45 protein-coding genes, 1 tRNA gene and 1 pseudogene (1 of these 47 running past the window's edge) are annotated in these 57671 nt (G+C 72.3%); 17 read left to right on the forward strand and 30 right to left on the reverse strand.

Annotated features, from left to right (window positions below):
• Positions 1-19 precede the first annotated feature (19 nt).
• Positions 20-1723: a bifunctional 3'-5' exonuclease/DNA polymerase gene (locus tag R2S09_RS00005; RefSeq protein ID WP_316739028.1), complete on the forward strand. Its 1704-nt coding sequence runs from the start codon at positions 20-22 to the stop codon at positions 1721-1723.
• A 45-nt stretch (positions 1724-1768) separates the two neighbouring features.
• Here the strand turns inward: R2S09_RS00005 and R2S09_RS00010 are convergent, their stop codons facing one another.
• Positions 1769-4870 carry a BTAD domain-containing putative transcriptional regulator gene (locus tag R2S09_RS00010; RefSeq protein WP_316739029.1) on the reverse strand — a complete coding sequence of 1034 codons (3102 nt, stop codon included), beginning with the start codon at positions 4868-4870 and terminating at the stop codon, positions 1769-1771.
• Positions 4871-5398: 528 nt separating this feature from the next.
• Positions 5399-5608: pseudogene (locus tag R2S09_RS00015) on the reverse strand (glycosyltransferase family 2 protein); the annotation flags it as partial.
• Positions 5609-5708: 100 nt separating this feature from the next.
• On the opposite strand from R2S09_RS00015, the gene R2S09_RS00020 reads away from it, so the two are divergent.
• The gene (locus R2S09_RS00020; RefSeq protein ID WP_306188673.1) at positions 5709-6680 is read left to right on the forward strand and encodes a D-2-hydroxyacid dehydrogenase family protein; all 972 of its coding nucleotides are present in this window, start codon (positions 5709-5711) and stop codon (positions 6678-6680) included.
• 140 nt (positions 6681-6820) lie between these two features.
• Here R2S09_RS00020 and R2S09_RS00025 read toward each other — a convergent pair.
• The 11 genes from R2S09_RS00025 to bldG form a co-directional block, all read right to left on the reverse strand.
• A tRNA-Thr gene (locus R2S09_RS00025) sits at positions 6821-6894 on the reverse strand.
• Between the two features lie 118 nt (positions 6895-7012).
• Entirely contained in the window at positions 7013-8692 is a 1680-nt protein-coding gene (locus R2S09_RS00030; protein ID WP_399143901.1) for an alpha/beta hydrolase, read from the reverse strand.
• A gap of 163 nt (positions 8693-8855) precedes the next feature.
• Complete coding sequence (locus tag R2S09_RS00035) at positions 8856-10061, reverse strand: DNA polymerase III subunit delta' (RefSeq protein ID WP_316739031.1); 1206 nt, start codon at positions 10059-10061, stop codon at positions 8856-8858.
• A gap of 180 nt (positions 10062-10241) precedes the next feature.
• Positions 10242-13649, reverse strand: coding sequence for a dTMP kinase (gene tmk, locus R2S09_RS00040; RefSeq protein WP_316739032.1), 3408 nt, complete (start codon positions 13647-13649; stop codon positions 10242-10244).
• Between the two features lie 98 nt (positions 13650-13747).
• A complete protein-coding gene (gene topA, locus R2S09_RS00045; protein WP_316739033.1) occupies positions 13748-16573 on the reverse strand; it encodes a type I DNA topoisomerase in 2826 nt (941 codons plus the stop codon).
• A 256-nt stretch (positions 16574-16829) separates the two neighbouring features.
• Positions 16830-17027: a hypothetical protein gene (locus R2S09_RS00050; protein ID WP_306188682.1), complete on the reverse strand. Its 198-nt coding sequence runs from the start codon at positions 17025-17027 to the stop codon at positions 16830-16832.
• A 201-nt stretch (positions 17028-17228) separates the two neighbouring features.
• Positions 17229-18758, reverse strand: a complete 1530-nt coding sequence (locus R2S09_RS00055) for a methyltransferase (RefSeq protein WP_306188683.1) — start codon at positions 18756-18758, stop codon at positions 17229-17231.
• 150 nt (positions 18759-18908) lie between these two features.
• Positions 18909-19526, reverse strand: coding sequence for a small secreted protein (locus tag R2S09_RS00060; RefSeq protein WP_306188684.1), 618 nt, complete (start codon positions 19524-19526; stop codon positions 18909-18911).
• 196 nt (positions 19527-19722) lie between these two features.
• The gene (locus tag R2S09_RS00065) at positions 19723-22128 is read right to left on the reverse strand and encodes a sodium-translocating pyrophosphatase (protein ID WP_306188685.1); all 2406 of its coding nucleotides are present in this window, start codon (positions 22126-22128) and stop codon (positions 19723-19725) included.
• Positions 22129-22440: 312 nt separating this feature from the next.
• On the reverse strand, positions 22441-22872 hold the full coding sequence (locus tag R2S09_RS00070; protein ID WP_306188686.1) for an ATP-binding protein: 432 nt from the start codon (positions 22870-22872) through the stop codon (positions 22441-22443).
• A 106-nt stretch (positions 22873-22978) separates the two neighbouring features.
• Positions 22979-23320 (reverse strand): anti-sigma factor antagonist BldG, encoded by a 342-nt coding sequence (gene bldG, locus R2S09_RS00075; RefSeq protein ID WP_009189842.1) that lies wholly within the window; start codon positions 23318-23320, stop codon positions 22979-22981.
• An 80-nt stretch (positions 23321-23400) separates the two neighbouring features.
• Here bldG and R2S09_RS00080 point away from each other — a divergent pair, with 80 nt between their 5' ends.
• A complete protein-coding gene (locus R2S09_RS00080) occupies positions 23401-25905 on the forward strand; it encodes a DEAD/DEAH box helicase (RefSeq protein WP_316739035.1) in 2505 nt (834 codons plus the stop codon).
• Positions 25906-25909: 4 nt separating this feature from the next.
• On the opposite strand, the gene R2S09_RS00085 is transcribed toward R2S09_RS00080, so the two are convergent.
• The 7 genes from R2S09_RS00085 to ssd all read right to left on the reverse strand — a co-directional run bounded on the left by R2S09_RS00085 (position 25910) and on the right by ssd (position 31229).
• A complete protein-coding gene (locus tag R2S09_RS00085) occupies positions 25910-26302 on the reverse strand; it encodes an Rv3654c family TadE-like protein (protein WP_306188693.1) in 393 nt (130 codons plus the stop codon).
• Complete coding sequence (locus R2S09_RS00090) at positions 26299-26763, reverse strand: TadE family type IV pilus minor pilin (RefSeq protein ID WP_306188694.1); 465 nt, start codon at positions 26761-26763, stop codon at positions 26299-26301. The genes R2S09_RS00085 and R2S09_RS00090 overlap by 4 nt, the downstream gene beginning before the upstream one ends.
• On the reverse strand, positions 26750-26950 hold the full coding sequence (locus R2S09_RS00095) for a DUF4244 domain-containing protein (protein ID WP_316739036.1): 201 nt from the start codon (positions 26948-26950) through the stop codon (positions 26750-26752). Before R2S09_RS00095 ends, R2S09_RS00090 begins: the two co-directional genes overlap by 14 nt.
• A gap of 88 nt (positions 26951-27038) precedes the next feature.
• Positions 27039-27836, reverse strand: a complete 798-nt coding sequence (locus R2S09_RS00100) for a type II secretion system F family protein (RefSeq protein ID WP_316739037.1) — start codon at positions 27834-27836, stop codon at positions 27039-27041.
• Complete coding sequence (locus tag R2S09_RS00105; RefSeq protein WP_316739570.1) at positions 27833-28678, reverse strand: type II secretion system F family protein; 846 nt, start codon at positions 28676-28678, stop codon at positions 27833-27835. Before R2S09_RS00105 ends, R2S09_RS00100 begins: the two co-directional genes overlap by 4 nt.
• Before the next feature lie 59 nt (positions 28679-28737).
• The gene (locus tag R2S09_RS00110) at positions 28738-29931 is read right to left on the reverse strand and encodes a TadA family conjugal transfer-associated ATPase (RefSeq protein ID WP_316739571.1); all 1194 of its coding nucleotides are present in this window, start codon (positions 29929-29931) and stop codon (positions 28738-28740) included.
• 194 nt (positions 29932-30125) lie between these two features.
• Positions 30126-31229 (reverse strand): septum site-determining protein Ssd, encoded by a 1104-nt coding sequence (gene ssd / locus R2S09_RS00115; RefSeq protein WP_316739038.1) that lies wholly within the window; start codon positions 31227-31229, stop codon positions 30126-30128.
• Between the two features lie 582 nt (positions 31230-31811).
• Between ssd and R2S09_RS00120 the strand changes: the two genes are divergently transcribed.
• Positions 31812-32645: an HAD-IB family hydrolase gene (locus R2S09_RS00120; RefSeq protein WP_316739039.1), complete on the forward strand. Its 834-nt coding sequence runs from the start codon at positions 31812-31814 to the stop codon at positions 32643-32645.
• 464 nt (positions 32646-33109) lie between these two features.
• Here the strand turns inward: R2S09_RS00120 and R2S09_RS00125 are convergent, their stop codons facing one another.
• Positions 33110-33934 carry a Fic family protein gene (locus R2S09_RS00125; protein ID WP_306188699.1) on the reverse strand — a complete coding sequence of 275 codons (825 nt, stop codon included), beginning with the start codon at positions 33932-33934 and terminating at the stop codon, positions 33110-33112.
• Between the two features lie 100 nt (positions 33935-34034).
• On the opposite strand from R2S09_RS00125, the gene R2S09_RS00130 reads away from it, so the two are divergent.
• Positions 34035-35015, forward strand: coding sequence for an ATP-binding protein (locus R2S09_RS00130; RefSeq protein WP_306188700.1), 981 nt, complete (start codon positions 34035-34037; stop codon positions 35013-35015).
• Positions 35016-35024: 9 nt separating this feature from the next.
• Here the strand turns inward: R2S09_RS00130 and R2S09_RS00135 are convergent, their stop codons facing one another.
• Positions 35025-36296, reverse strand: coding sequence for a hypothetical protein (locus R2S09_RS00135; RefSeq protein ID WP_316739041.1), 1272 nt, complete (start codon positions 36294-36296; stop codon positions 35025-35027).
• A gap of 275 nt (positions 36297-36571) precedes the next feature.
• On the opposite strand from R2S09_RS00135, the gene R2S09_RS00140 reads away from it, so the two are divergent.
• The 7 genes from R2S09_RS00140 to R2S09_RS00170 all read left to right on the forward strand — a co-directional run bounded on the left by R2S09_RS00140 (position 36572) and on the right by R2S09_RS00170 (position 45107).
• Positions 36572-39133, forward strand: a complete 2562-nt coding sequence (locus R2S09_RS00140) for a SulP family inorganic anion transporter (protein WP_316739043.1) — start codon at positions 36572-36574, stop codon at positions 39131-39133.
• Between the two features lie 59 nt (positions 39134-39192).
• Positions 39193-39336 carry a hypothetical protein gene (locus R2S09_RS00145; RefSeq protein ID WP_316739044.1) on the forward strand — a complete coding sequence of 48 codons (144 nt, stop codon included), beginning with the start codon at positions 39193-39195 and terminating at the stop codon, positions 39334-39336.
• A 91-nt stretch (positions 39337-39427) separates the two neighbouring features.
• The gene (gene acs, locus R2S09_RS00150) at positions 39428-41383 is read left to right on the forward strand and encodes an acetate--CoA ligase (RefSeq protein WP_316739045.1); all 1956 of its coding nucleotides are present in this window, start codon (positions 39428-39430) and stop codon (positions 41381-41383) included.
• Between the two features lie 304 nt (positions 41384-41687).
• The gene (nhaA, locus tag R2S09_RS00155; RefSeq protein ID WP_316739046.1) at positions 41688-43127 is read left to right on the forward strand and encodes a Na+/H+ antiporter NhaA; all 1440 of its coding nucleotides are present in this window, start codon (positions 41688-41690) and stop codon (positions 43125-43127) included.
• 59 nt (positions 43128-43186) lie between these two features.
• The gene (locus tag R2S09_RS00160; RefSeq protein WP_306188706.1) at positions 43187-43681 is read left to right on the forward strand and encodes a phage holin family protein; all 495 of its coding nucleotides are present in this window, start codon (positions 43187-43189) and stop codon (positions 43679-43681) included.
• Positions 43678-44628, forward strand: a complete 951-nt coding sequence (locus R2S09_RS00165; protein WP_316739048.1) for an alpha/beta hydrolase — start codon at positions 43678-43680, stop codon at positions 44626-44628. Before R2S09_RS00160 ends, R2S09_RS00165 begins: the two co-directional genes overlap by 4 nt.
• A 299-nt stretch (positions 44629-44927) precedes the next feature.
• Positions 44928-45107, forward strand: a complete 180-nt coding sequence (locus tag R2S09_RS00170; protein WP_306188708.1) for a hypothetical protein — start codon at positions 44928-44930, stop codon at positions 45105-45107.
• Positions 45108-45144: 37 nt separating this feature from the next.
• Here the strand turns inward: R2S09_RS00170 and R2S09_RS00175 are convergent, their stop codons facing one another.
• The 3 genes from R2S09_RS00175 to nth form a co-directional block, all read right to left on the reverse strand.
• Positions 45145-46344, reverse strand: coding sequence for a MarP family serine protease (locus R2S09_RS00175; RefSeq protein ID WP_316739050.1), 1200 nt, complete (start codon positions 46342-46344; stop codon positions 45145-45147).
• Positions 46345-46471: 127 nt separating this feature from the next.
• Entirely contained in the window at positions 46472-47215 is a 744-nt protein-coding gene (locus tag R2S09_RS00180) for a CoA pyrophosphatase (protein WP_316739572.1), read from the reverse strand.
• Positions 47216-47330: 115 nt separating this feature from the next.
• Positions 47331-48524 carry an endonuclease III gene (gene nth, locus R2S09_RS00185; protein WP_316739051.1) on the reverse strand — a complete coding sequence of 398 codons (1194 nt, stop codon included), beginning with the start codon at positions 48522-48524 and terminating at the stop codon, positions 47331-47333.
• Between the two features lie 276 nt (positions 48525-48800).
• On the opposite strand from nth, the gene R2S09_RS00190 reads away from it, so the two are divergent.
• Both R2S09_RS00190 and R2S09_RS00195 read left to right on the forward strand, forming a co-directional pair.
• Positions 48801-49475: a Crp/Fnr family transcriptional regulator gene (locus tag R2S09_RS00190; RefSeq protein ID WP_028421034.1), complete on the forward strand. Its 675-nt coding sequence runs from the start codon at positions 48801-48803 to the stop codon at positions 49473-49475.
• A 101-nt stretch (positions 49476-49576) separates the two neighbouring features.
• Positions 49577-50326 carry a nucleotidyltransferase domain-containing protein gene (locus tag R2S09_RS00195; protein ID WP_316739053.1) on the forward strand — a complete coding sequence of 250 codons (750 nt, stop codon included), beginning with the start codon at positions 49577-49579 and terminating at the stop codon, positions 50324-50326.
• Between the two features lie 85 nt (positions 50327-50411).
• On the opposite strand, the gene R2S09_RS00200 is transcribed toward R2S09_RS00195, so the two are convergent.
• From R2S09_RS00200 to R2S09_RS00215, 4 genes are all read right to left on the reverse strand, one after another.
• On the reverse strand, positions 50412-51242 hold the full coding sequence (locus tag R2S09_RS00200) for an MBL fold metallo-hydrolase (RefSeq protein ID WP_316739054.1): 831 nt from the start codon (positions 51240-51242) through the stop codon (positions 50412-50414).
• Positions 51243-51288: 46 nt separating this feature from the next.
• Positions 51289-52161 carry an NUDIX domain-containing protein gene (locus R2S09_RS00205; protein WP_306188712.1) on the reverse strand — a complete coding sequence of 291 codons (873 nt, stop codon included), beginning with the start codon at positions 52159-52161 and terminating at the stop codon, positions 51289-51291.
• Between the two features lie 169 nt (positions 52162-52330).
• Entirely contained in the window at positions 52331-52795 is a 465-nt protein-coding gene (locus tag R2S09_RS00210) for a RidA family protein (protein WP_316739056.1), read from the reverse strand.
• Positions 52792-52950 (reverse strand): DUF4177 domain-containing protein, encoded by a 159-nt coding sequence (locus R2S09_RS00215; protein WP_107473408.1) that lies wholly within the window; start codon positions 52948-52950, stop codon positions 52792-52794. Before R2S09_RS00215 ends, R2S09_RS00210 begins: the two co-directional genes overlap by 4 nt.
• A gap of 185 nt (positions 52951-53135) precedes the next feature.
• Between R2S09_RS00215 and R2S09_RS00220 the strand changes: the two genes are divergently transcribed.
• Together R2S09_RS00220 and R2S09_RS00225 are read left to right on the forward strand one after the other, a co-directional pair.
• Positions 53136-54122 carry an ArsA-related P-loop ATPase gene (locus R2S09_RS00220; RefSeq protein WP_316739059.1) on the forward strand — a complete coding sequence of 329 codons (987 nt, stop codon included), beginning with the start codon at positions 53136-53138 and terminating at the stop codon, positions 54120-54122.
• Positions 54119-55483: an ArsA family ATPase gene (locus R2S09_RS00225; protein WP_306188715.1), complete on the forward strand. Its 1365-nt coding sequence runs from the start codon at positions 54119-54121 to the stop codon at positions 55481-55483. Before R2S09_RS00220 ends, R2S09_RS00225 begins: the two co-directional genes overlap by 4 nt.
• Before the next feature lie 23 nt (positions 55484-55506).
• Here R2S09_RS00225 and wblA read toward each other — a convergent pair whose 3' ends face one another.
• Positions 55507-55845, reverse strand: a complete 339-nt coding sequence (gene wblA / locus R2S09_RS00230; RefSeq protein WP_030177205.1) for a transcriptional regulator WblA — start codon at positions 55843-55845, stop codon at positions 55507-55509.
• Positions 55846-56340: 495 nt separating this feature from the next.
• Here wblA and R2S09_RS00235 point away from each other — a divergent pair, with 495 nt between their 5' ends.
• A protein-coding gene (locus tag R2S09_RS00235; RefSeq protein WP_316739060.1) for a transglycosylase domain-containing protein crosses the window boundary here: on the forward strand, positions 56341-57671 show its 5' portion. Its footprint extends 958 nt past the window's final position; 1331 of the gene's 2289 nt are visible here — the first part of the coding sequence; the start codon lies at positions 56341-56343; its stop codon lies beyond the right edge, outside the window.

Here is a 57671-nt window from a genome sequence, read left to right on the forward strand (position 1 = left end):
GCCTGCGACACTCGCGGACATGACCGACCGGTGGGCTCTGGCTCCGGCCGAGGACGGTGGCGCGGAGCTCGCCCCCCTCGGCCCGGACGGGCTGCCCGCCGGGCCGGTGCGCGAGGAGCCGGACCTCGCCGAGGCCGTCCGCAGCAGGCCGGACGTCACGCGGTGGGTGTGGCGGTCCACCGCCGAGGTCTATCCGCGTCTGCTCGCCGCGGGGGTGCGCGTGGAGCGGTGCTACGACATCGAGGACGCCGAGACGCTCCTCCTCGGCCACGAGGGGCGCCACGGCGAGCCCCGTTCGGCGGCCGCCGCCCTGGCCCGGCTGCGCGGCGGCCCCGTACCACCGGATCCGCCGCAGCGCTCCGCCGCGCCCGGCGCGCAGTCCTCGCTCTTCGAGCCGCAGGGCGTACGTCTGCCGCTGGCGGACCTGCTCGCGGTCTACGCCGAGCAGCAGCGGCGGCACGAGCGGGCCGCGCACCCGGACCGCATGCGTCTGCTGACCGCCGCCGAGTCGGCGGGCATGCTGGTGGCGGCCGAGATGAACCAGGCGGGCCTGCCCTGGAGCGCGGACGTGCACCGCCGGGTGCTGCACGAGCTGCTCGGCGAGCGGTACGCGGGCGGCGGGGAACCGCGTCGCCTGGCCGAGCTCGCCGAGGAGGTGTCCGCCGCCTTCGGCCGCCGGGTCCGCCCCGATCTGCCCGCCGACGTCGTCAAGGCCTTCGCCCGGGCCGGGATCAAGGTCGGCTCCACCCGCCGGTGGGAGCTGCGGTCCGTCGACCACCCGGCGGTGGAGCCCCTGCTGGAGTACAAGAAGCTGTACCGGATCTGGGTCGCCCACGGCTGGTCCTGGCTTCAGGACTGGGTACGGGACGGACGGTTCCGGCCGGAGTTCCTCGCGGGCGGGACGGTCACCGGGCGCTGGGTGACCAACGGCGGCGGCGCGCTGCAGATCCCCAAGGTGATCCGGCGGGCGGTGGTCGCCGATCCCGGCTGGCGGCTGGTCGTCGCCGACGCCGACCAGATGGAGCCGCGCGTGCTGGCGGCCATCTCCCGCGACCCCGGGCTGATGGAGGTGGCCGGCCGGGAGAGCGACCTCTACCAGTCGGTCTCCGACCGTGCCTTCTCCGGCGACCGTGCCCAGGCCAAACTCGCCGTGCTCGGCGCGGTCTACGGCCAGACCTCGGGCGACGGGCTGAAGAACCTGGCCGCCCTCAGACGCCGCTTCCCCCGCGCGGTGGCCTATGTCGACGAGGCGGCGCGGGCCGGCGAGGAGGGCCGGCTGGTGCGGACCTGGCTGGGGCGGACATGCCCGCCGGCGGCCGGGGCGGCGGAGGACGCGTCGGAGGAGGCGGGCCTCCCCCAGGAGCGCCCCGCCGAAGGGCCGTCCGGACAGTCCGCCGACCAGGGCTGGATGCCGGGGTACGCCTCCGGCAACTCCCGCGCCCGCGGCCGCTTCGCCCGCAACTTCGTGGTGCAGGGCAGCGCCGCCGACTGGGCCCTGCTGCTGCTCGCCGGGCTGCGCCGCGCCTGCCGGGACATGGCGGCCGAACTGGTCTTCTTCCAGCACGACGAGGTGATCGTGCACTGCCCGGAGCACGAGGCCGAGACGGTGGTCGAGGCCATCCGGGAGGCGGCGGAGCTGGCGGGGCGCCTCACCTTCGGTGAGACCCCGGTGCGGTTCCCGTTCACGACGGCGGTGGTGGAGTGCTATGCGGACGCCAAGTGACGGCCGCGGCGCCCCCGGACCGACCCCCGGCACGGCACCGCCGGGTCAGCGTGCGCCCGGCGGCGGGTCGGCGAGCAGCTGCCGCAGCTCGCCCGTCACCGCCTTCTCGTCCGTGCCGTCCAGGGCGGCGAGCGCGGTGCGCCACTGCGCGTACGCCTCCTCGGTACGGCCCTGCTGCCGCAGCAGGAGCCCGTGCTGGTGGCGGGCGAGACCGCCCGTGTAGCGGTCGGCGCGGGTGTCGGCGCGGCACAGCAGCTCGGCGCACTCGCGGTGGGCGCGTTCGGTGTGGCCCAGCTGCCGCAGCGCGCGGACCAGTCCGAGCCGGGTCTGGGACTCGCCGTGCCAGTCGCCGTGCCCGCCGAGGATGCGCAGGCTCTCCTCGAAGTGCCGGGCGGCGGCGGCCGGTTCGCCGAGGGCGAGGTGGGCGTAGCCGATGTTGCAGTGCGCGGTGTGCTGGACGATGACGGCGCCGATCTCGTCGCCGATGGCGAGCGAACGCCGGTGCTGCTCGATGGCGGCGCGCGGGTCGGTGTGCTCGTAGAGGTTGCCGAGGTGGCTGTGGGTGACGGCCTCGCCATAAGGGTCGTTGAGCTGCCGCGAGTACGCCAGGCTCTGCCGCAGCGCCTGCCCGGACTCGGCGTACCGGCCGAGCCCTTCGAGGAGCAGACCGCGGTTGTTGAGGCCGCGCCGGATGCGTGAGGCGACACCGAGCCGCCGCCAGATCGCGAGCGAGGCGTCGTTCAGGGCGAGGGCGTCGCTGTGCCGGCCGGTCAGGAAGTGCAGTCCGGCCAGATCGCTCAGCGCGTACGCCTCGGCCGCCTCGTCCCCCAGCCGGCGCGCCACGGCGAGCGCGGCCCGCCCGAGGACCTCCATCTCGGCGACGCGCCCGCTGCGCTGGACGTAGGGGAAGAAGAGGCGCAGGAGGCGGGAGAGGTACGCGTCCCGCCGCGCGCCGCCCGGGTCGCTGCCGGAGTAGCGCCCGGCCAGCTCGACGACGTTCGAGAGCTCCCCGCGCCCCCATTCGGCGGCCTCCTCGGCGGACCCGAAGGACGGAACGGCGAGGGCGTCGGCGGTGTTCTCGGACGGTCCGGACACAGTGGGACGGCGGCGGTCGTCCCGTTCATGACCGGGCTCGACGACCGCGGCGAGCACCCGCTCGGCCACGGCCGCATACCAGCGCAGGGCGACTTCTACGACGTCCCCCACGTGCGCCACGTCCATCGCGTCCGCCACGCCCTGGCCCCGCACCCTCCGGGAGCCCGCACCGCCGCCCGCGGCGGGAGGTGCGGCGGCACGCGCTTGGGATGTCGCCAGTTCGCGGGCGAAGTCGCGTACCAGGTCGTGCGGGGCGTAGCGCCCGAGTGCCGTCTCCTCCAGGAGGGCCACGTCGACGAGGCGGTCCAGGGCGGCCTCGGCACGGCGCTCGTCGGTGCCCGTGAGGGCGGCGAGCAGGGCCGCGCCGTAGGCGGGCAGGTCGAGCGCGCCGATGCGGCGCAGGGCGAGGGCCGCGTCGCGGTCGGCCTCGCGTTCGGAGACGGCGAGCGCGTCGTGGGCGACGGCCAGGGAGCGGCGCACGCTCAGGTCGTCGTACTCCAGATGGTGCAACCGTCCTTCGGTGGCGGCCAGTTGCCCGGCCAGCGCGTCCGGGGTGAGGGCGCGCCGGGCGGCCAGCCGCGCGGCGACGACGCGCAGGGCGAGCGGGAGGCGGCCGGTGAGTTCGACGAGCGGGTGCCCCGCGTCGAGGCCGTCCCGGTCGTCGCGTCCGGAGACCGCCCGCAGCAGTGCCGCGCTGTCGGGCGCGGACAGCGGGGTGAGCGGGAAGCGGTGGGCGCCGTCGAGGGCGGTCAGCGGGGAGCGGCTGGTCACGATCACCGCGCAGCCGGCGCCGGCCGGCAGCAGCGGCCGTATCTGCGCGGCGCTTCCGGCGTCGTCCAGCACCAGCAGCGTGCGCGTCGGCGCGAGCAGGGACCGCAGCAACGCGGCGGCCGCGTCCGGGTGTTCGGGGACGTGGCGCGGATCGGTTCCCAGGTCGAGGAGGAGGGAGCGCAGGGCCTGTTCCGGGGCGAGAGGGGTCATGCCGGGCGTGGCGCCGTGCAGGTTGACGTAGAGCTGCCCATCAGGGAAACGTTTCACCAGGCCATGGGCCACATGCAGCGCGAGCGCGGTCTTGCCGACGCCGGCCATGCCGCTGAGGACGACGAGCGGACTGCCGCCGGCCTCGCCGTGGTTCGCGGTCAGCGCCCTGCGCACGGCGGGCAGGACGTCGTCCCGTCCGGTGAAGTGAGCGGGCGGAGGCGGGAGTTGCGCGGGGCGCGGCGGCTGCGGGGTGTCCTTGGACGGTGGTGCCGGCCCGGCGGGGCCTTCCGCGCCGTCGACGTGCTCGTCCCCGGCGCCTCTGAGCACTTCGAGGTGGGCCTCCCGCACGGCGGGCCCCGGCTCGACGCCGAGTTCCTCGATCAGCCGGGCGCGCAGATCGCGGTGGACGGCCAGCGCCTCCGCCTGCCGGCCGGTGCGGTGCAGGGCGAGCATGAGCTGACGGTGGTACGCCTCGCGCAGCGGGTGCTCGGCGGCCAGCGCCGCCAGTTCCGGCACGAGCCCGGAGGGCCGGGTGCCGCCGAGGCCCAGTTCGGCGTCGTAGTGCCACTCCAGGAGCAGCAGCCGCGCCTCCTGAAGGCGCTGCACCAGGGCGTACCCGCCGAAACCGGCGGGCAGGCCGCTGAGCGGCGTGCCCCTCCACAGCACGAGCGCGTCCGCGCACGCGCGCGCCGCCCGCGCCCATTCCCCGCCGGCGTGCGCGGCACGCGCCTCCGCGACCCGCGCCTCGAAGAGATGGAGGTCCAGCTCCCCCCGGCCGACCCGCAGCAGATAGCCGGGCGGTACGGCGCGCAGCCGGTCGGGGTCGTCGAGGAGCCGGCGCAGTCGGGCCACGTGGTTGTGCAGCGAGGCCTGCGCGGAGACCGGCGGTGCCGCGCCCCACAGCGCCTCCTTCAGCGACTCGACGGAGACGACCCGCCCGGCCTCCAGCAGCAGCGCGGCGAGCAGGGCACGCACCTTGGGACTGCCGATGGGACGGACGGCATACTCACCGGGGGCGGGCTCGTACAGGACCGGTGGCCCCAGCAGCCCGAACCGCAGCTCGCCGCGCATCACACCGTCCGTTCACTGCCTCTCCGAGCGGCCGCGACCGCCCCTCTCCGCCAGGAGAACAACCGGCCCCATGTTAGCGATCTGTTGGCCGGACCTGATGTGATCATTTCATCGGATCAGGGCCCGACCGGCGCGCGCACGGGGTGCGCAGCTCGGGGGAGTGTCGCCGTCGGCCTGGTCCGTGGACGCGAGGGGTCCCGGTCGGCGGAGGTGAACGACCGGGACCCCGTCCGCGCCTCCTGCCCTTTCCGTTCACGCCCCGTGCCGCCCTGTCGTGCGCCGGGGCCTGTTCATGTGCGTCCGGTTGCCTGGGCGCGTGCCCCCTGCACCGGCCGCGCGCGCCACACGCACGCCGGGGTCCGGCCGCGCGCCGGGCCGACACGTGCGCCGGGTCTGGCCGGTCCCCGCGGGTCCTGTCCGCGCGCAGGACCCGGTCGCCGGTCCGGAACCGGCGGTCAGACGACGGGCGGCCGGCCGAGCTGCGTGAGCCCCTGAGCCGCCTGAGCCGGGTGAGCCAGTGAGCCCTGTGAGCCGCGTGAGCCGCCACACGGTGCGCCGGCGCATGGGCCGCCGCTCCCCCGCGGGCCGCCGCAGCCCCTCCACGAACCCTCCCGCCCAGGCTCGCAGCCCGGCGATCGACCGGGTTCGCACAAGGGTCGGGAGCGTCCACACCCCCAGGTGTACCGGGATCAGCACGAGCGGCAGCCTCCGGCGGACCAGCCGGACCCGGTTGCGGGCGGTACGTTGCCTCGGTTCCGCCGGGTCTCCCGACGCCGGATCGCCGGGCATCTCATGGAGGGAGACCGGTCATTTCATGGAGAGAGAAGAGAGAACAGACATGCGACTGCGCTGTGCCGTGCTCGACGACTTCCAGAACGCCGCGACCACCGCGGCCGACTGGTCGCCGCTCCGGGACCGGGTGGAGGTGGTCCCGTACGCCGAACACTTCGCCACGGAGGACGCACTGGCCACGGCGCTCGCGGACGCCGACATCGTGGTGACCCTGCGCGAACGGGTGCCTTTCCCCGCCTCGCTCCTGGACCGCCTTCCGCGCCTGAAACTGCTGGTCGCCTCCGGCATGCGCAACTCCGTCATCGACTACGGCGCCGCGCGCGCGAACGGCGTGACGGTGTGCGGCACCGAGAGCTCCTCGACCCCGCCGGTGGAGCTCACCTGGGCCCTGCTGCTCGGCCTCGCCCGCGGCATCGTGCAGGAGAACAACGCCCTGCGCTCGGGCGGCCCCTGGCAGTCCACCGTGGGCGCCGACCTGCACGGCCGCCGCCTCGGTCTGCTGGGTCTCGGCAGGATCGGCAGCCGGGTCGCCCGGGTCGGGCTCGCCTTCGGCATGGAGGTCACGGCGTGGAGCCAGAACCTGACGAAAGAGCGGGCGGACGAGGTGGGCGTGACCCTGGCCCCCACCAAGGAAGACCTCCTCGCCACCGCGGACTTCGTCTCGGTCCACCTGGCCCTGAGCGACCGCACCCGCGGCCTGCTCGGCGCCCCCGAACTCGCCCTCCTGAAGCCGACGGCCCATCTGATCAACACCTCCCGCGCCGCGATCGTCGACCAGGAAGCCCTGCTCACCGTCCTGCACGAGGGCCGCATCGCCGGCGCGGGCATCGACGTCTTCGACACCGAACCACTCCCCGCGGACCATCCCCTGCGCACCGCCCCACGCCTGCTGGCCACCCCGCACCTGGGCTACGTCTCCCGGGCGAACTACGAGCGCTACTACGGCCAGGCGGTGGAGGCCATCGAGGCCTACCTGGCCGGCACCCCGATACGCCTGCTGCCGCAGGCAGCACGATGAGTGCCCAGGTGCCGATCACAAGCCGGAGCAGGGCCACATCCGATCACGCATGACACCCCACATCCCCCGGCCGGGCCCGGCGACCAGCCAACGGAGTGCAAAAACCCCAGGCAGAAGGTATCTGACCTGGGGTTTCCCGGAGCCGCTTTCGGGATTCGAACCCGAGACCTACGCATTACGAGTGCGTTGCTCTGGCCATCTGAGCTAAAGCGGCGCGCTGCCCGCACCATGGTGCGCTCGGCAACGTCGGTAAGTCTACACAGTTTCCGGGGGTGCTTCGCACCCGCCCCGACGAGGGCTTTCCGGGGCGGTGCGTGGGGCGGGCATGGGGGCTATGAGCAGCGCTTTCCCTGTGTCGGCGGGGTGCCGTGGAGGAGGTAGGTGTCGATGGCGGAGTCGATGCAGCGGCTGCCGCGGCCGTAGGCGGTGTGGCCGTCGGCGACGAAGGTGAGCAGGCGGGCCGAGGAGAGCTGGGAAGCCAGGGACTGGGCCCAGCGGTACGGGGTGGCAGGGTCGCGTGTGGTGCCGACGACCACGATGGGGGGCGCGCCCTTCGCCTCGATGCGGTGCGGCTCGCCGGCGGGCTTCACGGGCCAGTACGCGCAGTTCAGGGACGCCCAGGCCAGGCCCTGGCCGAAGACCGGGGACGCCTTCCGGAAGGCGGGCAGGGCCTCCTCCACTGCGGCCGGGCCGGAGAAGGCCGGGGGCAGGTCCAGGCAGTTCACGGCGGCATTGGCGAAGATCAGGTTGCTGTAGTGGCCCCGGGTGTCACGTTCGTAGTAGGTGTCGGAGAGGGCGAGCAGGCCGGCGCCGTCGTTCTTCTGCATCGCCGCCGTCAGTGCCGCGCGCAGCTGTGGCCAGGCCGCCTGGTCGTACATCGCCGCGATGACCCCGGTCGTGGCGAGCGCCTCGACGAGGCGGCGGCCGTCCGGGTCCCCGGTGGGAATGGGGTGTGCGTCCAGCTTGTGGAAGAAGACCGCGAGGTGGTCGCCGGCCTGCGCCGGAGTGGTGCCCGGTCCGCCGAGCGGGCAGTCGCTACGGCGCACGCAGTCCTTCGCGAACGACTGGAAGGCCGTCTCGAAGCCCGCCGTCTGGTCCAGGTTCAGCCGGCGCGCGGTCAGGGACGGGTCCATCGCACCGTCCAGCACGAGACGGCCCGCTCGGTCCGGGAACAGCCCGGCGTACGTCGCGCCGAGGAACGTCCCGTACGACGCCCCCACGTAGTTCAGCCTCCGGTCACCCAGGACCGCCCGGAGCACGTCCATGTCGCGGGCCGCCTCCATGGTGGAGACGTGCCGCAGCAGCCGGGGGTCGTGCGCACCGCAGCCCTCCGCGAACTTCCGGAACTCGCCGACGAGCGCGTCGGTCTCGGCGCGGTCGTCGGGAGTGATGTCGGTCTCGGTGAAGGTGTCCATGTTCCGGTCGTCGAGGCACTCCACGGGCTCGCTGCGGGCGACCCCGCGCGGGTCCATCGCCACCAGGTCGTAGCGGGCGCGGACCTCGGCCGGATAGCCGACGCCGGCGAACTGCTGGAGGTAGCCGATGGCCGAGCCGCCCGGGCCGCCGGGGTTGACCAGCAGCGAGCCCAGGCGGCTGCCCGGTCCCGTGGCCTTCTTGCGGGCCACGGCCAGCCGGATGTCGCCCGCGGACGGGTCGGCGTAGTCGAGCGGTGCCTTCAGCGTGGCGCACTGGAAGCCGGGGGCCCCGCAGTCGCGCCAGGTGAGCTTCTGGACGTAGTACGGCTCGAGGGCGGAGGGCGTGGACCGCGGCAGCGCGGCCAGGACCGTGCTCGCCGCGGGCGCGGACTGGCGCTGTGTGCTCGCGGAGGAGCAGGCCGAGGCGAGCAGGGCGGCGGCCGCGAGGAGGACGCCGCCCGCACGGGCTGTGCGGGCCAGGCGGACCACGCGGGTGGCGACGGGGGGTCGGGGGGCCTGGGGCTCTCGGGAATCTCCGGGACTCCGGGAACCTCGGGGACCCTGACTGGCCGGACGGAGGGCGCGCCTGATGTACATCAGGCGAGCGTAACTCTCTGCGATCGCTCCGGTGCGCTTCGTAGGCGTCGTGCCTCGTACGAGTGAAGCCCTCAACAGCCCGAGCGGGGCGGACGGGGCGCGACCGACCTGTCGGCTGGATCTGTCCGGCCGCACCCGCCGGCCCGGCCTGCCGGCCGACCCGTCAGCCGGCTCTCAGGGACATCGTCATCGCCTCCACGGCCAGCAGCGGGGCCACATTGCGGTCGAGGGCGTCGCGGCAGGCGGCGATCGCCTCTATCCGGCGCAGGGTCGACTCCGGGGAGCTGCCGCGCGCGATGCGCTCCAGGACGTCCTCCACGTCCGCGTTGGCGATCGCGACACGGGAGCCGAGCTGGAGGGCGAGGACGTCGCGGTACAGCGCGGTGAGATCGGTCAGGGCGAGGTCGAGGCTGTCGCGCTGCGTACGCGTGCGGCGGCGCTTCTGCTTGTCCTCCAGGTCCTTCATCACGCCCGCCGTGCCGCGCGGCAGCCGGCCGCCCTGGGCCGCGCCCAGCGCCGCCTTGAGCTCTTCGGTCTCCTTGGTGTCCATCTCCTCGGCGAGCGCCTTGGCGTCGTCCGACGCGGCGTCGACCAGCTCCTGGGCGGCCTTGAGGCAGCCGCCGATATCGTCGAGACGGAGCGGGAGCTTCAGCACGGCGGCGCGGCGCTCGCGCGCGGCCGGGTCGGTGGCCAGGCGTCGGGCCCGGTCCACGTGGCCCTGAGTGGCGCGGGCGGCGGCCGCCGCGACGCCGGGTTCCACGCTCTCGCGGCGCACCAGCATGTCGGCGACGGCGGCCACCGACGGTGTGCGCAGGTTCAGGTGGCGGCAGCGGGAGCGGATGGTGGGCAGGACGTCCTCGATCGAGGGTGCGCACAGCAGCCAGACCGTGCGCGGGGCGGGTTCCTCGACCGCCTTCAGAACGGCGTTGGCGGACTTCTCGTTCAGCCGCTCGGCGTCCTCGACGAGGATCACCTGCCAGCGGCCGTTCGCCGGGGAGGTGAACGACTTGCGGACGGTGTCCCGCATGTCCTTGACCAGGATCTCGGCGCCGACGGCGGCGACCGTGCTGACGTCCGCGTGGGTGCCGACCAGCGCGGTGTGACAGCCGTCGCAGAAACCGCAGCCGGGGGCGCCACCGAGCGCGCGGTCGGGGCTCACGCACTGCAGCGCCGCGGCGAAGGCCCGCGCCGTCTGGGTGATCCCGGCTCCGGGCGGTCCGGTGAACAGCCACGCGTGCGTCATCTTCGACGCCTCCGGCGGCGGGGCGTCACCGGACGCCGCCGTGACCAGGGCGTCGGCGTCCCGGGCGGCGGCGGCCAGCTGCTCGCTGACCCTCTCCTGCCCGACGAGGTCGTCCCACACGCTCATGGGTCACGCCGCCCTTCCGTCCTGGTTCGTGCTCCGGGATCCATTGTGCGGGCAGCCACTGACAACGAGTCCGGCGGCCGGCCGACCGGGCACGAGGCCGGCGACGCCATGGAGGGGTCGTGGAGGTGTGGAGGGACCCTCCGCAGGTTCCGGCGGAGAGGCCCTCCGCGGGTTCCGGGGTCAGCCTCGTCGGCCGCGGCCGCGTCCGCGGCCCCGTCCGTTCCCGTGGCCGTCGTCGTACTCCTCCTCGGCCTCGCCGCCCTCCTGGTACTCGTGCGGTCCCAGCAGCTCGTCCGCCAGCGTCGGCAGGTCGTCCAGCGGGGTCTCCTCGGCCCAGTCCGGCCGGGGCCGCCGTGGCGCGCCGCCCTCGGCCTCGATCTGCGGCAGCTCGCGCGTACGGTCGTCGGAGCCGTCCGGCCGGGCGGCCGCCGGCCGCTCGTCCCGGAAGAACCCGGGCGGAACGCGGTCCGCGATGTCCCCGCCACGGACGTCCCGGTCGTCCCGGTCGCCCGAAGCACCCTGGGCGCCCCGGGCACTGTGCGCGTCCGCGGGGTCGTCGAACCGCACCGGGGGCAGCACCGCGGTCTCGTCGGCCGCCCCGGCGGGGGGCTCCCCGGCACCGACCGGCGGCAGGACCGCCGTCTCGTCCGCCGCGCCCGGCACTCCCGGGGTTCCCGCGCCTTCCGGACCGGCCGGAGGCGTGATCGGCTGCGGCAGCTCGGCCGTGACCTCGGAGTCGGGCGCGGACCCGGGCTCCTGGGGCGCGCTCGAACCCTCGGCCGGGCCCTCGCCCGCCGAGCCCTCTGCCCGCTCGTCGTCCTGTACCGGCCACAGGACCGCCGTCTCGTCCGTCGGACCGCCCGGCGGGTTCGCCGGGCCGCCCGCGGCGTCCGTCGGCGTCACCACCGGCGTCGGCACGGTCACCGCCTCCGGCGGCATGGCATCGGCGGCGGGAGGCGCCGACCGGCGCGGACCGGCCTGCGCGGCGGCAGCCGCCTGCTCGGCCGCCCGCCGGGCCTCCTCCGCCCGCAGAAGGGCCTCCTCGGCCTTCTGCTGCTTCTCCAGGCGGCGCGCCTCGGCCTCGGCCCGCAGCCGGGCCTCCTCCTCGGCCTGCCGGCGCAGGCGTTCCTCCTCGGCCTTGCGGCGGGCCTCGGCCTCCGCCCGGGCCTGCTCCTCCGCGAGCAGCCGGGCACGCTCCTCCTCGGCGCGCCGACGCGCTTCCTCGGCCCGCTGCCGGGCCTCCTCCGCCTGGCGTTCGGCCTCGCGGCGCTGCGCCTCCTCCAGCTCGCGCCGCTTGCGTTCCTCCTCCTCGGCGCGCAGCCGGGCGAGCTGCTCCTTGCGCTCACGCTCCAGGCGTTCCTCCTCGGCCTTGCGCCGGGCCTCCTCCTCGGCCCTGCGGCGGGCCTCCTCCTCGGCCTGCCGCCGCGCCTCCTCCTGGGCCTTCACCTCGGCCTCGGACAGCGGCAGCATCTGGTCGAGGTGATGCCGTACGACGGTCGTGACGGCCTCGGGCTCCTGGCCCGCGTCCACCACCAGGTAGCGGCCGGGGTCGGCGGCGGCCAGGGTGAGGAAACCGGAGCGCACGCGCGCGTGGAACTCCGCCGGCTCGGACTCCAGCCGGTCCGGCGCCTCGGTGAACCGCTCCCGGGCCACGTCCGGTGACACGTCCAGCAGGACCGTCAGATGGGGCACGAGCCCGTTCGTCGCCCAGCGGTTGATGCGGGCGATCTCCGTGGGCGACAGGTCGCGGCCCGCGCCCTGGTAGGCCACCGACGAGTCGATGTACCGGTCGGAGATCACGACGGCGCCGCGCTCCAGCGCCGGCCGCACCACGGTGTCGACGTGCTCCGCGCGGTCGGCCGCGTACAGCAGGGCCTCCGCGCGGTGCGACAGGCCGGCCGAGGACACGTCCAGCAGGATGGACCGCAGCCGCTTGCCGACCGGTGTCGCGCCCGGCTCGCGGGTCACCACGACCTCGTGTCCCTTGGCCCTGATCCAGTCGGCGAGCGCCTCGGCCTGCGTGGACTTCCCGGCGCCGTCGCCGCCCTCCAGGGCGATGAAGAAACCCGACTCCGCGGGCGCCGTCAGCGGGTCGTCGCCCCGCAGCGCGTCGACCAGGTCCTGCCGCAGCGGTACGCCGGAGCGGTCGTCGACCTTGGCCAGCACCAGCGCGGCCACCGGCAGCAGCAGCGCGCCGACCAGCATCAGCGTGAAGGCGGCGCCGCCGTGCGCGAACACGAACCGGCCGCTCTCCAGCCGGTGGGGACCGATTCCGGCCGCGACCACCGGGGCGAGCACGGCACCGAGGGCGACGAAGACACGTACCACCGCGTGCAGGTGCTCGGTCATGCGCGGCCGGCGGTAGTCCTCGGCCTCCTGGTCGAGCAGGGTGTGCCCGGTGTTGGCGGCGATGCCCGCGCCCACGCCGGCCACGGCGAGGATCAGCAGGACGGTGGTGACGTCCGGGACGAGTCCGGCGGCGAGCAGCGCGATGCCGGTGACGGCGATGGCCAGCGCCAGCAGCCGCCGCCGGGACAGCGCCACGAGTGCCCTGGGTGCCGTACGGATGCCGACGGCGACTCCGCCGGTCAGGGCGAGCACCGCCAGCCCGTAGAGCACCGGGCCGCCGCCGAGGTCCGCGGCGTGCAGCACGCAGACGGAGACCGCCGCGGCGATCGCCCCGGCGACGGCGGCGGAGGCGAGCACGAGCAGCGGAACGGCCCCCGTGCGGCCGTTGTCGACGCCGGTGCCCGTCCTCGGGCGGCGCAGCCCCTCGAGCGGGGACCGCGCGCGCGGGGTGCGGGTGCCGGGCAGTTCCAGAGAGGTCAGCACGGACAGGGACGCGGCGAACAGACCGGCCGCGACGTATGCGCCGAGGGCCGCCTGGTGCTGGTCGAACCAGGCGACGCCGGTGCCCAGGAGGTTGTTGAACAGGGACGCGACGACCAGTGCGGCGGCGGCCAGCGGGATCGCCAGGAAGTTCGTGCGCAGCGACAGGCGGCGCAGGGCGTCCATGTGGTCCGGCAGGGGCCGTACGGTGGCGCCCTCCGGGGGCGGTGCGGGCAGCAGGGCGGGGGCGGCGCTCTCGCGGCACACGGTCCACAAGCGCTCGGCGATCCCGGTCACGAAGACGGTGACCACCAGGACGGCCGGCGCGTTGCCCGGTGTCCAGTCGATCCACAGCGGTGCGGCGATCATCAGCGCGGCCCGCAGCCCGTCCGCGCCGACCATGGTCCAGCGCCGGTCGAGCGGCCCATCCTGGGAGGTCAGCGAGGTGAGCGGGCCGAGGAGGACCGCGCCGAAGAGCACGGTCGCGAGGATCCGCGCCCCGAAGACGATCGCCACCGCGAACGCCACGCCCCGGTAGCCGCCGCCGAAGGAGCCCTGGGCGAGCGTCGCCTGCAGGACGAGGACGACCAGGACCAGGAGCGCGAGAGTGTCCCCGATGCCCCCCACCAGCTGTGCGCTCCACAGCCGCTTCAGCTGCGGTCGGCGCAGCAGGGCACGGACGGCGCGCTCGCGGGAGTCCGCCACCAGTGCGTCGTCGGGGGCCGGGGTGTGGGCCGTTGGCTGCTCGGCTCGCGTCATGCGTTCAGCCTATCGGGACGCACCGACAGCACGCCGTGACCGTCCGAACGTGCGCGCCCCGGCACCGAAGCGATGCCGGGGCGCGCGTCTGCCCGTGATCAGTCCTCCGCCGCGTTCGAGGCGGTCGCCTTCTTCGCGGCCGTCTTCTTCGCGGCGGTCGTCTTCTTGGCGGTCGTCGTCTTCTTGGCCGCGGTCTTCTTGGCCGCCGTGGACGTCGTCTTCTTCGCCGTCGTCTTCTTGGCGGCCGCCTTCTTCGCGGTCTTCTTGGCGGGGCCCTTCGCGCGCTTCTCCGCGAGCAGCTCGAAGCCGCGCTCGGGGCTGATCGTCTCGACGCTGTCGCCGGAGCGCAGGGTCGCGTTGGTCTCGCCGTCGGTGACGTACGGACCGAACCGCCCGTCCTTGACCACGACCGGCTTGCCGCTGACCGGGTCCTCGCCCAGCTCCTTCAGCGGCGGCTTGGCCGCGGCCCGGCCACGCTGCTTGGGCTGGGCGTAGATCGCCAGCGCCTCCTCCAGCGTGATCGTGAAGATCTGGTCCTCGGACTGCAGCGAGCGCGAGTCCGTCCCCTTCTTCAGATACGGACCGTAGCGACCGTTCTGCGCGGTGATCTCGACGCCTTCCGCGTCGGTGCCGACGACACGCGGCAGCGACATGAGCCTCAGCGCGTCGTCCAGGGTCACCGTGTCCAGGGACATCGACTTGAAGAGCGAGGCCGTGCGCGGCTTGACCGCGTTCTTGCCCGTCTTCGGCGTGCCCTCGGGGAGCACTTCGGTGACGTACGGACCGTAGCGGCCGGCCTTGGCGACGACGGGGCGCCCGGTCTCCGGGTCGGTGCCCAGCGCTCGCTCGCCGCTGGGCTTGGCCAGCAGTTCCTCGGCCAGCTCGACGGTCAGCTCGTCCGGGGCCAGGTCGGTGGGGATGTCGGCGCGCTGGTGGGCCTCGGTCTCCCGCTCACCGCGCTCGATGTACGGTCCGTAGCGGCCCACGCGCAGCACGATGTCGTTGCCCACCGGGAACGTCGACACCTCGCGCGCGTCGATCGCGCCCAGGTCCGTCACCAGTTCCTTGAGCCCGCCGAGGTGGTCCCCGTCGCCGTTGCCTGCCTCGGCCGCGCCGCCGATGCCGTTGGCCTCACCGAAGTAGAAACGCTTCAGCCACGGCACCGCCTTGGCCTCGCCGCGCGCGATGCGGTCGAGGTCGTCCTCCATCTTGGCGGTGAAGTCGTAATCGACAAGCCGTCCGAAGTGCTTCTCCAGGAGGTTCACCACGGCGAAGGACAGGAAGGACGGCACCAGGGCCGTGCCCTTCTTGAACACATAGCCGCGGTCGAGGATCGTGCCGATGATCGACGCGTACGTCGACGGGCGGCCGATCTCGCGCTCCTCGAGCTCCTTGACCAGCGAGGCCTCGGTGTAGCGGGCCGGGGGCTTGGTCGAGTGGCCGTCGGCCGTGATCTCCTCGGCGCTCAGCGAGTCGCCCTCGGTGACCTGGGGCAGGCGCCGCTCGCGGTCGTCGAGCTCGGCGTTCGGGTCGTCGGCGCCCTCGACGTAGGCCTTGAGGAAGCCGTGGAAGGTGATCGTCTTGCCGGAGGCGCTGAACTCGACGTCCCGGCCGTCCGCGGCGGTGCCACCGATCTTCACGGTGACGGAGTTACCCGTGGCGTCCTTCATCTGGGAGGCGACGGTCCGCTTCCAGATCAGCTCGTACAGCTTGAACTGGTCGCCGGTCAGACCGGTCTCGGCGGGGGTGCGGAAACGGTCGCCCGAGGGGCGGATCGCCTCGTGCGCCTCCTGCGCGTTCTTGACCTTCCCGGCGTACGTGCGCGGCTGCGGCGGCAGGTAGTCGGCGCCGTACAGCTGGGTGACCTGGGCGCGGGCGGCGGCGATCGCCGTGTCGCTCAGCGTCGTGGAGTCCGTACGCATGTACGTGATGTAGCCGTTCTCGTACAGCTTCTGCGCGATCTGCATGGTCGCCTTCGCGCCGAAGCCGAGCTTGCGGCTGGCCTCCTGCTGCAGCGTCGTCGTACGGAACGGGGCGTACGGCGAGCGGCGGTACGGCTTGGACTCGACGGAGCGGACGGAGAAGCGGGTGTTCTCCAGGGCCGCGGCGAGCGCACGGGCGTTGGCCTCGTCGAGGTGGAGGGTGTTCGCGGACTTCAGCTGCCCCAGGGAGTCGAAGTCCCGGCCCTGGGCAACGCGTCGGCCGTCGACCGTCTGCAGGCGGGCGACCAGCGACGACGGGTCGGACGGGTCGCCCGCGCGGCCGGTCGCGAAGGTGCCCGTCAGGTCCCAGTACTCGGCGGAGCGGAAGGCGATCCGCTCGCGTTCCCGCTCGACCACGAGCCGGGTCGCCACCGACTGGACACGGCCGGCCGACAGCCGCGGCATGACCTTCTTCCACAGCACGGGCGAGACCTCGTAGCCGTAGAGGCGGTCGAGGATGCGGCGGGTCTCCTGGGCGTCGACCAGCTTCTGGTTGAGCTGGCGCGGGTTGGCGACGGCCTCGCGGATCGCGTCCTTGGTGATCTCGTGGAAGACCATCCGCTTGACCGGGATCTTCGGCTTCAGGACCTCCTGGAGGTGCCAGGCGATGGCCTCGCCCTCCCGGTCCTCGTCAGTGGCGAGGAAGAGCTCGTCGGAGTCCTTCAGCAGATCCCTGAGCTTCTTGACCTGTGCCTTCTTGTCCGCGTTGATGACATAGATCGGCTGGAAGTCATGTTCTACGTCCACACCGAGGCGGCGGACCTCGCCGGTGTACTTCTCGGGAACCTCCGCGGCGCCGTTGGGAAGGTCGCGGATGTGCCCGACGCTCGCTTCGACGACGTAGCCGGGGCCGAGGTAGCCCTTGATCGTCTTCGCCTTGGCAGGCGACTCGACGATGACGAGTCGGCGGCCGCCCTGTGCGGTCTCGCTGGTCGGGGACAACTTCGCTCTTCTCTCCGGTCGACGCTGGGTCTCGCTGGGTCTCCCCAGGCGTTGGTTTCCCGGGGTCGGGTCGTGCTGACGCTGCGGAGTGTGACGGTACAGCCCGCCCCCGTGTCAAACGGGAAAAGCCCGCAACGGCCACTCGAACGGTAACCCGACTACAGCCCTTCCTGCCGCCCGGACCGCTCACCCGCCCGCCCGGCCGGACACGCATCGTGACGTGCCGGTTACGCGGACCGGGGTGCCGCGGTGGTCCTCACAGGCGTGAGAAACACCACGTTCCGAGGGCCAGAGCCCCCAGCGCGATCACGCTCGCGGCGGTCGCCGCCATGATCGGGTGTACGCCGAGCGCGACGGGTTCCCGCTGCCGTACCCGGACCGCCGTCCACCCCAGCAGAACCGCTCCGAACAGGGCGAACACCGCCCCAGCGAAGATCGCCGGTCCGCTCTCCATGTATGTCCCCTCCCCGTTCCGGAGCCCCGGTCGGGGAGGCTGGCACGCGCGGACGACGGCCGGGCCAACCCTTGGTGAACGGGGGGCGGACGGGCTCCCATTCCCGCTCACGCACGGTCATCGGCCGGTGGCTCACGTGTTCCGGGGCCGTGTCCGAAAAAAGTTCGCCGCCGGCTGCCCCCTGTCGTCTGTTCTCCGGCCTCAGTGAGCGGGCTCCAGGAACCCCTGCTCCACCAGCAGCCGGATCTGCGCGGGCGTCCGGTCGCGCAGCAGCGCCGGGTCCTCGCCCACCAGCTGGGCGATGGCGTCCAGGATCCGGCCGGCGCTCAGCGTCCCGTCGCAGACACCGGCGAAGCCCGCGCCGACGGTGTCCACCGTGGTGGCCCGGCGCATCCCACGCTGCTGGCGCAGCACCACGTGCTCCGGATCCTCGGCGCCCGGCAGCCCGACCTGCTCCTGCACGATCTCTCCGACGAGCCGGAAGTGTCCGTCGAGCAGGGCCGCGTCGTCGTGCTCCCGCAGATAGTCGAGGCGGGCGAAGTGCGCGCGCACGGTGTCGCCGAGCGGCTGCTCGACGGGGTGCGGCCACTCCTCGGCGATGACGGAGGGCACGGCCGAGCCCGTCCGGCGCAGGGTGATCCAGCCGAAGCCCACCGCCTTCACCTTGCGCGCCTCGAACTCCTCCAGCCAGGCGTCGTAGCGCACCTGGTACTCGGCCGGGTCACCGCGGTGGTCGCCGGCGTCCCTGAGCCACAGCTCGGCGTACTGCGTGACGTCCTGCACCTCGCGCTGCACGATCCACGCGTCGCACCCGCGGGGCACCCATGACCTGAGCCTGTCCTGCCAGTCCTCCCCCTCCACGTGCTGCCAGTTGGCGAGGAACTGCGCGAACCCGCCCTCGTTCAGCCGCTCCCCCGCCTGCTGAACGAGCGTGCGGCACAGATCGTCCCCGCCCATCCCACCGTCGCGGTAGGTCAGCCGGGCACCGGGAGAGATCACGAAGGGCGGGTTGGACACGATCAGGTCGAACGTCTCGTCGTCCCGGACCGGCCCGAACAGCGAACCCTGGCGCAGATCGGCGGCCGGGGCCCCGGACAGGGCGAGCGTGAGCGCGGTGATGTGCAGCGCGCGCGGGTTGACGTCGGTGGCGGTCACCCGGGTGGCGTGCCGGCTCGCGTGCAGGGCCTGGATGCCGGAGCCGGTGCCGAGGTCGAGCGCGGAATCGACGGGTGTACGGACCGTGATGCCGGCCAGGGTGGTGGAGGCGCCGCCGACGCCGAGGACGACGCCCTCCTCGCGGCTGCCGATGCCTCCCGCGCCGCCGACCGCGCAGCCCAGGTCGGAGACGATGAACCAGTCCTCGCCGTCGAGCCCGCCGTACGGCCTGACGTCCACGGTCGCGGCCAGCTCGTCCCCGCCGACACGCGTCAGCCAGCCGGTCTCCAGACACTCCGGCACGGGCAGGACGTCCGCCACGCGCGCGGACGGCACGGGCTGCTGGAGGAGGAACAGGCGGACGAGCAGTTCCAGCGGTGTGTCCCCGCGCGTCGCCCGGAGGGCGGGCACGGTCTCGCTGCGCGCCAGCGCCGCGTACGCGGGGGCGCCGAGCAGTTCGAGCAGGCCGTCGGCGGTGAAGGAGGCACCGAGCAGGGCGTCCCGGAGCCGGGCGGCGACATCGGGGCGGTCGGCGGCGGGCAGGGCGGTCGGTGCGGGCAGGCTGGAGTCACTCACGCACCCATTGTGTCGGCTCCCACCGACATCGCATGTCCCGCCGACGCGTACGCGCGCGTCCCACGGTGTCGTACGCGCACATCCCACCGAAGTCGTACGCGCGGCATCGCGCGCGCGTGCCTGTGGTGCGGCGGCACGCGCGCGTACGGGTCAGCCGTTGGCCGTCGCGTCCGACGCGGCGGCGGAAGCGGAGGCGGAGGCGGACTTGCAGCTCGGCTGCTTGGCCATCGCCTTGCCGACGTCGCCCTCCTCGAGGTTCTTCAGGGCGTCGCTGCCGCTCTTGCTCAGCTTGTCCAGCTGGGTCGCGATGTCCTTGAGGCCGTCCGCGAACTTCGCCTGGTCCTTGGTGTCGAGCTTGTCCACCTGCTGCTTGAGCGAGGCGTAGGAGGCGCCGAGGTCGTTGAGCTCCTTGACGGCGTCCTGCTGCTTCTTCTTGCCGTCGTCGACCTTGGGCACACCGGCCGTGTTCACGGCGGAGCCGATGGCCTTGTAGGCGTCGGACATGTCCTGGAAGGCCTGGGCGTCGGTCTTCCGCACGTCGGCCGGAGAGCTGTTGTCCGAGGTCTCCTTCTGGATCGCGGCATTGGCGGCCTCGATCTTCTTCGCCTGCGGCTGCACCCCTTCGCACACCTGCTTGGCCCAGGCGTCCAGCGCGTCGTTCTTGTCGTCGGCGCTGTTGCCGGTGCATCCCGTCAGTGCCAGTACCAGTACCGCACCGCCGGACAGTGCGGCCGCGAGCTTCTTGTTCACCGGTTTGGTCCCTTCCATGGCTCTCGGCCCCGGAACATACACGCCGGATGGGCGGCAACCAGGGTCCGAGCGCACCATATGACCTCTCTTGCAGCCATTTGCACCAAGCGAGAGAAGGCTCACGGGAGCGGGTCCGGGCGCACACGAGGCGGGCGGGCGACGCCATGTGTGCGCCGCCCGCCCGCCTCGTGAACTGGGCCTGTCGTACGACCGCCTACGAAACCACCGCAGGATCGGCCGGCTTGGACACCTGTTCGGCGTTGTCTTCGTCACCCACGGCGATTCCGCGCCGCTTGGAGATGTAGACCGCGACGACGATGACGGCCATCGCGAGGACCGCGATCGCGATCCGTACGCCGAGACTCTTGTCGCTGCCGTAGCTGAACTTGATGACCGCGGGCGCGATGAGCAGCGACACCAGGTTCATGACCTTCAGCAGCGGGTTGATCGCGGGACCGGCGGTGTCCTTGAAGGGGTCGCCGACCGTGTCGCCGATGACGGTGGCGGCGTGGGCCTCGCTGCCCTTGCCGCCGTGGTGGCCGTCCTCGACGAGCTTCTTGGCGTTGTCCCAGGCGCCGCCGGAGTTGGCGAGGAACACCGCCATCAGCGTGCCCGCGCCGATGGCACCCGCGAGGTATGCGCCGAGCGCGCCGACACCGAGGGTGAACCCGATGAAGATCGGCGCCATGACGGCGAGCAGGCCGGGCGTGGCGAGTTCGCGCAGGGCGTCCTTGGTGCAGATGTCGACGACCTTGCCGTACTCCGGCTTCTCGGTGAAGTCCATGATCCCGGGCTTCTCACGGAACTGCCGCCGTACCTCGAACACCACCGAGCCCGCCGACCGCGACACCGCGTTGATCGCCAGGCCGGAGAAGAGGAAGACGACCGCGGCTCCGGCGACGAGACCGACCAGGTTGTTGGGCTGCGAGATGTCCATGATCAGGCTCATCGGAGCACCGGGTCCGGACAGCTTCGCGCCGACGTCCTGCGCACCGGTGGTGATCGCGTCGCGGTACGACCCGAAGAGCGCCGACGCCGCGAGTACGGCGGTGGCGATGGCGATGCCCTTGGTGATGGCCTTCGTGGTGTTGCCGACCGCGTCCAGGTTGGTGAGCACCTGTGCGCCCGCGCCCTCGACGTCGCCGGACATCTCGGCGATGCCCTGCGCGTTGTCGGAGACCGGGCCGAAGGTGTCCATGGCGACGATCACACCGACCGTGGTGAGCAGGCCGGTGCCGGCCAGGGCCACCGCGAACAGCGCCAGCATGATCGACGTACCGCCGAGCAGGAACGCCCCGTAGACGCCGAGGCCGATCAGCAGGGCGGTGTAGACGGCCGACTCCAGGCCGACGGAGATGCCGGCGAGGACGACGGTGGCCGGGCCGGTGAGCGAGGTCTTGCCGATGTCGCGGACCGGCCGCCGGGTGGTCTCGGTGAAGTAGCCGGTCAGCTGCTGGATCACGGCGGCGAGCAGGATCCCGATGGCGACCGCGACCAGGGCGAGGATCCGCGGGTCGCCGTCCTTGCCGCGGACCGCCGCGTCGGTGACGCCGGTCAGGTCGGCGTACGACGACGGCAGATAGGTGTAGACGGCGATCGCGACCAGCGCCAGCGAGATCACCGCGGAGATGAAGAAGCCGCGGTTGATCGCGGACATGCCGCTGCGGTCGGCGCGCCGAGGTGCCACCGCGAAGATGCCGATCATGGCGGTGATCACGCCGATCGCGGGCACCAGCAGCGGGAAGGCGAGCCCGTCGTTGCCGAAGGCGGCCTTGCCGAGGATGAGCGCGGCGACCAGCGTGACCGCGTAGGACTCGAAGAGGTCGGCCGCCATGCCCGCGCAGTCGCCGACGTTGTCGCCCACGTTGTCGGCGATGGTCGCGGCATTGCGCGGATCATCCTCCGGAATGCCCTGCTCGACCTTGCCGACCAGGTCGGCGCCGACGTCGGCGGCCTTGGTGAAGATGCCGCCGCCGACACGCATGAACATCGCGATCAGCGCGGCGCCGAGGCCGAAGCCTTCCAGCACCTTCGGTGCGTCGGCCGCGTACACGAGCACCACACAGGAGGCGCCCAGCAGGCCGAGCCCCACCGTGAACATGCCGACGACACCGCCCGTACGGAAAGCGATCTTCATGGCTTTGTGCGAGACGGTGGTGAGATCCTTTTCCGGCTCACCCTCCGCCGGTGTCGCTTCCCGCGCCGCCGCGGCGACACGCACATTGCTGCGCACGGCGAGCCACATGCCGATGTAACCGGTGGCCGCCGAGAACGCTGCTCCGATCAGGAAGAACACCGATCGTCCGGCGCGCTGATTCCAGTCGTCCGCGGGCAGCAGCATGAGCAGGAAGAACACGACGACGGCGAATACGCCGAGCGTGCGCAGCTGACGGCCCAGATAGGCCTTCGCGCCTTCCTGAACCGCTTCCGCGATCTTCTTCATGCTGTCGGTGCCTTCGCCCGCCGCGAGCACCTGGCGCACCAGGACGCCCGCGACCACGAGCGCGGCCAGCGCGACGGCCGCGATGACCGCCACGATGATCCGATTGTCGTGGGTCAGCACTGCGGCTGCGAAGGTTGTGGGTTGGCCCAACTGATGAGGGGTAGAAAGCCCCGCCATTCGTCCTCCTTGACGCTTGGGCTGAGCTCAAGATGTGGACGGATTGTAGGTAGCTGAACCCGATCAAAACAGTGTGCGGTAAATGGAATCAGCCGTCACACCCTTCTCAGCAAATGATCGCCGGGCGCTACGACACCCGAAAGCGGTAATGCCTCTGGAGCATTGACCCTTGATCCATTATCAGGCTATCGCTCGTGAATGACTTCACGAAATGATGGCCAACCCATAGTAGGTACGTTCACCCGTCCCGCGACATGCCGAAGGGCCCCACCTCGGTGGGGCCCTTCGGCACGAGAACTCTGAGCCGCCGGCTCAGGCGAGCACGGCGGTGGGCGGTGTGGTCGGCCAGGTCATCTTGATCAACCCGCCGTCCTGCCCGGCCGTGACCTTCACGTCGTCGACCAGACCGCTGATGACCGCGAGGCCCATCTCGTCCTCCTCGGCCTCCGCGTCGTCCACGGCGCCCGGAGCGTCCCCGGGGCCGTGCGACGCGTGGCGGGCCTCGTCGCCGACCTCGATGGAGAACTGCTTCTCCTCCTCGATCAGCATCACCGTCACCGGTGCCACGATGCCGCCGCTCTGATGCAGCCCGACCGCACGGGAGCAGGCCTCGCCGACGGCGAGCCTGACCTCGTCGAGGACGGCCTCGTCCACTCCGGCCCTGCGCGCCACCGCTGCCGCCACCAACCGGGCGGTCCTGACATGCTCGGGCTGCGCGCTGAAGCGGAGTTCGACGGTGGCCATGCATCCCCCTAGGAGCTACGGGCGTGCTGTCGCGGGGCCGGGCCGCCGAGAGCCCGGTCTCCCGCGTGAAGTTCTTCCGCCCCGGACACCGGCCCGGGACCGGCGGTCAGTCGGTGGCCGCCACCGCTTCGTCGACCGAGGTGTGGATCGGGAACACCTTGGTCAGACCGGTGATGCGGAAGATCTTGAGAATGCGCTCCTGGTTGCAGACCAGGCGCAGCGAGCCCTCGTGGGCACGCACTCGCTTCAGACCGCCGACCAGCACGCCGAGACCGGTGGAGTCGAGGAAGTCCACGCCCTCCATGTCGACGACGAGGTGGAAATTCCCGTCGTTCACCAGCTCGACCAGCTGCTCGCGCAGCTTGGGCGCGGTATATACGTCGATTTCGCCACCGACCTCGACGACCGTACGATCGCCGACGGTACGGGTCGACAGGGACAGGTCCACGGATCCTCCAGCACCTTGCTATCGAGCGGTCGCCCCTCGGGCACCTCGGCAGAGGCCCCCAGGACGGTTCGCCAGCCGCGATGGCATTCAATCACTTACCGGCAGGCGTGCACGACGCCTTGGCTCCATTGTCCGTCACGCCGGTGACACACTCGGGGCCAATGGCCAAGAATCACCGATCCGATCGATCCCCGACGGACGCCGCAACCCGCCTGACTCCGGGCGCGGTTCTGCACCGGCTCGCCTCCGGGCCGAGCAGGGCTGCGCGCATCACTCATACGGAGCACTTGCCCCCGCGGGCGGGTCGCCATGCCGTCTGGCCCGCAGAGATTCGCCCGGAGGTCATCGCGGCCGTCCAGGCGTGCGGAATCGAGCACCCCTGGGCCCACCAGGCGCGCGCGGCCGAGCACGCCCTCGACGGCGACTCCGTGGTCGTCGCCACGGGCACGGCGTCCGGAAAGTCCCTGGCGTATCTGGTGCCGGTGCTGTCGGCGCTGCTGGAGGGTTCCGAGGCACCGAACGGCCGTGGCGCCACGGCCCTCTACCTGGCCCCCACCAAGGCCCTCGCGGCCGACCAGTGCCGTGCGGTACGGGACCTGGCCCGGCCGCTGGGCAGCGCCGTACGGGCCGCCGTCTACGACGGCGACACGCCGGTGGAGGAACGCGAGTGGATCCGCCAGTACGCCAACTACGTCCTGACCAATCCGGACATGCTGCATCGCGGGATCCTGCCCTCGCACCCGCGCTGGTCCTCCTTCCTGCGGGCCCTGAAGTACGTCGTCATCGACGAGTGCCACACCTACCGGGGCGTCTTCGGCTCCCACGTCGCCCAGGTCCTGCGCCGGCTGCGCCGGCTGTGCGCGCGCTACGGCGCCTCACCGGTCTTCCTGCTGGCCTCGGCGACCGCGGCACAGCCCTCGGTGGCCGCCCGCCGACTGACCGGCCTGCCGGTGGTGGAAGTGGACGACGACGCCTCCCCTCGCGGTGAACTGGTGTTCGCCCTCTGGGAGCCCCCGCTCACCGAACTGCACGGCGAGAAGGGCGCCCCGGTCCGGCGCACGGCTACCGCCGAGACCGCCGACCTGCTGACCGACCTCACCCTCCATGGCGTGCGCTCGGTCGCCTTCGTACGCTCCCGGCGCGGCGCCGAACTGATCTCGGTGATCACCCAGGAACGGCTGGCCGAGATCGACCGCCCGCTGGCCCGGCGTGTCGCGGCCTACCGCGGCGGCTACCTCCCCGAGGAGCGCCGCGCCCTGGAACGCGCCCTGCACTCCGGCGAACTGCTGGGCCTGGCCGCCACGACCGCCCTCGAGCTCGGCGTGGACGTCTCCGGCCTGGACGCGGTACTGATCGCCGGCTATCCCGGCACCCGCGCCTCCCTGTGGCAGCAGGCCGGCCGTGCGGGCCGCGCCGGCCAGGGCGCCCTGGCCGTGCTCGTGGCCCGCGACGACCCGCTGGACACCTTCCTCGTCCACCACCCGGAGGCCCTGTTCGACCAGCCGGTGGAGTCCACGGTCCTCGATCCGGACAACCCCTACGTCCTCGCCCCGCACCTGTGCGCGGCCGCCGCCGAGCTGCCCCTCACCGACGAGGACATCGAGCTGTTCGGACCGGCCTGCGCGGAGCTGCTGCCGCAGCTGGAGGCCGCGAAGCTGCTGCGCCGCCGGACGAAGGCCTGGCACTGGACGCGCCGGGAGCGGGCCGCGGACCTCACCGACATCCGCGGCGGGGGCGGACGCCCGGTGCAGATCGTCGAGGCGGACACCGGGCGGCTGCTCGGCACGGTCGACGAGGCCGCCGCGCACACGACCGTGCACGAGGGCGCCGTCCACCTCCACCAGGGCCGCACCTACCTGGTGCGCTCCCTGGACCTGGACGACTCGGTCGCCCTGGTCCAGGAGGCCGACCCGCCGTACACCACGGTCGCCCGCGACACGACGGCGATCTCCGTCCTGGAGACGGACACCGAGGTCCCCTGGGGCGACGGCCGCCTGTGCTACGGCTCCGTCGAGGTCACCAACCAGGTCGTCTCCTTCCTCCGCAGGCGTGTCATCACCGGTGAAGTGCTGGGCGAGACGAAACTCGACCTCCCTCCTCGTACGCTGCGCACCCGCGCGGTGTGGTGGACCGTGACCGAGGACCAGCTCGACGAGGCCCGGATCAACCCGGAGATCCTCGGCGGCGCCCTGCACGCCGCCGAGCACGCCTCGATCGGCATGCTGCCCCTCTTCGCCACCTGCGACCGCTGGGACATCGGCGGCGTCTCCATCCCGCTGCACCCCGACACGCTGCTGCCCACCGTCTTCGTCTACGACGGCCATCCCGGCGGCGCGGGCTTCGCCGAGCGCGCCTTCCACACCGCCCGTGCCTGGCTCACCGCCACCCGCGAGGCCATCGCCTCCTGCGAGTGCGATGCCGGCTGCCCGTCCTGCGTCCAGTCCCCCAAGTGCGGCAACGGCAACGATCCGCTCCACAAGAGAGGAGCCGTCCGGCTGCTGACGGTGCTGCTGAAGGGGGCTCCCGAGTCGCCCGAGGAGCCGGCGGAGCCTGAGCAGCCTGAGGAGAAGGAGGGCGGGGTTTAGGCCGTCAGGGGACGGCTTGCTCCATGTGGGCGAACGGTGACGCGGTCCTCGACGGATCCGGCGGTCCCGCTCTCGCCCTGACCCGTGCCGTGAACGGACCGCGTTCCGACTCCGCGGTGACGTCCGAGGTGTCACCCGCGATCGCGCACCGGACGAGTCCGGCGCCCTGCGCACGCGCCACCCGGTCGGCCCGGGCGCAGGCCTCGGCGCGGCCCTGCGCCCAGTGCTCCGCCGCGGCCAGGGCCGCGAGGTCGGCGGCCCCGGCCGCACGGTGCCGGGTGACCACGGCCTGGCCCAGGGCGAGACCGATCCCGAACACCACGCACAGCAGGGCGATCGCCCCCACGCTCCAGACGGTGGCGGAGCCCCGGTCACCACCGGGGAACCGGCGCCTCATGAGCCCCTCCCGTTCTTCGTCCCGTTCTGCGCTCCGTTCTTCGTCCCGTTCTGCGCTCTGCTCTTCGTGGCGGTCCGGTCCGGGTCCGAGGCCGCTCCCACCGACTCCTCCGTCTCGGCAACGGCCTCCTCTCTCAGGTGGAAGGGCAGTGCGCCCATTCCCGGCGGCTCGGCCACGACGACCACGCGGACGTACTCTCCCTGCCGGGTCACCGTGACCCTCGCGCCATGTGGTGCCGCCTCGCGCGCCACCCGGGTGACGGCGCCGTCCGGGTCCTGCCGGGCGGCGGCCCGGGCGCCCACCCGGGCCGCGTCCACGCACTGGATCTGCGCGAGCACCACCAGCAGTCCCCAGACCAGCGTCGTCACCACCAGCACCAGCACAGGCAGGACCATGGCGGCCTCCGCGGTGACGAACCCCTGGTCGGCTACCCGGTCGCGCCGGTGCTCACATCCGGGCACTGAGTGCTCGTTTCACGATGTTCTGCAGCTCGGTCTTCACCTGCCCGCTCGTCACCACCTCGTACAGCAGCACGGCGAAGGCCACCGCCGCGATGATGCCCATCGCGTACTCGGACGTGACCATTCCCGCGTCCCCGCGCATCCGGCTCAGCAGGGCACGAAGCCGTGCCCGTGTTTGTGCGTACATCTCAACCCCCGTGAGGTCCTTGGTCCGTTGTTCACTCACCGCGTTCGCTCATCGCGCGCCCAGCGCGTCCAGCGCGTCCACCTCCCCGTCAGCCACCACCCCCTCGCAGCACCCCTCCCGCGAGGCCGATCACCACGGGAAGCACACCGACCGCGACGAAGGCGGGCAGAAAGCACAGCCCCACCGGCGCGGTGACCAGGACGGCCGCCCGGCGGGCCCGGGCCGTGGCGGTGCGTGCCCGGTCGGCGCGTACATCGGCCGCGAGCCGCGCGGCCGGTCCGGCGGCGGGGAGCCCGGACTCGTCGGCTCGCTCCAGCAGCCGCGCGAGGGCCGCGGCGCCCGGTATCGAGGCGAGCTGCCGCCAGGCGTCGGCCGGTGCACCGCCGAGCCGTACCTCGGCCGCGCCCCGTGCCAGCCCTTCCCCCACGGGCCCGCCCAGGGCCTCCCCCACCGCCTGGGCGGCGATCACCGGACCGGCCCCGGCCGCGATGCAGGCCGCCACGAGGTCGGCCGCGAGGGGAAGTTGCCGGACGGCTTCGCCCGCGTCGAACTCGGCCCCGGGACGGGCCGCCGTCCGTTGCCGCCGCCGTCGCCACAGTCCCAGCGCGCCGACGAGCCCGGCCACGACCCCGGCGGACCCGCCGAACAGCACCCAGACGGCACCCACGGCCCCTGCCGCCGACAGCCACCACCGCAGGGCGACCGGCACCGGGATGCGAGGACCGGTACGCTCCCGCTGGAGCGCCCGAGCCGTCTCCAGCAGTGAGGCCATCCGCCGCCGCACTCTCCGTTTCCCGCGCAGGGCCTTCAGCCACCGCACCGACAACGCCAGGAGCACCGCAGCTCCCGCGACCGTCCCCAGCCTGTGGACAACATCCCCGCTCACGTCGCCTCCGCCCGTCGCACGATCCCCAGGGCCCACCACAGCCCCGCGGCCTCCAGCACCCCGCCGACCAGCAGGCAGCCCAGGCCCGCTCCCGTGTGCAGCAGCACGTGCAGGGGATCGGCACCCATGGCCGTACCGAGCAGGAGACCCAGGGCCGGCAGCCCGGCGAGCATCACGGCGGTGGCCCGCGAGCCCGCCAACTGGGCGCGCAGATCGGCACGTTGGTCTCGCTCCGCGCGGAGCGCCGCTTCGAGCCGATCGAGCCCGGCGGCCAGGCCCGCGCCCTGGTCCACGGCCACCAGCCAGCAGGCAGCGAGCCCGCGCAGCCCCTCGGCACCCGGTTGCCGGGCCGCCGCGGCGAGCGCGCCGAGCACGTCGCCGCCGAACCGCGCCGCCGCCAGCACCGCTGCCTGGGCCTCTCCCAGACCGCCCGACTCCCGCGCCGCGTACAGCAGCGCCTCGCCCGGCTGGCGCCCGGCCCGCACCTCTCCGGCGAGCGCCGCACACAGCGCGATCACCGCATCGGCCCGCCGCTCCCGCTCCCGGCGCGCGGCCCGGGCGAGCCGGATCCGGCGCAGCACCGGCACTCCGGCCACCCCCGCGACGACCGGCAGCACCGAGGCGCCCAGCAGCGCCAGCACCAGCCCGGCGGCCGGCGCCCACCACTCGGCCTGCAACCGCCCACGGACGCGGATCAGTTCGTCACGGACCCGCTCCCACAGCGGCGGCCCCGCGCCCACCACCCCGCCACCGGCGAGCAGCAACCGCGCCCGCCGCGCCGCGGAGTTCCGCCCGCCCAGCAGCCACGCAGCAGCTGCGGCACACACCACGGCCGCCGCCATGGACACCGGCCCGGCGGGCGCCGGTCCGGAGAACGGCTCCCCCATGGAGAACAACTCCCTCATTCCGCCCGCCACTCCCTCTCCGCATCCTCCGGATCCCTCTCCGGACCCTCCGCGCCGAGCAACTCCCTCAGCCGCTCCCACCCCCGTTCCGCCACGAACGCCTCCGCGCCCCAGCGCAGTGCCGGTACCGTCCGCACCAGCCCCGACGCGTCCCGTTCCAGCACCCGCACCTCGGCGATCCGCCGCCGCCCGGAGCGGTCCCGCACGAGGTGCACCACCACCGACAGCGCCGCGGCCAACTGGCTGTGCAGCGCGGCCCGGTCCAGCCCGGCGGCCGTGCCCAACGCCTCCAGCCGGGCCGGCACGTCCCCGGCCGCGTTGGCGTGCACGGTGCCGCAGCCGCCCTCGTGACCCGTGTTCAGTGCGGCCAGGAGATGGACCACCTCGGCGCCGCGCACCTCGCCCACGACCAGCCGGTCCGGCCGCATCCGCAGCGCCTGTCGCACCAGGTCCTCGAGGGTGACGAGGCCCGCGGCCTCCTGGTTGGCGGGTCTGGTCTCCAGGCGGACCACATGCGGATGGTCGGGACGCAGCTCCGCCGAGTCCTCGGCGAGGACGATCCGCTCTCCCGGTCCGACCAGGCCGAGCAGCGCGCTGAGCAGTGTGGTCTTGCCGCTGCCGGTGCCACCGCTGATGAGGAAGGACAGCCGCGCCCGCACCAGTGCCCGCAGCACGCGGTCCCCGCCCGGCGGAACCGTGCCCGCCGCCACCAGTTCGCCGAGCGTGAACGCGCGTGGCCGTACGACGCGCAGGGACAGGCACGTGCAGCCGACGGCGACCGGGGGCAGCACGGCGTGCAGCCGGGTGCCGTCGGGCAGGCGGGCGTCGACCCAGGGCCGGGCGTCGTCCAGGCGCCGTCCGGCCACGGCGGCCAGGCGCTGCGCGAGGCGTCGTACGGCCGCGGCGTCGGGGAAGGCGACGGCGGCCCGCTCCAGTCCGCCTCCACGGTCGACCCAGACCCTGTCCGGAGCCGACACCAGGACGTCGGTCACCGAAGGATCGGCGAGCAGCGGCTCGAGCGGGCCGCTGCCGATCAGCTCGGACCGCAACCGCTCGGCCGCCCCGAGCACTTCCGCGTCCCCGAGCACCCGGCCCTGCTCCCGCAGCGCCTGGGCCACACGCGCGGGCGTCGGCTCGGCCCCGCTCTCGGCGAGCCACCGCCGCACACGGTCCAGCAACTGCGCGGACATCTCGGGGTCCGCGAGTCCCCGGCCGTACCCGAGCACCTCGGAAGGCGCCCGCCCATCCACATCCTTCAACCGGTCAGCGCTCCCGACCGCACCGGCAGGACTCCCGAGCCCGCCGGCACGCCCGGACCCGCCCGTGGCGCCTGTCGGTTCACCCCGAACCCCCGTCCGTCCCCGCCGCGGATCGACCACCGGCCTCATGCGGCACCCGCCTCGATCAGGGCCCGCTCCCAGAAGGCCGTGCAGAACCGGGCCAGCGGACCGCGCGCGCTGCCACCGGGCGGTGTCCTGCCCTCGCCGGGTCGCCGCAGCCCGGACTCCACGGGCACCTCGCCCACCAGCGGCAGCCCGAGCAGCCTGGCCACCTCGCGGTCGTCGAGGCCGGGCGCGTACGGCCCCCGTACCGCCACCCGCAGGTCGCGCAGGACCATGCCGACCGCGGAGGCCACGCGCGTGGCGGCGGCCACGGCCCGCAGTTCGGCGGGGACCACGAGCAGCCCGACGTCGATCTGGGCCAGGGCCTCGGCGACGCCCTCGTCCACACGGCGGGGCAGGTCGACGACCACGGCGCCACCGCGCCGCCGGGCGGCGGCCAGCACCGCCCGGACGGCCTGCGCCGGGACGGCGACGCAATCGCCGCGGTCCCAGCTGAGCACCCGCAACGAGTGCAGTTCCGGCAGCGACTCCTCCAGGGCTCCGCCGCCGACCCGCCCACGCGAGGCGGCGAACGCCGGCCAGCGCAACCCCTCGGCCGTCTCTCCGCCGAGCAGCACATCGAGCCCGCCGCCCAGCGGATCCGCGTCCACGAGCAGGGTGCGCAGGCCCTCCCGCGCGGCGGTGACGGCGAGCGCGCAGGAGAGCGTGGAAGCGCCGGCTCCGCCCCGGCCGCCGATGACGCCGACGGTGAGCGCGGGCCGCCCGATGCCCTCGGCGACGTCGGCGATACGGTCGACCAGCCACTGCTCGCCGTCGGGCAGCACCAGCACGTGGTCGGCGCCGATCTCGACGGCACGCCGCCAGACCCCGGAGTCGTCCTGGTCCCGGCCGACGAGGACCACTCCGCGCCTGCGCGCGGCCCCGCGCACCCGCCGGGCGGCGTCGTCCCCCACCAGCACCAGCGGTGCGGCCTCCCAGATGCCTCTGCGCTCGGGCACCCCGTGATGGACCTCGGGTGTGGCGCCCGCCGCCGCGCACAGGCGCAGCAGGTCGTCGAGGAGTTCGGCGTCCTCGGTGACGATCAGTGGTCCGCCCTGCCGCCCTCCGGTACCGGGCGGCGGATCGTGTGTGACGGTTCCGGTCACGGGTGGGTCCCCCTTCGCTAGATCACTCGCGCGGCCCCCGCGGCCCCGCGAATCCCGAACATGTGAAGAACCGGCAACCGGCCTTCATATGGACGGCCGATACGAACCGGCCATACGCGCCCGACAAACGGAACCGGCCATGAACTCGCCGCGAGCGGTGCGCGCAGGAATCACGGTGCAGCGAACCGGGAAATGATGTGGATCTTGGTCGAAATCTGTGGACAACTCAGCCGTTGTGAAAATGGCCATCACCCAAACCGGTGACCCCTGTGCTGGTTCTCGTGAGACTGTCGCAGCGCAGCCCCGCGACTACTCACCGTGATGGATCACGGACAGGGTTGCAGAGGGCGTGCGGTACGGCAGGTGTGGCATCACAAGGGTTACGAAAAAGGGGAGAACCCACCCGGACATGCGACGACCCCCGCCGGGGGGGAGAGCGGGGGTCGTCTCCACGGCCGACTCGGGGGGGGAGGAGTCGGACCGGGTTAGCACGGTCGCGAACGATCCGTGACTTCCATGGTGTACCCGAGAGGCCTCTCAGGCAAACCCACGCGCCCACCTTACGCCGAATGGGCTGCCCCTATGCTCAAGGACGTGGAAAACCACTCCTTGCCCCGCACGGCGGCCTTCTTTGATCTGGACAAGACGGTCATTGCGAAGTCGAGCACGCTCACGTTCAGCAAGTCCTTCTACCAGGGCGGGCTGATCAACCGCAGGGCTGTCCTGCGTACCGCATATGCCCAGTTCGTCTTCCTCGCCGGCGGCGCCGACCACGATCAGATGGAGCGCATGCGCGCGTACCTGTCCGCACTGTGCCGCGGCTGGAACGTGCGGCAGGTCAAGGAGATCGTCGCCGAGACACTGCACGACCTGATCGACCCGATCATCTACGACGAGGCCGCCTCGCTCATCGAGGAGCATCACAGCGCCGGGCGGGACGTCGTCATCGTGTCCACGTCGGGCGCGGAGGTGGTCGAGCCGATCGGGGAGCTGCTGGGCGCGGACCGGGTGGTGGCCACCCGGATGGTGGTGGGCGAGGACGGCTGCTTCACCGGCGAGGTGGAGTACTACGCCTACGGCCCGACGAAGGCTGAGGCGGTGCGCGAGCTGGCCGCGTCCGAGGGCTACGACCTCGACCGCTGCTACGCCTACAGCGACTCGGTCACCGACATTCCGATGCTGGAGTCGGTGGGGAACCCGCACGCCGTGAACCCGGACCGTGCGCTGCGCCGGGAGGCCGTCGCGCGCGGGTGGCCGATTCTCGACTTCCATCGTCCGGTGCGGCTCAAGCAGCGACTGCCCGGGTTCTCCGTGCCGCCGCGGCCCGTTCTGGTCGCGGCGGCCGCCGTGGGGGCGGCGATGGCCACCGCGGGACTCGTCTGGTACGCGAGCCGGCGCCGGGGCACGGCCGCCTGAACCCCGGTTACCGGGGCCGCCCGTCAGGCTCGCGCCGGGAAATACCGTCCGGGATTCCGGCGCTCGTTTATGTCCTGTTTGAACCTAAAAGTAAAGAAGTGCGGGCAGGGGTTCCGCTTGCCCCCCGCTTGCAGTACAAAGGACTCAGCGGCCCGCGAGACCGAAGGACATCCGAGAGGATCACCTTTAAAACGCATTCGGCCCACGGACCCCGCATGAACGCCGGGCACCCACGCGACGTCGACCCGTCGATTACGGGCCAGCCGCACCAGGTGACGGGCAAAGATCCCGACCTGATGGGCGACATATCGAGGACGCTTGGTAACTCGGCGCTCATGCCAGCGGCGGTACGAGAATCTCGTACCGCCGCAACTTGTTCACGAGCCCGAACCCTGCACAGGACCGGACTCCGCGCAGGCCCGGCCCGAACTCTCGGCGCGGATCCGCCACCTCCGAAACGGCCGTCACGCGGCGCCGCGCTGGAGCGCCTCGCACACCGCCGTCGACTCGCGTACGCCCAGTTCGACGGCCTTGGCGCAGTGGCCGATCCAGGCCGCCATGCCCTCCGGAGTGCCGGAGACATAGCCGTCCAGGGCCGCCAGATAGGCCGCGCGGCCCAGCTCGGCGTGGCCGACCTCGGCCGGGCAGACCGACTTCGGGTCCAGGCCGCTGCCGATCAGGACGATGCGCTCGGCCGCCCGCGCCACCAGGCCGTTGTGGGAGACGAAGGGGCGCAGCGCCAGCAGCTCGCCGTGCACGACGGCCGCGGTGACCAGGGCGGGGGCGGAAGTACCCGCGACGATCAGCTCGGACAGGCCCTCCAGCCGCCCGGAGAGCTCGGCCGCCCCGGGCAGCGGCAGCTCGATCAGCGGCTCGTGGACGTCCTCACCCTCCTGGCGCGGCCGCCCGACGGTGTCCTCCGTGCCGGCGGCGGCCACCAGGTGCAGCCGGGCCAGGACCCGCAGCGGCGACTGCCGCCAGATGGACAGCAGCTGACCGGCCTCGGCCGTCAGCCGCAGGGCCGCGCCCAGCACGCGCGCCTCGTCGTCGCTGCTGAAGTCGGTGCGCCGGCGCACCTCCTCGAGGGCCCAGTCCGCCCCGGAGAGCGCCGCGGAACCGCGCGCACCGCGCAGTGCAGCCTCGGAGGTGATCGCGTTGCTCCGGCGCCGCATGATCCGGTGCCCGTAGACCCGGTCCACGGCCTTGCGCACGGACTCCACGGACTCTGCCACACCGGGCAGCGCGCCCAGGGCCGCGAGCGGATCGACGGTCGCACCTTGCGTACTCATGGGTACGACCCTACGCACCCGAGCGGCCGGCTCCCCGAAGGAGTGGTCTTCTTCACGCACGCTGCCACGTACAGCTATCACACCACTACCCTTGGTGAACATGAAAATTGCTTTCGTCGGGAAGGGCGGCAGCGGCAAGACCACGCTGTCCTCCCTGTTCATCCGCCATCTCGCGGCGGCCGGGGCGCCCGTCGTCGCGGTCGACGCCGACATCAACCAGCATCTGGGCGCCGCGCTGGGCCTGGAGGAGGCCGAGGCGGCCGCGCTGCCCGCGATGGGCGACCGGCTGACACTGATCAAGGACTATCTGCGCGGCAGCAATCCGCGCATCGCCTCCGCGGAGACGATGATCAAGACGACTCCGCCCGGCGAGGGCTCGAGGCTGCTGCGGGTGGGCGAGGACAACCCGCTGTACGAAGCCTGTGCGCGCGAGGTGGAACTCGACGGCGGCGCCGTCCGTTTGATGGTCACCGGGCCCTTCACGGACGCCGACCTGGGGGTCGCCTGCTACCACTCCAAGACCGGAGCGGTGGAGCTGTATCTGAACCACCTGGTGGACGGCCGCGACGAGTACGTCGTGGTGGACATGACGGCGGGTTCGGACTCCTTCGCCTCCGGCATGTTCACCCGCTTCGACATCACGTTCCTCGTCGCCGAGCCGACCCGGAAGGGGGTCTCCGTCTATCGCCAGTACAAGGAGTACGCCCGCGACTTCGGCGTCGTGCTGAGGGTCGTCGGCAACAAGGTGCAGGGGCAGGACGACCTCGACTTCCTGCGGGCCGAGGTCGGGGACGACCTGCTCGTGGCCGTCGGGCACTCGGACTGGGTGCGCGCCATGGAGAAGGGCCGGCCGCCCCGGTTCGAGCTCCTGGAGGACGCCAACCGCCGCGCGCTGCGCACGCTCCAGGTCGCCGCCGACGCCACGCACGAGCTGCGCGACTGGCGACGCTACACCCAGCAGATGGTGCACTTCCACCTGAAGAACGCCGCCTCGTGGGGGAACGAGCGGACCGGGGCCGACCTGGCGGCGCAGGTCGACCCCGGCTTCGTCCTCGGCGAGGGCGTCACCGCCCTCGCCTGACGACACCCCCTAGGGCCTCGGCGCCCCGGGCACGCCCTTGGGTGCCGGGGCCGGGTCGGCCGACAGGAAGGACGCCCAGCCCTGCTTGGGAGCCTCACCGACCTCCAGCGTGCGCAGCTTGGCCAGGGCCCGCGGGTCCTGGGCGTCCAGCCAGTCGACCAGCTGGTGGAAGGAGACGCAGCGCACCTCGGGCTTGTTGCAGACCTCCTTCACCACCTCCTCGACGGCGCGCATGTAGGTGCCGCCGTTCCAGGACTCGAAGTGGTTGCCGATGACCAGCGGTGCGCGGTTGCCGTCGTAGGCCCGGTAGAAGCCCTTGAGCAGACCGTCGCGCATCTGGTCGCCCCAGTACTCGAACTTGTCGGGGTCGCCCTGCATCAGGGTGCCCGACTGGTTGACCATGAAGTTGTAGTCCATGGTCAGCTGCTCGAAGGTGTGTCCGGGGAACGGCACGAGCTGCATGGACAGGTCCCACAGGCCGTCTCTCTTCTTCGGCCACACCTGGTTGTCGACGCCGCTGCTGTCGTAGCGGAAGCCGAGCTGACTCGCCGCCTTCACGAAGTTCTTCTGACCCTCCAGGCAGGGGGTGCGGGCGCCGATGAGCTCCTTGTCGTAGTCGAAGGGCAGCGGGGCGAGGTTCTCCAGGCCGCTGTTGGTCTTCCAGGTCTTCACGAAGTCCTTGGCCTGGGCGATCTCGCTCTTCCACTCGTCGACCGACCACTGGCCGACCCCGCCGTTCGGGCCGCAGAAGTGGCCGTTGAAGTGGGTGCCGATCTCGTTGCCCTCCAGCCATGCCAGGCGGACCTGCTGCGCGGTGTCGGCGATGCCCTGCGCGTCGTTGAAGCCGATCTCCGAGCTGCCCGGCGCGTGCTGCGGAGGCTCGTACAGGTCGCGCTTGTCCTTGGGCAGCATGTAGACGCCACTGAGGAAGAACGTCATCGTCGCGTTGTTGGCCTTCGCCACCTTGCGGAAATGGGAGAAGAGCCTCTGTCTGTCCTCGCCGGCGCCGTCCCAGGAGAACACGACGAACTGCGGGGGCTTCTCACCGGCCCTCAGCCGCTCCGGCCGGGCCAGGTGAGGCTGGGCCCCGGTGTACGCGGTGGATCCGTCCCCGATCAGACGGACGACGCTCCCGGGCGGCTGCTGCACGGCTTTGGGCGCACCGGGCGCGCCCTGCGGACCCGGTGAGGGGCCGTCGGTGTCGCCCGCGCACCCGGCGAGCGACGAGGCGCAGGCCGCGGCGGCTACGACGCTCGCGGCGATCCTCTGGGTGGCGGCCATGTTCGGCCCACCTTCTTCCTTCTCTCGTCCAACGCCGGGGCGGCGTGTGCTGGTGATGTGGCCGGGCATTCCGGCAGCGCCGCCAAGGTCGCACGGGGGCGAGAAGGAATTAGTACGACAAGCCGATAAAAGGTCGAGTTCACCCATCGAGATGATTAGGTGCCCCATTTGCTCCGGAAATCCATGTGTGGACTTTACATTGCATTACGATTGCTTTACTCAGCGTTGGTTCAGCTGATCCGGAGCGGACCAGAGATCCGGAGGAGACCAGATCCATGTCAGCCTGCACCCCCACGCACGCGGCCGACTCCACTCGGCCCCAGCACTCGCATCCACCACACAGCCCGCCACCTCGGCGGTGCCGCCCCCGACTCGCGAGCGCCGATGTCTCGGCCGCCGTCGCGGTCTTCCTGATCGCCCTGCCCCTGTCCCTCGGTATCGCCCTAGCCACCGGCGCCCCGCTCCAGGCGGGCCTCGTGGCCGCCGCCGTGGGCGGACTCGTCGCCGGACGCCTCGGCGGATCCCCGCTGCAGGTCAGCGGCCCCGCCGCCGGACTCACGGTGGTCACCGCCGACCTGATCCACCGTTACGGATGGCGTACGACCTGCGCCATCACCGTTCTCGCCGGCCTCGCCCAACTCGCCCTGGGCTGCCTGCGCGTGGCCCGCGGGGCGCTCGCCGTCAGCCCCGCCGTGGTGCACGGCATGCTCGCCGGCATCGGTGTGACCATCGCCGTCGCCCAGCTGCACATCGTCCTCGGCGGCAACCCACAGAGCTCCGTGCTGGACAACCTCCGCGCGCTGCCCGCCCAGTTGGCCGGCCTCGATCCGGCCGCCCTCGCCGCCAGCGCGCTCACCCTGACCCTGCTGCTGCTCTGGCCCCGGCTTCCCGGCCGGGCCGGGAGCCTGCTGCGCCGGGTGCCGGCCGCCCTCGTCGCCGTCGCGGGCGCCACCGCGATCGCCTCCGCCGCCGGGCTGGTGCTGCCCCGGGTCGATCTGCCGTCCTGGCGCAGCCACGCCCTGGCCGGACTGCCCGAGGGGCCGGTACTCGGCCTGGCCGCCGCCGTCCTCAGCACCACGCTGGTGTGCAGCGTGCAGTCGCTGCTCGGCGCCGTCGCCGTGGACAAGCTGGTGGCCGGCCGCCCGGGACCGGCCGCCCGCACCGCCCGCTCCGACCTGGACCGGGAACTGCTCGGCCAGGGCGCCGCCAACGTCGTCTCCGGCGCGCTCGGCGGGCTTCCCATCGCGGGGGTGGCCGTACGGAGTTCGGCGAATGTCCGCGCGGGTGCCGTCAGCCGGAACTCCACGATGCTGCACGGCGTTCTCGTAGTGATTGCCGCGCTGCTGATGGTCCCGATCCTGGAGCTCATCCCGCTCGCCTCGCTCGCCGCCCTGGTGATGGCCGTCGGCATCCAGATGGTGTCCCTGCACCACATCCGCACGGTGACCCGCCACCGCGAGGTGCTGGTCTACGCCGTCACCACCTTCGGCGTGGTGGCCCTCGGCGTCCTGACGGGTGTGGCCCTCGGGGTCGCCGCGGCCGTCGCCGTCGCCCTGCACCGCCTCGCCCGCACCCGCATCACGCACAACGAGCAGGAGGGAGTCCATCACGTACATGTACGAGGGCAGTTGACGTTCCTCGCGGTGCCGCGGCTCAGCCGGACCCTGCATCTGGTGCCCCAAGGAGCCCGTGCCGTCGTCGCCCTGGACGGCTCGTTCATGGACCACGCCGCGTACGAGTCACTCCAGGACTGGCAGCGTACGCACACCGCGCAGGGCGGCTCCGTCGAGCTCACCGGCCGCCGCGCCGGAGTCCGCATCGCCGAGCCGGCCGGGCCCGCCGGATCGCCGGGCTGCCGTTGCCGGCCCTGGACGCCCTGGCGCAACCACCAGTGCGAGGGCGGCCCACGGACGCTGCCGGCCTCGGACGACGGCACCCACCCGGGAGCGGGACCGGCACCGGTCCCCGACACGGGCATGGGCGGAGGCCCGGCTCGGGGCCTGGGCACGGACAGGAGCGCGGGCGCGACTCGAGACGTGGACGCGCACGCAGGCTCGGGCGCGGGCAGGAGCGCGGGCGCGTTCGAGGCCCACGGGCCGGCCTCGGACCCCATTCCGAGCAGACGGCAACTGGCCAGAGGCATCAGCATGTTCCAGCGGACGGTCGCACCACATGTGCGGGACGAGCTCGCGCGGCTCGCACGGGAGGGGCAGCAGCCTTCCCAGCTCTTCCTCACCTGTGCCGACTCCCGGCTGGTCACGTCGATGATCACCTCCAGTGGTCCCGGCGACCTCTTCGTCGTGCGGAACGTGGGCAATCTCGTGCCGCCGCCCGAGGAGGACCGTGGTGACGACTCGGTCGCGGCCGGGATCGAGTACGCGGTGGACGTGCTCGGCGTGCGCTCCATCACCGTGTGCGGCCACTCCGGGTGCGGGGCGATGCAGGCCCTGCTCGGCTCGGGCTCGGGCAGCGGTCACCGCACCGGCTCCGGCTCCGGCTCCGGCTCCGGTAACGCCGGGACGCCGCTCGGGAGATGGCTGCGGCACGGGCTGCCCAGTGTGGAGCGGATGGCCGACGGCGGCCGCCCGGTGCCCTGGACGGCCGAGGGGCGGCCCGCCGAGGCGGTCGAACGACTGTGTCTGATCAACGTCGTCCAGCAGCTGGAACACCTGCGCGCCCACGACTCGGTGGCCCGGGCCCTGCGGGAGGGCACGCTGGAGCTGCACGGAATGTACTTCCATGTGGCCGAGGCGCAGGCGTATCTGCTGACGGGGACGGGTGGGGACGAGGTCTTCACCCGTGTGGAGGTGACGGAGGACCTGCCCAGACCGGTGTGAGGCGATCCGAGCACGGTCGCGCGGGCTGCCACCGACTGACCGGTGGCAGCCCGCCGTCCGTGGGAACGGATGACACCGGCGCCCGGCATGAGCGGCTCAGGCAGCTCGGCCCGCTCGGCCTGCTCGGCCTGCTCGGCCTGCTCGGCCTGCTCGGACAGCGCGGGAGCTCGAGCAGGCGGGCGAAGGTTCGACAACAGGTCTAAACCAATTTCCCGTCGGCCCTTGTCAGCGGGCCCCCGGGTCTGATGAGCTGTGGCCTGGGACACAACGGACACCCTGAGAAAGGGAGATGTCGTGAGCAACGAAAGCCTGGCCAACCTCTTGAAGGAGGAGCGACGCTTCGCGCCGCCCGCTGACCTGGCCGAGAACGCCAACGTCACGGCCGAGGCGTACGATCAGGCCAAGGCTGACAGGCTCGGCTTCTGGGCCGAGCAGGCCCGCCGGCTGACCTGGGCCAAGGAGCCGACCGAGACCCTCGACTGGTCGAACCCGCCGTTCGCCAAGTGGTTCAAGGACGGCACGCTCAACGTGGCGTACAACTGCGTGGACCGCCATGTGGAGGCCGGGCTCGGCGACCGCGTCGCGATCCACTTCGAGGGCGAGCCCGGTGACAGCCGGGCCATCACCTACGCCGAGCTCAAAGACGAGGTCTCCAGGGCCGCGAACGCCCTGCTCGAGCTGGGCGTCCAGAAGGGCGACCGGGTCGCGATCTACATGCCGATGATCCCGGAGACGGCGATCGCGATGCTGGCCTGCGCCCGCGTCGGTGCCGCGCACTCCGTCGTCTTCGGCGGCTTCTCCGCGGACGCGCTCGCCACCCGTATCCAGGACGCCGACGCCAAGGTCGTGATCACGGCCGACGGCGGCTACCGGCGCGGCAAGCCGTCCGCGCTCAAGCCGGCCGTCGACGAGGCGATCGGGCGCGTGGACAACGTGCGCAACGTCCTCGTGGTCCGCCGCACCGGCCAGGAGGTCGCCTGGGACGACAGCCGCGACCTGTGGTGGCACGAGGTCGTGGGCCGGCAGTCGGCGGAGCACACCCCGGAGGCGTTCGAGGCCGAGCACCCGCTGTTCATCCTCTACACCTCTGGCACCACGGGTAAGCCCAAGGGCATCCTGCACACCTCCGGCGGCTACCTCACGCAGGTCGCGTACACGCACTGGGCCGTCTTCGACCTCAAGCCGGAGACGGACGTCTACTGGTGCACCGCCGACGTCGGCTGGGTCACCGGCCACTCGTACATCGTCTACGGGCCGCTGGCCAACGGCGCCACGCAGGTGATGTACGAGGGCACTCCCGACACCCCGCACCAGGGCCGTTTCTGGGAGATCGTGCAGAAGTACAAGGTCAGCATCCTGTACACGGCGCCCACCGCGATCCGCACGTTCATGAAGTGGGGCGACGACATCCCCGCGAAGTTCGACCTGTCCTCCCTGCGGGTGCTGGGCTCGGTGGGCGAGCCGATCAACCCCGAGGCGTGGATCTGGTACCGCAAGAACATCGGCGCGGACCGGACGCCGGTCGTCGACACCTGGTGGCAGACGGAGACCGGCGGCATCATGATCTCCCCGCTGCCGGGCGTGACCGACGCCAAGCCCGGCTCCGCCCAGCGCCCGCTGCCCGGCATCAGTGCGACCGTCGTGGACGACGAGGCGAACGAGGTGCCCAACGGCGGCGGCGGCTACCTGGTGCTCACCGAGCCGTGGCCGTCGATGCTGCGCACCATCTGGGGCGACGACCAGCGCTTCATCGACACCTACTGGTCGCGTTTCGAGGGCCGCTACTTCGCCGGTGACGGAGCCAAGAAGGACGACGACGGCGACATCTGGCTGCTGGGCCGGGTCGACGACGTCATGCTGGTGTCCGGCCACAACATCTCCACCACCGAGGTCGAGTCCGCGCTCGTCTCCCACCCCTCGGTCGCCGAGGCGGCCGTGGTCGGCGCGGCGGACGAGACGACCGGGCAGGCGATCGTCGCCTTCGTGATCCTGCGCGGTACGGCCGCCGAGACCGAGGACCTGGCCGCCGAGCTGCGCAACCACGTGGGCGCCACGCTCGGCCCCATCGCCAAGCCGAAGCGGATCCTGCCGGTGGCGGAGCTGCCCAAGACTCGCTCCGGGAAGATCATGCGGCGACTGCTGCGTGACGTGGCGGAGAACCGGCAGCTCGGGGATGTCACCACGCTGACGGACTCCACCGTCATGGACCTCATCCAGGCGAAGCTCCCGGCGGCGCCCAGTGAGGACTGAGAAAGCCGGCGAGGACCGAGGACCCAGCGAGGACCGAGGACCCAGCGAGGACCGAGGACCCAGCGGGGACCGAGCGCTCGCCAAGGACTGAGCACGAAGGACTGAGCACGGCCCGAAGGGGCACCCGGTGGCACACACGCCCCGGGTGCCCCTTCGGCCGTTCAAGGGCGCACCACGGACGTTCGCCGCAGCTTAGGTAAACTAAGCAAAGCGACGCCAACGCAAGCAGATCCACAAGATCCTCAGGTGTGCCGGGAAGTCTGGTCGGCATGTGCTCGATCCTGCCCACCGACCGGAGGTTCCCTTGGCCACGCCCCGCACCAACACCCCCCGAAAGTTCCTGGGACGCCTGTCCCTGCCCGAGCGGAACTTCGTCGCGGACGCGCTGCGCACCGAGACCGTCGGCGGCGTCCTGCTGCTCCTCGCCGCGATCGCCGCGCTCCTGTGGGCGAACATCCCGGCGCTGCACGCGAGCTACGAGAGCCTCGCCCACCACCACGTGGGCCCCGCCTCCCTGGGCCTGAGCCTGTCCGTCGAGCACTGGGCCGCCGACGGACTCCTCGCGATCTTCTTCTTCGTCGCCGGCATCGAACTCAAGCGCGAGCTGGTCGCCGGAGACCTCAAAGACCCCAGAGCCGCGGTCCTGCCCGTGGTCGCCGCGCTGTGCGGCATGGCCGTCCCCGCGGTCGTCTACGTGCTCACCAGCCTCACCGGCGGCGGCTCACTCGGCGGCTGGGCCGTGCCCACCGCGACCGACATCGCCTTCGCCCTCGCCGTGCTCGCGGTCATCGGCACCTCACTGCCCAGCGCCCTGCGCGCCTTCCTCCTCACCCTCGCCGTCGTCGACGACCTGTTCGCCATCCTGATCATCGCGATCTTCTTCACCGACCACCTGAACTTCGCCGCCCTCGGCGGCGCCGTCGCCGGCCTGGCCGTCTTCTGGCTGCTGCTGCGCAAGGACGTGCGCGGCTGGTACGTGTACGTACCGCTCGGCCTGGTCATCTGGGGGCTGATGTACAACAGCGGCGTGCACGCCACCATCGCGGGCGTGGCGATGGGCCTGATGCTGCGCTGCACCCGGCGCGAGGGCGAACCCCACTCCCCCGGTGAGCACATCGAACACCTCGTGCGGCCCGTGTCGGCGGGCCTGGCCGTACCGCTGTTCGCACTGTTCAGCGCGGGTGCCTCGATCTCGGGCGGGGCCCTGGCGGACGTGTTCACCAGGCCCGAGACGCTCGGGATCGTCCTCGGTCTGGTCGTCGGCAAGACGCTCGGCATCTTCGGCGGGACCTGGCTGACCGCCCGGTTCACCAGGGCGTCGCTCAGCGAGGACCTGGCCTGGGCCGACGTGTTCGCCCTCGCCACGCTCGCCGGGATCGGCTTCACCGTCTCCCTGCTCATCGGAGAGCTCGCCTTCGCCGGGAGCACGGCGCTGACGGACGAGGTCAAGGCCTCCGTCCTCGTCGGCTCCGTGATCGCGGCGACGCTCGCGGCCATCCTGCTGAAGCTGCGGAACGCCAGGTACCGGCGGCTGTGCGAGGCCGAGGAGCGCGACGAGGACCTCGACGGCGTACCGGACGTGTACGCGCAGGACGACCCCGCCTACCACCTGCGCATGGCCGGCATTTACGAGCGCAAGGCCGCCGAGCACCGACGGCTCGCCGAGCTCAAGGAGGCCGAACGCGCCAGGCGGCGTGCCGAAGTACCGGGCGGGGCAAGCGAGGAGAACGACAGTCCGGCATGATCTGACGGGACGGTACAAAAGCAGCACCGTTCCCAGTCAGGCAGGAGAGGGAGATTGCGATGAGCGCACCCGACGGCAGCCCGGTCGGCGCCGAACGCAGCATCGGCCAGCTGTTCGCCTCGGCGACGACCGAATTGTCCGCGCTGGTGCATGACGAGATCGCACTGGCCAAGGCCCAGCTGAAGCAGGACGTCAAGCGCGGCGCGGCGAGCGGCGGCGCGCTCTCGGCGGCCGGCATCGTCCTGGTGTTCTCGCTGCCGATGCTCAACTTCGCCCTGGCCTACGGCATTCGGACGTGGAGCGGCTGGAACATGGCGGTCTGCTTCCTGCTGTCCTTCGCGGCCAACGTCCTGCTCGCCGGCCTGCTCGCGCTGATCGGCCTGGTGTTCGCGAAGAAGGCCAAGAAGAGCAAGGGCCCGCAGAAGGTCGCCGCGTCGATGAAGCAGACCGCGGGCGTCCTGCAGAACGCCAAGCCGCACCCGCGTCCGGAGCGCCCCGCTCTGGAGGACCGGACACCCGAGGCCATCGAAGCTGTGGCACGCTCGTCCTCATGACGGACCCCGCCACCCCTTCGGCGCAATCGACCTCGGTCGTACGGACCGACGTACCCGGCGACCGGAAGGTGACGCACCGGGACGTCGCCGCCAACGGCGCCCGCTTCCACATCGCCGAGCTCGGCGACGGCCCGTTGGTACTGCTGCTGCACGGCTTCCCGCAGTTCTGGTGGACCTGGCGGTACCAGCTGGTCGCGCTCGCCGACGCGGGATTCCGGGCGGTGGCGATGGACCTGCGGGGCGTGGGCGGCAGCGATCGCACGCCCCGCGGCTACGACCCGGCCAACCTGGCCCTCGACATCACCGGCGTGGTCCGCTCCCTCGGCGAACCGGACGCCGCCCTGGTCGGCCACGACCTCGGCGGCTATCTGGCGTGGACGGCGGCGGCGATGCGCCCCAAGCTGGTCCGGCGCCTGGCGGTGGTCTCCATGCCGCACCCGCGGCGCTGGCGCTCGGCGATGCTCGCGGACGTCCGGCAGACCAGGGCGAGTTCCTACATCTGGGGGTTCCAGCGTCCCTGGATCCCCGAGCGGCAGCTCACCGCCGACGACGGCGCGCTGGTGGCCCGTCTCGTACGGGACTGGTCGGGGCCGCGGCTGCCGGACGACGAGGCGGTGGAGACGTACCGGCGGGCCATGTGCATCCCGTCCACGGCGCACTGCTCCATCGAGCCGTACCGCTGGCTGGTGCGCTCGCTGGCCCGCCCCGACGGCATCCAGTTCTACCGCCGGATGAAGCGCCCCGTACGCGTGCCGACCCTGCATCTGCACGGCTCCCTGGACCCGGTGCAGCGCACCCGCAGCGCGGCCGGTTCCGGCGAGTACGTCGAGGCGCCGTACCGCTGGCGGCTGTTCGACGGGCTGGGCCACTTCCCGCACGAGGAGGACCCGGTGGCGTTCTCCGCCGAGCTCGTCAACTGGCTGAAGGATCCCGAACCCGATCGGTGACCCGGCGTGCGGTGCCCACCCGGCCGTGACGCGGTGTGAGGTGGCACCCGGCCGTGACGCGGTGTGAGGCGCTCGGTCGTGGCGCGGTGTGAGGCGCTCGGTCGTGGCGCGGTGTGAGGCGCTCGGTCCGGTCGGTGATGCCGCGCGCGGCGCCGGGTGACCGGTCGGTGACTCTCGTCGATGCGCCCGGTATCCGAACGTGAACACCTGCCCTTCGAACGGCCATTTGCCCGGCGCATAGGCCAATTGGTGCGCCCGCGGGAGGTTATCGACCTTGGGGCAGGGGCAGACGTCGCAGTATGGGCTGGACGCACGACTACAGTGACGTAGCACGCACCCGCCGTTCGGCGAGCGGTCCGGGCTCCCTCCACGAGGACGCCCGGCAACTGACGGGCGCGGACCCCCGGGTGGGCATTCCGCGCATTCTGCGCCGCCGGGCCCGCTGGGTCTCGGTACGCCTGCGCCACCCCCGCGGCTGACCCGCTCGCTCCGCCGGCCTTGAGGACCTGACACCGGCTACATCGCGCAGCTGTCGCTGTCCACCTGCTGGTTCGCGGCCCGTCCCTTGGCGATGTCCTGCTGGATCTCGTCCGCCGTCAGCGCGTAACCGGTGTTGGCGTCGTCGAGCGACTTGGCGAACACCACGCCGTACACCTTGCCGTCGGTGGTGAGCAGCGGGCCGCCCGAGTTGCCCTGGCGGATGGTCGCGTAGAGCGAGTAGACGTCGCGGCTGACGTTGCCGCGGTGGTAGATGTCGGGGCCGTTGGCGGTGATACGTCCGCGCACGCGCGCGGCGCGCACGTCGTACGACCCGTTCTCCGGGAAGCCGGCGACGATCGCGCCGTCGCCGCTGCGCGCGTCCTCGTTCGTGAACCGCAGGGCGGGCGCCTTCAGGTCCGGCACGTCGAGCACGGCGATGTCCCGGTGCCAGTCGTACAGGACGACCCTGGCGTCGTACTTCCTGCCCTTGCCGCCTATCTGGACGGTGGGTTCGTCGACGCCGCCGACGACGTGCGCGTTGGTCATGACGCGGCGGTCGCCGAAGACGAACCCGCTGCCCTCCAGCACCTTCCCGCAGCTGTGCGCGGTGCCGATGACCTTGACCACGGAGCGCTGAGCGCGGGCGGCGACGGCGCTGTGCCTCAGGGCCGGGTCCGGCGGCCGCACCTCGGTGATGGGCTCGTCGGCGAACGGGCTGAAGACCTGCGGGAAGCCGTTCTGCGCGAGGGCCGAGGTGAAGTCGTCGAACCAGGTGTTGGCCTGTGTGGGCAGCACCTCGGAGACCCCGATCAGCACCTTGGAGCTGCGGACCTCCTTGCCGACGGTCGGTATCGTCGTGCGGCCGATGAGCGAGCCGATCAGCCAGGCGACCAGCAGCAGGGCGGCGACGTTGACCAGGGCGCCGCCGGTCGCGTCCAGGGTGCGGGCCGGTGACCAGGTGATGTGCACGCGCAGCTTGTTGCCGAGGTGGGTGGTCAGGGCCTGGCCGACCGAGGCGCAGACGATGACGATGATGACCGCGACGACGGCCGCGGTGGTGCTGACCGGCGTGTTGTCCGTCAGGGCGTCCCAGAGGACCGGGAGCACATAGACGGCGACCAGGCCACCTCCCAGGAAGCCGATCACCGACAGGACGCCGACGACGAATCCCTGGCGGTACCCCACGACCGCGAACCACACGGCGGCGACCAGCAGCAGGATGTCCAGCACGTTCACCGCGTCGAGCCTCGCCTCATCGTCTTCTCGATCCCCATGTCCGGCCGGGGCCCGCCCCGCCGTTCGGCGGCGCGGGACACGGCGTCCCCTCAGGGCCCCGGCCGCGACGGCACGGAGCCCCACCCTGTCATGCCCGCCAGTCGAGCGGGACCTGCTTCTCGCGGTCCCAGGGCAGCTCCCAGCCCGCGTAATGCAGCAGGCGGTCGATGATTCCGGCGGTGAAGCCCCAGACGAGGGCCGATTCGACCAGGAATGCCGGACCTCGGTGACCGCTGGGGTGGACGGCCATGGCCCTGTTGTCCGGGCTGGTGAGATCCGCCACGGGGACCGTGAAGACCCGGGCGGTCTCGGCGGGGTCGACCACACCGACCGGGCTGGGCTCGCGCCACCAGCCGAGCACGGGGGTGACCACGAAGCCGCTGACCGGGATGTAGAGCCGGGGCAGGGCACCGAACAGCTGTACGCCGTCCGGATCCAGCCCGGTCTCCTCCTCGGCCTCGCGCAGCGCGGCCCGCAGCGGGCCCTGGCCCTGCGGGTCGCCGTCCTCGGGGTCGAGCGCCCCGCCGGGGAAGGACGGCTGGCCGGCGTGGGAGCGCAGCGAGCTGGCCCGCTCCATGAGCAGCAGCTCGGGCCCGCGCGCGCCCTCACCGAACAGGACGAGGACGGCGGACTGGCGCCCCGCGCCGTTCTCCGGGGGCAGGAAGCGGCTCAGCTGGACGGGCTCGACCGTCTCGGCGACGCGCACGACCGGCCGCAGCCACGTGGGCAGCCCGTCCTTGCTGAGCACGATCGCACCGTCGCGCGTCCCGCTCGCCGTCCCATGCGCCGGCCCCTGCGCCGTCCCGCTCGCTGTGTCGCCGGCCCGCGTCATCGCCACCCCCGTCCCCGTCGCCGTACTGCCGTGTCCAACGCCTGGCGGCACCGGGATCGTTCCACCGGATCCGCCCGTTCCGTTGGCTTCCCCGGTTCCGCCGGTTCCGCCGGGGTCATCCGGTGGCTCCCAGGGGCGGGGCCGGCTTGCCGCCCGCGTCCAGGTAGGCCTGCGGGGGCTTGAGGCGCTGGCCCGGGAAGCCGCCCTTCTCGTACTTCAGCAGCTTCTTCGCCTTCTCCGGGTCGGTCTCGCCCTCGCCGTACGCCGGGCACAGCGGGGCGACCGGGCAGGCACCGCAGGCGGGCTTGCGGGCGTGGCAGATACGGCGGCCGTGCCAGACGACGTGGTGGGAGAGGTCGGTCCAGTCGCTCTTGGGGAAGAGCGCGCCGACGGCGGCCTCGATCTTGTCGGGGTCGGTCTCCTCGGTCCACCGCCAGCGCCGCACCAGCCGCTGGAAGTGGGTGTCCACGGTGATGCCCGGGTGTCCGAAGGCGTTGCCGAGGACCACGAAGGCGGTCTTGCGTCCGACGCCCGGCAGTTTGACGAGGTCGTCCAGCCGGCCCGGGACCTGCCCGCCGAACTCCTCCACCAGCGCCTTCGACAGGCCCATGACCGACTTGGTCTTGGCCCGGAAGAAGCCGGTGGGGCGCAGGATCTCCTCGACCTCCTCCGGGTTGGCGGCGGCGAGGTCCTCGGGGGTGGGGTACTTCGCGAACAGGGCGGGCGTCGTCTGGTTGACCCTGAGGTCCGTGGTCTGGGCGGACAGGACGGTGGCGACCAGCAGCTGGAAGGGGCTCTCGAAGTCCAGCTCGGGGTGGGCGTACGGGTACACCTCGGTGAGCTCGCGGTTGATGCGGCGGGCACGGCGGACGAGGGCCGTGCGGGACTCGCCCTTCGGCGGCTCGGGGGCGACGGTCCTGGCGGGCGCGGCCTTGCGCAGGGCGACGGAGGCCTTCGGCGGCGCGATGGTCACCTTCTTGGGCGGGTGGGCCTTGCTGATGGGGGCGGCTTTCTTGGCGGCGGACTTCCCGGCGGTGGACTTCCCGGAGGTTGTCTTCTTGGCAGGGGTGGTCTTGCCGGTGGTGGTCTTCTTGGCGGCAGCCGTCTTGCCCGGTGCCTTCTTGGCAGGGGTGCCCTTCTTCGCGGCAGCAACCTTCTTCGGGGCGGCGGCCTTCTTGGCGGAGGCCGTCTTCTTGACGGAGCCCGCTCCCTCGGCCCCGGCGGAGGCCGTCTTCTTGGACTTCGTCCCGGAGGCACCTTTCGCCGCTTCCGCCACTTTCCGGCCGCCGTCGGGCTCGTGTTCGCCCACAGCGGAATCCTGATGCGCAGCCACCTGCCCAGCCCCCTAGACCTGTGCTCTCACCGGCGATTTGGACACCCGGCCAGCCTAAAGCCCGGCACCGACATCCGCCCGGGACCCCGAAGATCGGCGTCCGATCGGACCCCTGCCGCGTACCCCGGGACACCTGTGCGGCATCCTTGTGACAGATCACACTGTTTGGACCGTCCGGCAAAATGGGGAACACGGTCCCCTGGCGCACCGGGGGAGCAAGATCCCCTGAGCAGGTCGACAAGGAGAGAACTCGTGGACGACGTTCTGCGGCGGAATCCGCTCTTCGCGGCGCTCGACGACGAGCAGGCCGCGGAGCTTCGCGCCTCCATGACGGAGGTGACTCTCGCCCGTGGCGACTCCCTGTTCCACGAGGGCGACCCGGGCGACCGTCTTTATGTGGTCACCGAGGGCAAGGTGAAGCTGCACCGCACCTCCCCCGACGGCCGCGAGAACATGCTGGCCGTCGTGGGGCCCGGCGAGCTCATCGGCGAACTGTCCCTCTTCGACCCCGGCCCCCGCACCGCGACGGCGACCGCGCTGACCGAGGTCAAGATGCTCGCCCTCGGCCACGGCGACCTCCAGCCCTGGCTCAACGCCCGGCCCGAGGTGGCCGGCGCCCTGCTGCGCGCCGTCGCCCGGCGCCTGCGCAAGACCAACGACCAGATGTCCGACCTGGTCTTCTCCGACGTGCCGGGCCGTGTCGCCCGCGCCCTGCTGGACCTCTCGCGCCGCTTCGGGGTGCAGTCCGAGGAGGGCATCCACGTCGTGCACGACCTGACGCAGGAGGAGCTGGCCCAGCTGGTCGGCGCGTCCCGCGAGACCGTCAACAAGGCCCTGGCCGACTTCGCCCAGCGCGGCTGGCTCCGTCTGGAGGCGCGCGCGGTCATCCTGCTGGACGTGGAGCGGCTGGCCAAGAGGTCCCGCTGACAGCGCACCACCGGCACATCCCGGCCGAGTTCCCGCTCAAGGGACGCTCCCCAGGGCTCACCCCGGAGGGATACATCGCGCGCGAGGGTTCCCTCGCGCGCGTGCCGCACGCCTTCCGCCCCGTCGTGGCGGCCGCCCGCGACCGGCTGCCGGAGATCTACGGCTCCCGCCTGCACAGCGCCTACCTCTACGGGTCGATCCCCCGCGGCACCGCGCGCGTGGGACGAAGCGACCTGGACCTGCTGGTCGCGCTGCGGGACGAGCCGACGGACGCGGACCGGCGGCGGGCGAGTGCGCTGGGTACGGCGCTGGACGCGGAGTTCCCGCAGATCGACGGCGTCGGCGCCCTGCTCTTCGGCCGGGAGCGGCTGCTGAGCGACCTGGATCGGTACGACCTCGGGTGGTTCGTCGCCTGCCTGTGCACGCCCCTGCTGGGGCAGGACCTCGCGGCCTGCCTCCCCGGCTACCGCCCCGACGACGCGCTGCTGGCCCGCGAGACCAACGGGGACCTGGCCCTCTTCCTCCCCCGCTGGCGGGCACGTATCGCGGCCGCGGAGGACACCGAGGAGGCCCGCAGGCCCCTGGTGCGGTTCATGTCCCGGCATCTGGTCAGAACCGGCTTCACCCTGGTCATGGGCCGCTGGCGCGGCTGGACCAGCGACCTCCACCAGATGGCCGCCGCCTTCGGCGCGTACTACCCGGCGCGGTCCGCCCAGCTGCGTACGGCGGCCGCGTACGGCTACGACCCGGTCGGCGACCCCGCCGTGCTGCGCACCTACGTGGACGATCTCGGCCCCTGGCTCGCCGGGGAGTACGCGCGCGTGCACGGCGTCAAGGCACCCAGGCCCTAGAGGTGTCTCGTCGATCAGGCGGATCGGGGAACGGTGGCTGGTGCCGCGAGCCCCGCGTGATCGGCGGGACACCCCCTGGATCCCCCTAGATCAGTCCGTGTTCCTCCAGGTAGTCCAGCTGGGCCCGGACCGACAGCTCGGCCGCCGGCCACAGGGAGCGGTCGACGTCGGCATAGACGTGGGCGACGATGTCGACCGGGGTGCGGTAGCCGTCCTCGACGGCCGTCTCGACCTGGGCTAGCCGATGGGCGCGGTGGGCGAGGTAGTACTCGACGGCGCCCTGGGCGTCCTCCAGGACGGGTCCGTGCCCCGGGAGCACCGTGTGCACGCCGTCGTCGACCGTCAGGGACCTGAGCCGCCGCAGCGAGTCCAGGTAGTCGCCGAGGCGGCCGTCGGGATGGGCCACGACCGTCGTGCCGCGGCCCAGGATCGTGTCGCCGGTGAGGACGGCCCGGTCGGCCGGGAGGTGGAAGCAGAGCGAGTCCGCGGTGTGGCCGGGGGTCGGTACGACCCGCAACTCCAGGCCGTCCAGGGCGATCGCGTCGCCGGCGCCCAGGCCCTCCTCGCCCAGCCGCAGGGCCGGATCCAGGGCACGCACGCGCGTGCGGGTCAGTTCGGCGAAGCGAGCCGCGCCCTCCGCGTGGTCGGGGTGACCGTGGGTCAGCAGGGTCAGGGCGATCCGCTTGCCGGCCTTCTCGGCGGTGCCGACGACATTGCTCAGGTGGCCCTCGTCCAGCGGACCCGGGTCGATGACGAGGGCCAGCTCGGAGTCGGGCTCGGAGACGATCCAGGTGTTGGTGCCGTCCAGGGTCATGGCGGAGGCGTTGGGCGCGAGGACGTTGACGGCCCGCGCGGTGGCGGGGCCGGAGAGGACGCCGCCCCGGGGCCGGCCGGGGAGCGCTGATGCGTCCGTCATGCGAGGGGACCTTCCTGGGCGTCGGTCGGGCGGGGCCGGCGCGCCGTCACGCGGGTGCCGTGCCGCCGTTGGGGATGTGCTTGGTGAACTCGTCGTGGCCCGGCCAGGACAAAACGACCTCGTCGCCGACCAGGCGGGCCCGGGCGAGCACGGGGGTGAGATCGCGGGCCGGCGCGGCCGCGAGGGCCTCGGCGGGAGAGCCGTAGGCGACCAGCTGGCGCAGGGTGGCGACGGTCGGCGGCAGCATCAGCAGCTCGCCCTTGTCGTATCCGGCCGCCGCGTCCTCGGGGCGGATCCACACCGTGCGGTCGGCCTCCGTGGAGGCGTTCCGGGTGCGCTGGCCCTCGGGGAGGGCGGCGACGAAGAACCAGGTGTCGTAGCGGCGGTGTTCGAACTCGGGGGTGATCCACCGCGTCCAGGCGCCCAGCAGGTCCGAGCGCAGCGCCAGGCCCCTGCGGTCCAGGAACTCCGCGAAGGACAGCTCACGGGCGACCAGGGCGGCACGGTCGGCCTCCCAGTCCGGTCCCGTGGTGTCGCCGACGACCGAGTCCGGGTCCGGGCCGGCGAGCAGGACGCCCGCCTCCTCGTAGGTCTCCCGGACGGCCGCGCAGACGATCGCCTGGGCCTCCGTCTCCGCCACGCCGAGCCGGTCGGCCCACCACGCGCGCGTGGGACCCGCCCAGCGGACCCGGAGGTCGTCGTCGCGGGGGTCGACTCCCCCGCCGGGGTACGCGTACGCGCCTCCGGCGAAGGCCATGGAGGCGCGTCTGCGCAGCATGTGCACGGCGGGCCCGGCATCGGTGTCCCGCAGGAGCATGACGGTGGCCGCGCGCCTGGGCGTGACCGGTGTGAGGGTGCCGTCCGCGAGCGCGCGGATGCGGTCCGGCCAGTCCGGGGGAAACCACTGCCCATTCGCCATGGCCGGAGGCTATCCCGTGGTGGGCGAATGTTCGAGAGGTGCCCGAGGTCAGGGGCCTGCGGGGGAGGTTCCCGCGATCTCGGCGAGGGCCCTGTGCCCGCCGCGAGCCCCGGTGCGTCGGTCCGCTGCGGCACCGTCCGGTGCGGCCGGCAAGCACCGGCACCGTCCGCTACGGCACCAGCTCGACCTGGATCTCCACCTCCACCGGCGCGTCCAGCGGCAGCACCGCCACGCCGACCGCGCTGCGCGCGTGCACGCCCTTGTCGCCCAGGACCTCGCCCAGCAGCTCGCTGGCGCCGTTGACGACGCCGGGCTGGCCGGTGAAGTCCGCGGCCGAGGCGACGAAGCCCACGACCTTCACCACGCGCGCGATGCGGTCCAGGTCGCCCGCGACGGACTTGACGGCCGCGAGCGCGTTCAGCGCGCAGGTGCGGGCCAGCTCCTTGGCCTCCTCCGGGGTGACCTCCAGGCCCACCTTCCCGGTGACCGGCAGCTTGCCCTCGACCATCGGCAGCTGGCCGGCGGTGTAGACGTACGGCCCGGACTGCACGGCGGGCTGGTAGGCGGCCAGCGGAGGCACGACCTCCGGCAGCGTCAGACCGAGTTCGGCCAGCTTGGCCTCGACCGCGCTCATGCCTGCTTCTCCCGCTTCAGGTAGGCCACCAGCTGCTCGGGGTTCGGCCCGGGCACGACCTGGACGAGCTCCCAGCCGTCCTCGCCCCAGGTGTCCAGAATCTGCTTCGTGGCGTGGACGAGCAGCGGCACGGTCGCGTATTCCCACTTCTTCATGTGGCCGACTGTATCCGCTGTGGTCCGCCGGGCACGCGGCCGACCGTACGGTGGTCGTCCGCCGGGCACACGGCCGACGGCGGTGGTGGTCGTCCACAGGTTCCACAGGGCGGGAGGCCGACCACGACGGCAGTTGTCCACAGCCTCCCGCGTGCCCGGAGCGCGGACTGGTTAGTCTCGAAGGCGTGAGCAGGCTCCAGGTCGTCAGCGGCAAGGGCGGGACCGGAAAGACGACGGTCGCCGCCGCCCTCGCGCTGGCCCTGGCCACGGAGGGGAAGCGGACGCTCCTCGTCGAGGTCGAGGGTCGGCAGGGCATCGCACAGCTCTTCGAAACGGAGGCGCTGCCCTATGAGGAACGGAAGATCGCCGTCGCTCCCGGGGGCGGGGAGGTGTACGCACTCGCCATAGACCCCGAACTGGCTCTGCTGGACTACCTCCAGATGTTCTACAAGCTGGGCGGCGCGGGCCGGGCCCTGAAGAAGCTCGGCGCCATCGACTTCGCCACCACCATCGCGCCGGGCCTCAGGGACGTCCTGCTGACCGGCAAGGCGTGCGAGGCGGTGCGCCGCAAGGACCGCGGCGGACGGTTCGTCTACGACTACGTGGTCATGGACGCGCCGCCGACCGGCCGCATCACCCGCTTCCTCAACGTCAACGACGAGGTGGCCGGGCTCGCCAAGATCGGCCCGATACACAATCAGGCCCAGGCGGTGATGCGGGTGCTGAAGTCGGCCGAGACGGCCGTGCACCTGGTGACGCTGCTGGAGGAGATGCCCGTCCAGGAGACCGTGGACGGCATCGCGGAACTGCACGCCGCACGCCTGCCGGTGGGGCGCGTCATCGTGAACATGGTGCGGCCGCAACTGCTGGACGCGGCCGATCTGGAACTGGTACGGACCGTGCCGCGGGCCTCCCTCGCCCGGTCGCTGTCCGCCGCCGGGCTCGGCGGCGCACGGCGCGGCGGACACGCGGAACGGCTGGTGGAGCCGCTGCTCGGGCAGGCGGAGGAGTACGCCGAGCGGTACGCCCTGGAGGAGGAGCAGCGGTCCGTCCTGAGCGAGCTGGGTCTGCCGCTGCACGAACTGCCGCTGTTCGCCGAAGGCATGGATTTGGCGGGCCTGTACGAACTGGCGACCGAGCTGCGCAAGCAGGGATTGCAGGGAATGTCATGAGCCCGGACCCGGCCCCCGCGCGGGAGACCACGCGCGCGCAGGAGACGTCACACGGTGCCCGTCGCCTCGCGCCCGCGCGCGTGCTCGACATCGATCCGCTGCTCGACGACCCGGATACGCGGATCGTGGTGTGCTGCGGCTCGGGCGGTGTCGGCAAGACGACGACGGCGGCGGCCCTCGGGCTGCGTGCCGCCGAGCGCGGCCGCAAGGTGGTGGTCCTGACGATCGACCCGGCCCGCCGACTGGCCCAGTCCATGGGCATCGACTCGCTCGACAACGTCCCCCGCCGGGTGAAGGGCACCGAGGGCGAGGGCGAGCTGCACGCCATGATGCTCGACATGAAGCGCACCTTCGACGAGGTCGTCGAGGCGCACGCGGATCCGGAGCGGGCGGCCGCGATCCTGGCCAACCCCTTCTACCAGTCGCTCTCGGCGGGCTTCGCGGGCACGCAGGAGTACATGGCGATGGAGAAGCTGGGGCAGCTGCGGGCCCGGGACGAATGGGACCTCATCGTCGTCGACACGCCTCCCTCCCGCTCGGCCCTGGACTTCCTGGACGCGCCGAAGCGGCTCGGCTCCTTCCTGGACGGCCGGCTGATCCGGCTGCTGACGGCGCCCGCGAAGCTGGGCGGGCGCGCGGGGATGAAGTTCCTGAACGTCGGCATGTCGATGATGACCGGCACCCTCGGCAAGCTGCTGGGCGGTCAGCTGCTCAAGGACGTGCAGACGTTCGTCGCCGCGATGGACACCACGTTCGGTGGCTTCCGTACGCGCGCGGACGCCACGTACAAGCTGCTCCAGGCGCCCGGGACGGCGTTCCTGGTGGTCGCGGCCCCGGAGCGGGACGCGCTGCGCGAGGCCGCGTACTTCGTGGAGCGGCTGGCCGCGGAGAGGATGCCGCTGGCCGGTCTGGTGCTCAACCGTGTCCATGGCAGCGGTGCCGGCCAGCTGTCGGCCGAGCGGGCGCTCGCCGCCGCGGAAAATCTTGAAGAGCCCCGCATTGTGGATCAGGGAGACGGGAAAGCTGGACTTCGTAACTCTCCCGAAACGTATGGCGGTTCGGACTCCCCCGAATCTTCACCTTCTTCTCCCGATCCCGTCCAGGCGTCCGGGGACCCACTCCAGACGCCCGTGGATGCCGTCGACCAGGTGACCGCCGGCCTGCTGAGGCTGCACGCCGAGCGCATGCAGCTGCTCTCCCGCGAGCAGCGCACGCGTGACCGCTTCACCGCCCGGCACCCCGAGGTGGCGGTGGCCGAAGTGGCGGCGCTGCCCGGCGACGTGCACGACCTAGCGGGGCTGCGGGACATCGGCGACCGGCTCGCGGACAACCGCCGCGAGCTGCCCGAGCCCGGCGAGTGACAAAGGCACCCCGACGGGCGCCCTCAGCTCACCGCCGCGTAGTTCTCGTACACCTGGTCGTCGTCGAGGGACACCAGGCCGGCCCCGCGCTCGTACTCCATACGAGCGGTCTCCAGCAGCCGGCGCCACGAGGTGACGGTCGGCCGCCGGCGCAGCAGTGCGCGGCGCTCCCGCTCCGTCATGCCTCCCCAGACCCCGAACTCGACGCGGTTGTCGAGCGCGTCGGCGAGGCATTCAGTGCGTACCGGGCATCCGGTGCACACTGCCTTGGCCCTGTTCTGCGCTGCTCCCTGAACGAACAGTTCATCCGGATCGGTAGTGCGGCAGGCCGCCTGCGCACTCCAGTCGGTTACCCAGCCCATACCGGCGCCGTCCTCTCCCGAATCGAGGCTCCCCCACGGCGGCAGCGGCATATTCACCGCCGCCAGTTGAGGACGTTACGGAAGGTGGGCACAGCGCAACACCCCCTGCGGGCCCAATCTTGAATGGCCCGAACGGACTATGGGTTAGCGGCAGATCACCCGCGGGAGTGAGGTGGCGACATACGCAACAATCCCGGCACAACGGGACGATTTTGTTGCGCCACAACGGACGCCAGGTGGCACACAAGGCGATTTCGGGCACGCCACACACGCGTGAGCCGTGCGCGCCGTGCCACCCGGTCGGCACCGCACCAACTCCCTCGAAGGCCCCCAGAACACCCCCGGTCACCGCCCCGACCAAAAAGGTCGGGAGAACCCGGAACGTTTCGAGGCCGCCGGACGTATTGATACGTGGCCGCACTGCTGTGACAGTTGAGAGCAGCTTAGGCCAAGGCCTGTACGCGTGTCCGGCGAATGAGAACGTAGGCTGCCCTCATGCCAAAGAAGCGCTCGGGCGGAGGCCTGTCGCCCACGCAGCAGGCCGCCAAGTTCCTCGGTGTCAGTGTGCTCGCGGGGGCGGTGATGGCCGGCATCGCGCTGCCCGCGGCCGGCGCGCTCGGCCTGGCGGCCAAGGGGTCGGTGCAGGGGTTCGACGACATCCCGGCCAACCTCAAGCGTCCGCCGCTCAGCCAGCGCACCACCATCCTGGACAGCCAGGGCCAGCCGCTCGCCCAGGTCTACTTCCGGGACCGCACGGTGGTGGAGCTGAAGGACATCTCGCCGTACATGCAGAAGGCGATCGTGGCCATCGAGGACGCGCGCTTCTACGAGCACGGCGCGATCGACCTGAAAGGCGTGCTGCGCGCGCTCAACAAGAACGCGCAGAGCGGCGGGGTCGCCCAGGGCGCCTCCACGCTCACCCAGCAGTACGTGAAGAACGTCTTCGTGGAGGAGGCGGGCGACGACCCCACCAAGGTCGCCCAGGCCACCAAGCAGACTCTCGGCCGCAAGGTCAAGGAGCTGAAGTACGCGATCCAGGTCGAGCAGGAGCTGGGCAAGAAGAAGATCCTCGAGAACTACCTGAACATCACCTTCTTCGGTGAGCAGGCCTACGGCATCGAGGCCGCCTCCCAGCGCTACTTCTCCAAGCACGCCAAGGATCTCACCCTCCCCCAGGCGGCGCTGCTGGCCGGCATCGTCCAGTCACCGAGCCGCTACGACCCGGTCAACGACGAGGCGGAGGCCACCAAGCGGCGCAACGTCGTGCTCCAGCGCATGGCCGAGGTCGGCGACGTCTCGCAGGCGGAGGCCGACCAGGCGAAGAAGGAGCCGCTGGGCCTGAAGGTCACCCAGCCGCGAAGCGGCTGCATCACCGCGGTCAAGGACTCGAGCTTCTTCTGCAAGTACGTCGAGGAGGTCTTCCTCAACGACCCGGTCTTCGGCAAGACCCGCACCGAGCGGGCCAAGATCTGGAACCAGGGCGGCCTGACCATCCGTACCACCCTGGACCCGAAGGCCCAGGCCTCGGTGCAGGCCTCGCTGAAGCAGCACATCTACCAGTCGGACCCGGTCGCGGCGGCGGCCGTGCTGGTCGAGCCGGGCACCGGCAAGGTCCTGGCGATGGGCCAGTCCAAGCCGTACGGCTACGGCAAGGACCAGACCGAGATCAACTACTCCGTCGGCAGCGACCGGGGCGGCTCGAACTTCGGCTTCCCGACCGGTTCGACGTTCAAGCCGTTCGTGGCGGCGGCGGCGATCGAGGGCGGCAAGCCGCCGACGCAGGAGTACTCGTCGCCGTACAAGATGCCGTACCCGAGCCCGGTGCA

The sequence above is a fragment of the Streptomyces sp. MK7 genome (assembly GCF_032658145.1).
Lineage (GTDB): Bacteria > Actinomycetota > Actinomycetes > Streptomycetales > Streptomycetaceae > Streptomyces > Streptomyces spiralis.

Coding starts and splice junctions, on each gene's coding strand:
- R2S09_RS00130 (WP_306188700.1), top strand. CDS start 34,035: ATGAAAATTGCTTTCGTCGGGAAGGGCGGCAGCGGCAAGACCACGCTG.
- R2S09_RS00200 (WP_316739054.1), bottom strand. CDS start 51,242: ATGACGGACGCATCAGCGCTCCCCGGCCGGCCCCGGGGCGGCGTCCTC.
- R2S09_RS00095 (WP_316739036.1), bottom strand. CDS start 26,950: ATGTACGCACAAACACGGGCACGGCTTCGTGCCCTGCTGAGCCGGATG.
- R2S09_RS00065 (WP_306188685.1), bottom strand. CDS start 22,128: ATGGCGGGGCTTTCTACCCCTCATCAGTTGGGCCAACCCACAACCTTC.
- R2S09_RS00205 (WP_306188712.1), bottom strand. CDS start 52,161: ATGGCGAATGGGCAGTGGTTTCCCCCGGACTGGCCGGACCGCATCCGC.
- R2S09_RS00050 (WP_306188682.1), bottom strand. CDS start 17,027: ATGGAGAGCGGACCGGCGATCTTCGCTGGGGCGGTGTTCGCCCTGTTC.
- R2S09_RS00225 (WP_306188715.1), top strand. CDS start 54,119: ATGAGCCCGGACCCGGCCCCCGCGCGGGAGACCACGCGCGCGCAGGAG.
- wblA (WP_030177205.1), bottom strand. CDS start 55,845: ATGGGCTGGGTAACCGACTGGAGTGCGCAGGCGGCCTGCCGCACTACC.
- R2S09_RS00030 (WP_399143901.1), bottom strand. CDS start 8,692: ATGTACATCAGGCGCGCCCTCCGTCCGGCCAGTCAGGGTCCCCGAGGT.
- R2S09_RS00060 (WP_306188684.1), bottom strand. CDS start 19,526: ATGGAAGGGACCAAACCGGTGAACAAGAAGCTCGCGGCCGCACTGTCC.
- R2S09_RS00140 (WP_316739043.1), top strand. CDS start 36,572: ATGTCAGCCTGCACCCCCACGCACGCGGCCGACTCCACTCGGCCCCAG.
- R2S09_RS00085 (WP_306188693.1), bottom strand. CDS start 26,302: ATGAGGCGCCGGTTCCCCGGTGGTGACCGGGGCTCCGCCACCGTCTGG.
- R2S09_RS00020 (WP_306188673.1), top strand. CDS start 5,709: ATGCGACTGCGCTGTGCCGTGCTCGACGACTTCCAGAACGCCGCGACC.
- R2S09_RS00005 (WP_316739028.1), top strand. CDS start 20: ATGACCGACCGGTGGGCTCTGGCTCCGGCCGAGGACGGTGGCGCGGAG.
- R2S09_RS00035 (WP_316739031.1), bottom strand. CDS start 10,061: ATGAGCGTGTGGGACGACCTCGTCGGGCAGGAGAGGGTCAGCGAGCAG.
- R2S09_RS00180 (WP_316739572.1), bottom strand. CDS start 47,215: ATGACGCGGGCCGGCGACACAGCGAGCGGGACGGCGCAGGGGCCGGCG.
- R2S09_RS00160 (WP_306188706.1), top strand. CDS start 43,187: ATGAGCGCACCCGACGGCAGCCCGGTCGGCGCCGAACGCAGCATCGGC.
- R2S09_RS00215 (WP_107473408.1), bottom strand. CDS start 52,950: ATGAAGAAGTGGGAATACGCGACCGTGCCGCTGCTCGTCCACGCCACG.
- R2S09_RS00170 (WP_306188708.1), top strand. CDS start 44,928: ATGGGCTGGACGCACGACTACAGTGACGTAGCACGCACCCGCCGTTCG.
- R2S09_RS00105 (WP_316739570.1), bottom strand. CDS start 28,678: ATGGCGGCGGCCGTGGTGTGTGCCGCAGCTGCTGCGTGGCTGCTGGGC.
- R2S09_RS00120 (WP_316739039.1), top strand. CDS start 31,812: ATGCTCAAGGACGTGGAAAACCACTCCTTGCCCCGCACGGCGGCCTTC.
- R2S09_RS00110 (WP_316739571.1), bottom strand. CDS start 29,931: ATGTCCGCGCAGTTGCTGGACCGTGTGCGGCGGTGGCTCGCCGAGAGC.
- R2S09_RS00135 (WP_316739041.1), bottom strand. CDS start 36,296: ATGGCCGCCACCCAGAGGATCGCCGCGAGCGTCGTAGCCGCCGCGGCC.
- R2S09_RS00080 (WP_316739035.1), top strand. CDS start 23,401: ATGGCATTCAATCACTTACCGGCAGGCGTGCACGACGCCTTGGCTCCA.
- R2S09_RS00010 (WP_316739029.1), bottom strand. CDS start 4,870: ATGCGCGGCGAGCTGCGGTTCGGGCTGCTGGGGCCACCGGTCCTGTAC.
- R2S09_RS00210 (WP_316739056.1), bottom strand. CDS start 52,795: ATGAGCGCGGTCGAGGCCAAGCTGGCCGAACTCGGTCTGACGCTGCCG.
- tmk (WP_316739032.1), bottom strand. CDS start 13,649: ATGACGCGAGCCGAGCAGCCAACGGCCCACACCCCGGCCCCCGACGAC.
- R2S09_RS00125 (WP_306188699.1), bottom strand. CDS start 33,934: ATGAGTACGCAAGGTGCGACCGTCGATCCGCTCGCGGCCCTGGGCGCG.
- R2S09_RS00165 (WP_316739048.1), top strand. CDS start 43,678: ATGACGGACCCCGCCACCCCTTCGGCGCAATCGACCTCGGTCGTACGG.
- R2S09_RS00070 (WP_306188686.1), bottom strand. CDS start 22,872: ATGGCCACCGTCGAACTCCGCTTCAGCGCGCAGCCCGAGCATGTCAGG.